Consider the following 41,156-nt stretch of genomic DNA (forward strand, 5'->3'; position numbering starts at 1 on the left):
TGTAGATACCATCTCTCCTAACCGTCCTCAAGAGGCTAAATGGCCACCTGAGGACGGTATTCGCTTTGATGTTTCACAACACCAAAACAAATCTGGACCAGCTTTCGCATCGCGGCGCCTATTGCCTGCATTTTGCTTTTTCCGTTCTTCAGCAAGCGTTCGTATTGCGCCCTAATGTCCGGATTATGCTGGATCGATGTCACCGCTGGCATGTACAACTTGGCTCGTATTTTCGGCGAACCCTGTTTGCTCAAGCGGCTTTTTCCTCTCCACGTTCCAGACTCCTGGATTCGGGGGATTAAGCCAATATAAGCCGCTAACTGACCTGCCTGCTGGAACGATCGGCCATGTATCACACTGAGCATGGTCCGCGACACAACCTTTCCTACTCCCGGGATGCTCTCCATCAAAGCCCGGTCTTTTTTCAGCTGTGGGTGGCGATCGATGTGGTCATCGATATCACTCTCCAGGCGTTTCTTCTCAGTCTGTAACTGTTCGATCAGGATATGAAGTGACTTGATGACTCGCTCTGAAGCGCGATTGAACTCGGCTTTTTCAAGACGGTTTTGTGAGCGCTGAATATCTTTCTCCAGAGCTTCAATATGACCGTTCAAAGCCTTGAGTTCTCTGGCCTCTGGAGGTTCTGGCTGCCACGGATCAGGCTTAATAAGATAGCCGTACTTCGCTAGTACGACGCTGTCTTTTGCGTCGGTTTTATGGGTGTTGCCAAGGCTGTTGGCAAACTCTTTGGTGCGGGCGGGATTTGCCACGCAGACCCGAACACCTGCTTCAAAAAGTGCGTAGGCCACGACTTCGTGATAGATGCCGGTGGCTTCCATCACAACTAAAATTTCGTTGGGATCAGTGCTGACATTCTTGCTCAGCCACTGAACCAGTGCTTTATGACCTGAGCTGGTGTTGTCGTGCTTCTTGCTTTTGATTTTTCCTGTCGCGGGATCTCGCAACCAGGTGCAATCCAATTTGGCTTTGCTGACATCAATACCGACGTAGTGCATCTCTCATTACCCTTGTCCATTCAGCGTCACTGTCGAGCAGGCGCTTGGATACCATTCAATGTGTAGAGAAATCAGAACCCGGGAGTCAATCTACAAAGCGGCATCAAAGTGCCAAGGTCCGATTCAACTTCACCGGGTTCTGTGGAACCTTTAGTAGCTAACCAAAGATCCCTGGAGAGATACAAGGTCGGATAAGCTTGCGCCATCCGACAAGGGGACGGCCCAAACACGTCAGATGGCAGACGCTTCGCGTCTTTATCGGAGCTGCATTATTTATCGGGCCTGCGTTATCAGGCCCACATCTCGTGCTGCCCATCGGCAGCAAGCTACCTCCTATCTCCATGTAGGTTGGGCCACGCCCAACAAAGTGCAGGAAAGCCAGCTCCTACGGATTCGTCCTGTGTAGGTCGGATAAGCTTGCGCCATCCGACAAAGGGACGGCCCAAACACGTCAGATGGCAGCCGCTTCGCGTCTTTATCGGAGCTGCGTTATTTATCGGGCCTGCGTTATCAGGCCCACATTTCGTGTTGCCCATTGCCAGCAAGCTACCTCCTACCGCCATGTAGGTTGGGCCACGCCCAACAAAGTGCAGGAAAGCCAGCTCCTACGGATTCGTCCTGTGTAGGTCGGATAAGCTTGCGCCATCCGACAAAGGCACCGCAAAAACACGTCAGATGGCAGCCGCTTCGCGTCTTTATCGGAGCTGCGTTATTTATCGGGCCTGCGTTATCAGGCCCACATCCCGTGCTGCCATCGCCAGCAAGCTCCAAAATCCCGTCTATATTTAATGCATCTCCAACGATTCGTGGTGGCGTGCTGCTGCGTTGCATACACGGGATGTATTGCTTTTCATGTCGACTCCTTCCGCTTCCAGATTTCCGCAGTTCCCGGTGTTGTGGCGTCAAATCGCCATAGGCCCGCTGCTGCTGGGTCTGGCGGCACCTTTGCTGCTGGTGGCGGATGCCAATAACGCGGTGCCGGATTTACTGATTGAATCCGCTGAAAGCGAGTACGGTCGCAAGGCAATGTTCCGAATGGAACGCTGGCGCGACCTGATGCTGGATTTGGCCGATGAACAGGACGAAAGTGAGGTCATAGAGCGTGTGAACGACTTCTTCAATGCCGAAATCCCCTATATCAGCGACATCAAACACTGGAAAGTAAACGACTACTGGGCCACTCCGTACGAGTCGTTGGGCACCTACGGCGGTGACTGCGAAGACTATGTCATCGCCAAGTTCTATTCGTTGCTGAAGCTTGGCATCGATCCTCAAAAGCTCAGGTTCAATTACGTAAAAGCACTGGATTACAACCTGGCGCATATGGTTTTAACCTATTACCCGCAGCCGGATGCCATGCCGCTGGTGCTGGATAACCTCAAAAAGTCCATAGAACCCGCCGATCAGCGCACGGATTTGAAGCCGGTTTACAGCTTCAATGCCATTGGTTTATGGCTGGACCAGGAAAAGGGCCGAAGCAAGAATATTGGCTCGGCTAACAAGCTGTCGCGCTGGACCAACTTGCGCGTGCGCATGTCGCGGCTTGGCATGGATATATAGGCTTGGATAGATAGAAATGGATATTTGGGTACGGATATTTAGCTCATGAAACAAGGATTCACGTCATGACCCTCAGACAACAATTTTCAATGCTGACCACCGTACTGGTGATCGTGCTGCTGATGGGAAGTCTGGTGTTGTCCATCATCAATGGCCGCGATGCCTTTGAACAGCAGCTGAATGCGCGGGCCTACGACGCCGCAACCTCGTTGGCGCTGGCGATGTCGCAGGTGCCGAATCAGGACGAAGTCGAGCTGTCGCGCCAGATTGATGTGCTGTTCGACCGCGGCTTCTTCTCGGACATCACCTTCACCGACGTGCATGGAAACCAACTGTACCGTCGTGAACATCAGGCATTGGCGCATCAGCCTGCGCCGGGGTGGTTCCGCAGCCTGGTGTCGTTCAATCTGCTACCTGCTGAAACCGACGTCACAACCGGCTGGACCCGTATGGGAACAGTGTCTGTCAGCAGCCACACCGACTTCGCCTACCGTGACCTCTGGAACATGATTCAGGATCAGGCCATCTGGTTTATGGCGGTGCTGGTGGTGTCATTGGTGGCGTTGCAGCTGCTACTGCGCTGGTTGTTCAAGCCGGTGGCCGAAGTGGAAGACCAGGCGCTGGCCATTTGTGATCGCCAGTGGCGTGTGCTCGACAACATTCCCAACGTGATTGAACTGAAAAACATGGTGCTGGCGATGAACAAAATGGTCATCAAACTGCAAACCATGTTCAACGAACAGTCAGAAACCACCGAGCGGCTACGACAGGAATCGTTTGCCGACGAGCTGTCAGGCATGCAAAACCGACGCGGGTTTGACCAGCGGCTGGAATACCTGCTGCGCTCCAACGAAGAGCATTGCGGCCTGTTGATGCTGATGCAAATTGAAGACTTCGCTGACTACAACCAGCGCGAAGGCCGTAAAGCGGGGGATGAAGTGATCGTGCTTACCGCCGACAGCGTGCAGCAGTGGCAGCAGGACTATGGCAACAGCTTTAGCGGCCGTCACGCCGGGGCGGACTTCACGGTATACGTGCCGGTGGCCAACCGTGCCCATGCCGATGAACTGATACAGCACTTCTATTCGCACATGGCATCCACCGCGCTGAGCCAACGAATTGGGCTGGCATTTCATGTCGGCGGGGTTTTCCTGCAAGGCCAGCAAGATACTCTGAGCAGTGCGTTAATGCGTGCCGACGAAGCCCTTCGCCAAGCCCAACGCCACCCGCGCGGTCGGGCGCTGTTGTACTACCAGGACTACGGCAATACGGCAGAACTGAGCGCCACTGAATGGTCGGAGCTGCTGAAAAACATCCTGCGAGAAGAAGAACTGGAACTGCAATACATGCCGGTGGTGCGATCCACTCAAGGGCAGTTTGAACTTCAGCAGCTGGAAGTGTACAGCCGGGTGAGACACCGTGGCGAACTGATTTCCGCAGCGCGATTCTGGCCCATGGTCGAACAACACCAAATGGCAGCGGCGTTTGATATCACTGTTATTCGCAAAGTCATGGAGGCGCTGGACAGCGGCGAACTGTGCAAGGCGGGGCGAGTGTGTATTAACCTGTCACCTGCGTCTGTGCTGGATCGGGCCTTCCATGAAGACGTTATGCACCTGCTGAAACAACACCCGGAAGCAGGCCGCAAACTGGCGTTCGAATTGCCGGAATACAGCATTGGTGATGTTGAAACCCAGCTGCAAGACCTCGCTCATGAAATCCTGCCAGCGGGCGTGGTGTTTGGCGTCGACCAGGTGGGCACCGGCACCGCGGCGTTTTCCTACATGCAGCGGCTACCCATTGAATACGTGCGCATCGACGGAAGCCTGAACCGAGGGTTGTTCGACGCCCAGGATCAGCGATTCTTCACCCAATCCATGGTGCACATTGGCCACAGCCTTGATTTGATGGTGTTCGGCGAAGGGCTGGAACAGGGCGTGGATGTAGACGAACTGTACCGCAGCGGCATCGACGGTGTGAGCGGTTACTTCTACTGCAAACCACAGCCATCCATCACCGCCGTGGCAGAATGGAGCGCAGGATTTGGGGTTTAATGCGGGCCGGATCTGCGGGCCAGCGTTCGGAGTGCCGCACCACCGCTGAGCCTATGGTTTTGCGCATGTAGGGTGTGCACCGCGCACCTTGTAGGTTGGGCCACGCCCAACATTTGCAGGAAGCCACTCATACCCATTTCCGGGAGCGCGGGCCGCTGGCCCGCTTTTAATACGGAAGAGACATTCGACACCAAGGCCAATCGCAGGCAAGCCTGCTCCTACATACCACACATGCGGACGGGCCGTCGGAATACCGCATCACCGCGTTCCCAGAATGTATTAGCGGAACGCGTAATACATCAGAAAGCGCTACGGAATTCACCCGTTGTAGGTTGGATAAGCTCGCGTAGCGAGTGCCATCCAACACGGGCCTCGTCAGATGGCAGCCGCTTCGCGTCTTTATCAGACCTACGTTCGATTTAGTTCGGCATACCGTATTGACCATAGGCAGAAAGCTACCTCCCACAGGCCAACCCACCACCTATGCCCAATCGGGGCTTACACCAATTCCTTGATGATAAAATCGTTGCCCTTGTACGCGCCGCGGTCGATGTAAATACGGTTGCCCAGTACCAGCTCGCCTTCTTCGTACACATTGTGGCCGTGCAAAATCCAGTCTATGTCTTTTACCACGTATTCCGCGCGTTTCTGAAAACTGGCCCGTGACCAAATGGTGCGCATGGCTTCGTCTTCGTCCAGATCTTCCACGTCGTTCCAGCTTTCGTATGGATAATCGGCGTGAATAATGCCGTAGCGGGTACCGGATTTGGCGGTTACTTCAATGGCCAGCGGCAGGTTTTCAATCTTGTCGAACCATTCAGGCCACTGAGCAGGAGAGGTGCTGGCGATCCAGTCGCCGCCGTGATTCAGCCAGGTCATGCGATGTTCGCTGTGCTTGTACTTCATGGCACTGACCATCAACTGCTCGTGGTTGCCTACCACAGAATAGAACCAGGGCTCGTCCAGCAGCGCCAACGCCTGGACCGATTCCGGGCCGCGGTCGATCAGGTCGCCAACGCAAATCAAACGGTCTTTGCTGCGATCGAACGCCAGTTGCTCAAGCTGTTGGTTCAGCTTGGCAACGTTGCCGTGAATATCACCAACGGCAAAGTCACGGCCTTCGGTGTTGATAGGGAGCTTCTGTAAAACGGCCTTGATCTTCATACAACGTCACACATCAAATTACTAAACCATCGCCTTGCGGCGTGAAGAACGCTTCTTGCCCGAGCGGGAAGATTCGTGCGGCAACCAGCGGGCAATGTTGGCCATCGCAAGCAGGAACACAAACAAATACGCATTGGCAGGCACCTGCAAGTTAAAGTCGACCACCGAATGAATACCGATGGAAATCAGCCCCATGGTGGCCGCAAACCCCATGCCTTTCATCAGGTCGCTGCGGCGGCTGCGCATTGCCATAATGGCATTCCACAAACAGGCCAGCACCACCGCCAGCATGGCCAAAAATGCCGGTGCCCCAAATTCTGCCAGGAACTGCAAATAGTCGTTGTGGGCGTGGTTGTAGATAGGCTCCGCCGTTACATCCAACGACTTATACTCGGGAAAACGGAAGTAGTAAGTACCTGCACCTATGCCCTCGATGGCATTGTCTTCCCACATATGGAACGTATCGCGGGATACTTCGTCACGGCTTTCGGTATCAGAACTGGTCTTTTGCAGGCGCTCGGCAACCTTATCGACCCCAAAGAAGGTACCGACAATGGCAATATCAATAATCAACAAGCTGGCCAGCAACACGGTGGTCGACTTGCTTTTATTACGCATCAGCAACAAAGCCAGTGCACCGGCAATCATCATGCTGGCAAAAAATGCGGTGTTGCCCATACGAGAGCGGGTCATCACCAGAGCAATCACCATAATGGCCAGCATCAATCGCAGCACCACCTTGCTACTAAGCAGCATCTGCACCATCTGGCGTATACGTTGACGCAAGCTGCCGTGGTAAGTGGTCGAAAGCGCCATCAAAAAGCCAATACCCAGCGCCAGCGCCATTTCAAAATATCCAGCCACGTGGTTACGGCTGACGAAAGTACCTGTAACCAACCCCTGGTAAGTCCATTTTTCGAGGAAAAAGCCATACTCAAGCTTGGTCATCACCATCATGGCGCCGTAAAACGCCTGAAAGGCCGCGGCAAAAGCAATGGTCCACACCGCTCGACGAATCCGTTCCTTGTTCGTCAGCATCAGCAGCGTCACCATCATAAAGGCGGTGTAGCCAAGGCCCTTCAGAAAATACATAAAGGTATCGTACGGGGTTTTGGACACCCACAGCATCTGAGCTGCGACCCACGCCTGCACTAGTAACAATACGCCCCACATCCAGCCTGCTTTCACAAACGCAACCGGCACTGCTGCTGTAGCTTTCTGGCTGGTGGATCTCAGGGCCAATGACTCAGCCAGCAATAATCCAAGGCTGGCGGCGGTGTACAGTGGCCATGCCCAGTCGGTATAGCCACCAAAGGGCAGCGGCATGACAAACAAAAGGGTCAGATACAAAGACCAGCGAGACATAAATCCATTTTCCAAAACAGACAATAACACCTGCGAGAGTATGCCAGATGCATCAGCAGGAAGGGGCTGTGTAATGAGCAGTCGCGAAGAATTTTTAACGGCCGGGCATTCAGACAGGTCTGTGCCATACGGCAGATACAAAAAAGCCCGGACAAACCGGGCTTTTCAGCAATTTCAGAAAACTGAAATTAAACGCCGCTGATCACTACAGGAGTAGTGTTGGTTGGCACTGTAACTACTGGAGTCAAAACTGCAGGAACAGTTTCTGCAGGAGCTTCCTGAGTAGTTTCAGCAGCAACTTCAGCAACTTCAGCAGTTTCACCAGCAGCGGTGTTACCAGCTACGTCACCAAAACCAGCATTTACCAGAGCAGCAGTAGCTACGCTGTTAGCGGCAGTAGCGTCGTTACCGGTAGCAGCAGCAGCATTGGTAGCAGCAGTAACGATAGAAGCAGCAGAAATGGTGCCGGTGCCAGCGTTGGCAACAGCAACGTTAACTACAGCTTCAACAGACATACCAGCGTTCATGGCAGCAGCCATGGCGCTTTCAACGGCAGCTTCGTCACCGGATTCAACAGCAGCTTTAATAGCAGCTTCGTTTTCTGCAACACAGGAAGCGTCACAAACGGCTTCTGCAGCGGCATCAGTAGCTTCAACAGCTTCGTCAGCGGCGTAGGCAGAAACGGAGGCAAGTGCGATAGCCGCACCCAACAGAATCTTGCGCATGGTCGTAATCCCTAAGAAATATGAGAACACTGATAGTGTACCCCCTATGCAACAATCAGAAAACTGGGGTTACAAAATATTTAGTGAATTTGCTGTGACATTTTTACGACTTTCGGCGTGAATCCATCACCAATCAGTCGATTGTCGGACAAAGCATGGCCTCTGCCATCATCGCATGATTGAAGTTTGGGCCACGCCCAACAACTCGCAGGCAAGCCAGCACTTACGGCCCGATGGTTTTTCAAATGTGGGAGTGAGCTTGCTCGCGAAGAATCCATCGGCAGCAAGCTGCCTCCTACAAAACCGCATGATTGTAGGTTGGGTCGAGCCCAACAATTCGCAGGCAAGCCAGCTCCTACGGCCCGGTGGTATTTCAAAAAATGGGAGTGAGCTTACTCGAGATGAATCCATCGGTGGCAATCTACCTCTCACAAAACCTCATGACTGCAGGTTGGGCCGCGCCCAACAAATCGCAGGCAAGCCAGTTCCTACGGCCCGATGGCATTTCAAATGTGGGAGCGAGCTTGCTCGCGAAGAATTTATCGGCAGCAAGCCACCTTCCATAAAACCGTATGGCTGCAGGTTGGGCCGAGCCCAACAAATTGCAGGCAAGCCAGCTCCTACAGCCCTATAGGCTTTCAAATGTATCGGAGTTCTGCACTAAAAATCCCTGGCACCAAGTATTTAATGAATCAGAAAATAGCCATTAAGCCTGTATGCAATGTCTGGCAGGTTTAAGTTTGGTTACAAAGCCTTACAGCCGTGGAGGTTTGCGCTGTATTCAGGCAGAATTGCGCTCTTGTTTGATGGTGAAGCGGTGTGTTCCATCAGAACCGCTTGAAAATGGAAATGTGTCAATGGAAATGGATGCGTCAGCAGCGTTTTCTTACTACATCGTTGCTTTAACGCTGGTCAGTGTTCTGGGTGCCTTGGCTCTGAACCTGTATTCCGCAGAAAAACTCTTTGTGGCTGGTTTGGCCGTGATTCTTGTGGCCGGTGTACTGGATGCCAATACTCTGTTCACAGGCTTTGCTAATCCTGGCATTTTCACCATTGCCGCCCTGTTTGTGGTGGTGGGCGGCCTGCGTGAATCCGGTGCCACGCAGCTTCTGCGTCGTTATCTGGTGGGGTCGCCTAAAAGCCAACGCGCCGCGGCGGCTCGTGTCTTACCCGTTACCACCTTGCTGAGCGCAGTGGTCAATAACACCCCTGTTGTCGCCATGTTCGTTACTTTGCTGCAAAGCCAAAGTAAACGCTTCAATATCCAACTGTCTGGCATACTGCTGCCGGTTAGTTATGCCTCTGTTATCGGTGGCACTTGTACTCTGATTGGCACCAGCACCAACCTGGTGGTGGATGGCATGGTTCAGCAGCGTGGCCTTCCGGGGTTGGGGTTGTTCGATATCGCTTGGGTAGGCGTTCCAATTGCTGGCGCAGGCTTGCTGTACATATTCCTGTTTTCCAAATGGCTGTTGCCGCATCGTGAAGGCTCTTCTGAGCAATTCGATCAGGTTCGTGAATACCTGGTGGAAATGATTATTCAGCCGGGCAGTGAACTTGTGCGGAAATCCATCCATGATGCCGGTTTACGTAATTTACCGGGTTTGTTCCTGGTCGAAATTGAACGTGAAGGCCAAATCATTTCAGCGGTGCGTCCACGGACTGTTATGGAAGAAGGGGATCGGCTGGTGTTTGCCGGTAGCCCGGAATCCGTTATGGAGTTGCGTAATATCCATGGCCTTGCACTGGCTAATGACCAGCGCTTTAAATTGGATGGTAGCCGCTCCGACCGGCGTTTGTTTGAAGCCGTGTTGTCGCCGTCAAACCCGATGGTTGGTCAGACCATTCGCGAATCCCGTTTTCGGCATCGTTACAGTGCGGTTGTGTTGAGTGTGTCTCGTCATGGTCAGCGCTTGCGCGGTAAGTTGGGTGACCTTGTTCTGAAAGAAGGCGATACCTTGCTGGTGGAAGCTCAAAAAGGCTTCCTGATGCGTCACCGCAACAGTCGGGACTTCTTGCTGGTTAGTAAACTTGGCAATCCAGCGGTGATGGACGAAAAACAGGCCAAGGTGTCGTTGGCTATTTTCGCCCTTATGCTGCTTGCATCGGGTTCCGGCTTGGTGGGGATTCTGGAAAGCTCAGTGGTGGCTGCCATCAGCATGCTTGTTTGCCGTTGCATTAGCTACGAAGATGCTGGTAAATCCATCGATTACCCCGTCTTGCTGGTTGTTGCGTGTGCATACGGCGTTGGCTTGGCCGTTCAAAAAGTAGGCCTGGCTGACCAAATCGCAACGGGCTTGCTCACCCTGGCAGATTCACCACTGACGGCATTAATAGCCGTATACGTAGCAACGGTGGCGTTAACAGAGTTAATGACAAACAACGCCGCAGCAATTGTTATGTTTCCCATTGCCATGAGTGTCAGCAGCAGCCTTGGCGTTAACTATGAAGCCTTCGTCATAGCGATTATGGTAGCTGCGTCCGCCAGTTTCATGACACCTACCGGATACCAAACCAACCTGATGGTAATGGGGCCGGGAGGTTACAAATTTGCCGATTATCTTAAATTTGGAGCGCCACTCAGCTTGACGGTCGCACTGATCAGTTGGTTAGTGATTCCAGCCGTTTGGCCGTTCACAGGATGAACCCTTAAGGAGTTATCGTGAAAAACGACAATATCGTTTGGCACAATCACGAAGTGGATAAATCCATCCGCTCATTTATGAAAAAGCAACGCCCCTGCTTGCTGTGGTTTACCGGCTTAAGCGGCTCGGGCAAATCGACTATTGCTGGTGCAGTAGAAAGCATTCTGGCAGAGCGGTTGCATCACACCTACTTGATGGATGGTGACAATGTACGTCATCGCTTGTGTGGTGATCTGGGCTTTTCCGAAGACGACCGCATTGAGAACATCCGTCGGGTTGGTGAAGTCGCAAACCTGATGGTCGACGCTGGCCTGATTGTACTTACGGCGTTCATTTCTCCGTTCCGCAGCAATCGCGAAATGGTCCGCGAAATGCTTGGTGACGGTGAATTCATCGAAGTTCATATCGACACCCCAATTGAAGTATGTGAAGGCCGTGACCCTAAAGGGCTATACCAAAAGGCCCGTGCCGGTTTGATCAAAGACTTCACCGGAATCGACTCGCCATACGAAGCGCCGGACAACGCCGAAATTCGCATTGTTAACCACAATATCAGCGTAAAAGAAGCCGCTCAGCAGGTTATTGACTACCTGGATCGCCACGGCTATCTGAAACCAACAAAAGGAGCTTCTGATGCCGTCATTGGTTGATCAGGTTGTCGCCATCGCACGCCAGGCTGGTGATGCGATCATGGAAATTTATGAAACTGACTTCGAAAAGTACGAAAAGAGCGACGCCAGCCCTTTGACCGAAGCAGACCTGGCAGCGCACAAACTTATTTGCGCAGAACTGGCCAAAATCAGTGAGTTTCCAATTCTGTCGGAAGAGTCTTCCAAAGACGAAATTGAATGGGAAAACCGCAAGAACTGGAACACCTTCTGGATTGTAGATCCGCTGGATGGCACCAAGGAATTCATCAAAAAAAGCGGTGAATTTACCGTTAACATCGCCTTGGTGAGCGAAGGCAAAGCGAAGCTTGGCGTGGTGTACTGTCCACCATTGAACCGCATGTACTTCGCTACGGAAGAGCAAGGGGCTTTCCGCCAAGACGCCGATGCCGAGCCGGTGAAACTGCAAGTAGCATCCGAGCCTCAAGGTGACGCCAACTGGAACGTAGTTGGCTCCAAAAGCCATGGTGCCGAAGCACTGGCTGCTTTTAGTGAGCAGTTGGGTAATGTGAACCTGGTATCCATGGGCAGCTCCTTGAAACTGTGCATGGTGGCCGACGGTCAGGCACACCTGTACCCACGCCTGGCGCCTACTTGCGAATGGGATACCGCGGCAGCACAAGCCATTGTTGAGCACGCAGGTGGCAAAGTACTTACCCCATCGCTAGAACCGCTGTTGTACGGTCAGAAAGAAGATCTTCTGAACCCGTTCTTTATTGTATGTGCCACCCAAAATGAACGTTGGGGCAAGGTGTTTACCGAACTGGCAACGCCAGCAAACGCATAAAGACGCTTGTGGGGATGGGACATGCCCCATACGTACGGCCTAGCCGGATAAAACGGTAATGGCCCGTAGGTTGGATAAACGAGCGCAGCGAGCGCCATCCAACACAGCAGCTTGCGCATTGGGCCTAACCGAATGGCACGGCCAAAAGATTCCATGCGTTGCGCGCCTCTGTGCGCACAAACGTACAAAAGCATTTGAATTGAAATAAACGCGCTGGACACTGGTTCTAAACCTCCGGCAAGGGAATTGATCATGAACATCAGCAAAAAACGCCTGACGCATCTGAAACAGCTGGAAGCTGAAAGCATCCACATCATTCGTGAAGTAGCTGCAGAATTCGATAACCCTGTAATGCTTTACTCTGTGGGTAAAGATTCGGCTGTGATGCTGCACCTGGCCGCCAAAGCATTCTACCCAGGTACGCCTCCATTCCCGCTGATGCATGTGGATACCACCTGGAAATTCCGCGAAATGATTGAATTTCGTGACCGCAAAGCCAAAGAGCTGGGCATGGAACTGCTGGTACACACCAACCAGGAAGGCGTTGCTCAAGGTATTGGCCCATTCACCCACGGTTCGTCTGTGCACACCGACGTGATGAAAACCCAGGCGTTGAAGCAAGCACTCGACAAATATCAATTCGACGCTGCTTTCGGTGGTGCCCGTCGGGACGAAGAAAAATCCCGCGCCAAAGAGCGTGTTTACTCCTTCCGCGACAAAAACCACCGTTGGGACCCAAAAAACCAGCGTCCAGAATTGTGGAACACCTACAACGGCCGCATTAACAAAGGCGAAAGCATCCGCGTATTCCCGCTTTCCAACTGGACAGAACTGGACATCTGGCAGTACATCTACCTGGAAAACATCGAAATCGTTCCACTGTACTACGCCGCAGAACGCCCGGTTGTTGAACGCGACGGCATGCTGATTATGGTCGACGACGACCGCATGCCAGTGGAACAAGACGAAATTCAACACAAAATGGTCCGCTTCCGCACGTTGGGCTGCTACCCACTGACCGGTGCGGTGGAATCTGAAGCGGCAACCCTGCCAGAAATTATTCAGGAAATGCTGCTCACCACCACATCCGAACGCCAGGGCCGTGCGATCGACCACGATTCCGCGGGCTCAATGGAAAAGAAAAAAATGGAAGGCTACTTCTAACAAACAAGCAGAAAGCTTGCTTTGCATACAAACGGTTGTGGGAGCGGGTTTGTATCCAACGAGCTATGCAGGGTGTACAAAACGTAGGAGCTGGCTTGCCTGCGATAGGCTGGCAATTGCGCAAGATCGGCAATTGATGGGCACCAGTGCCCATCCTATCTATATGCCTGTCGGCGGTAGCTTGCTGCCGATGATGTAACCTGCTTCCGTTAAACCCTGTGGAAGCAGGCTTGGCATTGCGGTAAAGGCATCGGTGCGCATTACGCAGCCTACAATCGCCAAAAACATAACCGTTCGGCACAAAGCCCGTAGGTTGGATAAGCGAGCGCAGCGAGTGCCATCCAACACAGCAGCGCTGGTTTGTAGGTTGGGCCTCGCCCAACAGCCTTTACTTAGGATGTATTAGCGGAACGCGTAATACATCAGAAGCAAGCGAATGTACTGGTGCGCATTACGTACGCACCCTGTAAGGCTGCTCTCTTACCGGGAGCGCGGGCGGCCCGCCCGCAATAAAACGTAGCGCCACCAACAACAGCGAAAAAATTTAAGGGCCTGCTCGCGTACAGCACCAAACGCGCAGTCCCAAACGAAACAACACCGGTTTGCCCCACATCGGCCAAACCGAAACAAATTTAATGTATGGATACTCCAGCCCCGCTGGAATGGACAGAAGGTAAAAAAATGGCTCACGCATCAGATATGATCGCCGACGACATCCTCGGCTACCTGAAACAACACGAAGAAAAAGACATCCTGCGCTTTCTGACTTGCGGCAACGTAGACGACGGCAAGTCCACCCTGATCGGTCGTCTGTTGCACGACTCCAAACTTATCTTCGAAGACCAGCTGGCAGCCATCAAAAAGGACTCCCAGAAATTCAACACCACCGATGAAGAGTTCGATCTGGCACTGCTGGTAGACGGCCTGCAATCCGAGCGTGAGCAAGGCATCACCATCGACGTTGCCTACCGCTACTTCAGCACCGACAAGCGCAAATTCATTATTGCCGACTGCCCGGGGCACGAACAGTACACCCGTAACATGGCCACTGGTGCTTCCAGCTGCGACGTAGCAGTGATCCTGATTGATGCCCGTAAAGGCATTCAGACCCAAACCCGTCGCCATAGCTACATCGTATCTTTGCTGGGCATCAAAAACGTAATCGTTGCCGTCAACAAAATGGACCTGGTGGACTTCAGCGAAGACGTATTCAACCAAATCAGTGCCGACTATCAGGCCTTTGCTGCAAACCTGGGCTTCAAAAACATCTACCCGGTTCCGCTGTCTGCCCTGAAAGGCGATAACGTAGTAGACCGCAGCACCAAATCCGATTGGTACACCGGCCCAACGATGATCGAATTGCTGGAAAGTGTTCAAGCCAGCAACGAATTGGCCGAACAGTTCGATGGCTTCCGCATGCCAGTGCAATACGTAAACCGTCCAAACCTTGATTTCCGTGGTTTCTGCGGCACAGTAGCAGCGGGTGAACTTCAGCCAGGCGATACCATCACTACACTGCCATCCGGTAAGCAATCCAAAGTTGCACGTATAGTGACTGCCGACGGCGATCTGGACCTGGCCGTCGCAGGCGAAGCCATCACCATTACCCTGGAAGATGAAATCGACATTTCCCGTGGCGACATCATCTACACCGGCAAAGCGCCACTGTTTGGCGATACCTTTACCTCCGAGCTGGTATGGATGCACGAAGATGCCCTGCAAGTAGGCAAGGAATACCTGTTCAAAGCAGGCACCAAAAGTGTGTTTGGCAAAGTAACCGCCATTCAGCACCGTGTTGATGTAAACACCATGGAACACATCACAGCAGAACAACTGCAACTGAACGAAGTGGGCCAAGTGACCGTAGACTTCAACAGCGCATTGGCGCTGGACGAATACAATCAGGTTGCTGGCACTGGCAGCTTTGTAGTCATCGATCGCATCAGCAACGTCACCATTGGCGCCGGTATGGTTCGTAGCCTGGAAGAGCAAGGTGCTCAAAAATCCATTGCCGATATGAGCTACGAAGAACGCTTGGCGGCGTTTAACCGTGAAGTTGAAGTTTTGGCGCGTAAGTATTTTTCTTGATGGGCTTGCATCAGTGAAAGTATTAATTGTTGCTAACCTGTATCCAACGGAGCAAAAGCCCCACTTCGGAACGTTTGTGCGGAGTTGCTATGAAGGTTATCTGGATCAGGGGATAGATGTAGATTTAGCTGTTCTGAAAAAGGGGGGAGCCATCGGTTATCTCGCTTTCTACTGGGCAGCTTTTTCGAAGCTGCTGTTTGGACGATATGACTATGTGCACGTGCACTATGTCAGTCATTCGGTTGCGCCAGTTCTTATGGCCAGAATCTTCAAGAAGGTCAAGGTTCTATTAAATTTCCATGGAAGTGACGCCTTTCCAGAGGCCTTTGAAAGTAAGCGAAGAGCATCTTTGAAACGATGGATAAATCAAAAAGCGCTTGATAATTCATGGTTGACGATCGTTCCAAGTGAATACTTTAAACGTAAGATGATGTCAGCCTACTCTTTGAAGGACGTATTTGTTTCTCCATCTGGTGGAGTAGACCCAAAAAAATTCAAATACAACTTTGTACATCGAAAATCGGTGCTGTTCGCTGGTCGTATGATTCCCGAAAAAGGCGCTGTTGTTGCTGCCAATGCGGTTAGGGAGAATCAGAAACTTATTGAAGAAGCATGCTTCATTGGCGACGGTCCTGATTTATCAGATGTTAAAAAGTTGCTCTCGGAGGTTAGTGTCGAATTTAAGGGACTACTTCCCCACTCCGAACTGGCAGATCAAATGTCCAGACATCAGATTTTTTTATTCCCTAGTACCCGTGAAGGGGAGTCTTTGGGTTTGGTTGTTGTCGAGGCAATCTTTGCAGGAATGATACCGTTGGTGATCGACAATGGTGCTGTCAGGGAAATTATACCTGAGCGATTAACGGCATTGTTGGTGGTCTCTTCTAGTGCTGAACTCGCTGAATCACTAACTAACTTGTTACACTTGAGTGATATGGCACTGCTTGATATCAGTTCCGAGTTGATTAGATTTGCTGAAGTTAAATATGGCTCTCTGGAAGTAAGCAGAGCGCTCTGTGCGAGGTTGGTTTGATATGCCAAATTTCTTTATATTGGGTTTTACTAAGTGTGCTACAACAAGCATATATGACGCCTTGTCGCGCCACCCAGATGTATCAGCTCCAAGAGTAAAAGAGCCTCATTTTTACTTTTCACGTATACATGGCTCTGATTTTACTGGGCCTGCTGATGATCATACGGTTAATCAAATGTTTGTCACCGATATTGATAACTACAATAGCCAGTATGACTACAGTAAGAAAATTCAAGTTGATGGTTCTGCGATGTCAGTAGAAAGCCTTGAAACAATGCGACTTATCGCTGAGGAAAACCCAGAGGCAAAAGTGCTTATAATGTTGAGGGCGCCTCTGGGACGGTCTTTTTCTGCTTACTCTCATATGGTTAGAGATGCTAGAGAAAAATATAGTTTTCGAGATGCTATATCTAAAGAGCTTGAAGGAAAGAAAGAAGGATTTTTACCTATATGGATGTATATTGACTCGAGCCGGTACTCGGAAAGGGTCAGGGTTGCAAGGGAGCTATTTGGTGATCGGCTTATGATAGGTCGATATGAAGACTATATAGGAAATCCGTTTGAATTTATGGATTCGGTATCAGGGTTTTTGGGAATTGATTCTATCGATTGGAAACTGGAGCACTCGAATAAGTCTGGAGTTCCGAAGTTTAAAATTCTACAGAGGATTATTCAGAGGGATTCTCCTTTAAAACGTCTTTTCGTTCGCCTATTTCCTCGTAAACAGGTGGCGGAACTGAAAAAATACATCATGGAATTGAATCGGGGGGATAAGCCAAAATTGAAGGAGGAAGATGCGGATTATTTGAAAGTTTTGTTGGCAAATGAAGCGGGGAAGTGTGATGAACTTGAGATTAGAGATAAAAATGTAGTTAAGGACTATTATGCTTAATCTCAGCGCTGGAATCAGCTCCCTCAGAACTTTATGTCTACTGCTTTTCTTTCTGGAAGTCATATCTGCATTTTTTCGGAAGATTTCGCCAGGCTATTATTCGTATTTTGATTCATTTGAGAAGCTTTTTGTTGTCGTTTTTTTGGGGGCGTTTTTTTATTTTTACGGGAGTTTTAATCGGAGCTTGAAGTTCTCTTTTGCTCTGTACGTTCTCTATGTGATCGTCGGTAGCGCTACCGCTTTAAGCAATGGTGTATCCATAGGGATTGTTGCATTTCAAATATTTCATGAGTGTAAGTACTTTGTTTTTTTCTATGTGGCGGTTTTTCTGAGTTGCCATCAGGTTGACAATGATGGGCGAGAAAAAGCATTTTATAAATTTTGCTTTTTGATCTTACTATTATCGATCGCACTTTATATTTTCAGAGTTTTGGAAACGGGACTTTATGAAAATTTATTTAGTAACGGTGGTCACCACGAGAAGGGCTACATAGGGAATTTCGTTTTAGATAGGGCCGCCGGTGTTTTCTGGCACCCAGCTCAGCTTGGATTTTTTGCTTTATTTAGTTCGGTGCTATTTTTGCAAAGACTGACAGGTGAAAGCTCTGAAAGAGGCATTGCGCTATCCGGGCTACTTCTTTCAATGTTGTGTTTGTTAATATCAGTACAGCGTCTCGAGGCCGCTGTTATGTTCTGCTCTTTTCTCTTATGTTGCTGGAAATATACATTTCGAGAATCTGATTTCAGAGGCGGGGCATTGCTAGGTGTTAATCTCGGTTTTTTTGTTATTTTCTCCACCGTCTTTGTTGCTGTCTACGGTTTTACAGAAAATGTTTATATTTTTCTTGATGAGGTTTCTTCTCCGCGAGCGTTGATATTTCAGGAAGCTTTGTATGTTCTTCAGGGGAATTTCTTTAATGGCGCTGGCTGGGGTGTAGTTGGTAGCCATGCAGCGGCTGACCTTACAGAATCCTATTACTACACGGATTTATTAGATACTTGGTGGTGGCAAGAAAGAAAGTTCTTATATGACACCTACTGGCCTCATGTTTTCGGTGAAACCGGCTTGTTAGGGGGAGTTTTTCTTATTTCATCTATGGCTGTTTTGATATTAAGTGTTAAATCATTTTGGGTTCGACTATTAGTGCTGGTGTTCTTTATTACGGGTTTGTTCTCTTCTAATATGCAGTCTGTTTTCTTTTTGGTGCTAGCTCTTAACTTTATGATTTTCATAGGAGGTCGGCGTGTTTGATTGTGTGGCTGATATAGACAGTCAAATAGTGTGCTTTTCTCCTTCTTCTGGTGCTCTTAGAGGCATCAAGGAATTATGCTGTGGTGGGGCGCATAAGGACGAGAGTCGAGCCGATCTTACTAGGAATGGTCTGGTCTTGGAATCATATTTAGGAAGAACGGAGCTGGTTACTGAGAGGCTTCCTTTGCTAGATGATATTAATATTCGATTTGATTTTTCTATAGATCATTTGGTGGAAAGAAGTTCGATTTTTCAGATTATTTATTATCAGCCTCCCTGTTTTAATCAAGGCAATTATCAGTTGGTGTCGGATAATGGTGGGTTGTCTTTTATCGCTAGAAATTTGTATGGTGCTTCTGATTCTGAATACTACCTTTCGGATTATGAGGAGGGGGTAGAATATACTTTGAAGGTTTCTGCGAGCTTTTCTATAGTCGACGGGTATTTCAATCTGAAGCTTTCTAGCGGTGATGAGGTGCTCTTTGATAAATCCCTTGTTGAATCTGGTTCTACTGGTGTTGATTGTCCTTTAGGTCCATATGTGAAAGCAGGCCCTTATGGGAATATTAAGGATGGTGCTGTGATGACCGTTCATGGTTTAGAGGTTTATTATGCGAAATAAAAAGGTACTAGCTATAGCTTCTCAAGGTGGTCACTTAGTCCAACTTCTTAGGATTAAGCCTCTTTTTGAGGAGTATGATGTTACTTACTCCTCAAATATAAATTCTTATAAAGGGATTGAAATGGAGAAGGTTGTTGATGCTAATATGAGTAATAAATTCAAGCTTTTTCTTCAGTTCTTTCAAGTGGCTTGGTTGATGTTGCGTTTACGCCCGGATGTTGTAGTAACAACAGGTGCTTCAGTAGGTTTTTTTGCTATTTTAGTTGGTAAGTATTTAGGAGCAAAAACTATCTGGATCGACAGTATTGCCAATTCAGAAGAGTTATCACTTTCTGGAAAGAAGGCTAGAGCAATTGCTTCACATACTTATAGCCAGTGGGAGTCTGTTGCCCAGGCTGAGAATGTTGATTACATAGGTAATGTATTATGATCTTCTTGTCCGTTGGTACTCAGCTGTCATTTGACCGGTTAGTCCGTTGTGTTGATGAGTTTGTTGAGTTAAACCCCGATATTGAAGTCTATGGTCAGATAGGTAGAGGCGGGTATGTACCAAGAAACTTTGAATTTTGCGATTTCCTAGGCTCGAGAGAATATGAAAGAATTTATGCTGATGCGAATCTTGTCATTGCGCATGCAGGAATGGGGACTATTTTAAGTTGTCTTGCAGATTCTAAGCCGATGGCCCTTATGCCAAGACGCCATGCTTTGGGTGAGCATAGAAATGACCACCAAGTAGCGACTATGAATAATTTTTCTCAATATGGAGCTTGCCAATTTTTTGAAACAGTTTCTGAGTTAGAAAGGATCTGTTCCAACCCTATTATGGAGTCATCTTTGGGGAACTCCTTTGCAAATAGTGAGTTTATCGATAATCTAAGGAAGGTTATAGGGTAAATGTATCTGGGTTATATTCATAGTTTTCGTGGTTTGGCGATAGTTTATGTCGTTTTGGGGCATTGCTTTGCACTATCCGGAGTCTCAGACGACTACTGGGGGGTATGGTTTAACGTTATTTCAGGTGGTACGGTTCTCTTTGTCTTTATATCTGGCTACCTATTTGAATATGTATTTTGCAATAGGTTTAACTATCGGGTTTTTATAAGGAAGAAATTCCTACATGTTTTTGTTCCTTATGTGTTCATGTCTGCGCCTGCTTTGTTGTATGTTCTTTGGAAAAATGAATCGACTTATTTTCCCTCTTATAGTGATTATGGTGAGATGGCGAGTTATGCGGCGAGTTATTTTTTTAATGGTAGGATGATAACTGGGTACTGGTTTGTTCCATTTGTTTTTGTTGTGTTTCTACTAGCTCCTGTTTGGCGGTTTCTGGCATCTTTTGAATATGTTCTTGTTGTTCTTTCAGTTGTAGGTGTATTTCTTGCTTCAATTGTTCATCGCCCTTATGGAAATATAGGGGTTTTTCATAACTTGGTATACTACCTTCCTGTTTTTTGGGTCGGTATGGTTGTGTCTAAGAAATCTGATTCATTAAACTCTTTTTTTTCTGATTATTGGTGGGTTTTTTCTTTAGGGGTGGTCCTTCTCTTGCTTGTTCAAACTTGGGGGCAGGGTCATCTGGGGCAATATAGAAAGAGTTTTTTTGAGTACTCGGGTTTTGATCTTCAGATATTTCAAAAACTATTCGTTTGTTTCTCTTTAGTTGGGCTTCTTCAGGTGTGTTCGTTGTTTGAGCGTTTTTGGGGCTTTTTGGCCGATAACAGTTTTGGTATATACTTTGTTCATGTTTATTTTGTTTTCTTGTTGAAATATGCTTTTGAATTTTACGAGGTTTCTGGTTGGTTGGCGTTTGGATTGGGGTTTGTTTTTTGTATGCTAGCATCTTTATTGGTTGTTGTTTCTGCAAAGGGGGTTTTTGGTAGGTACAGTCGATATATAGTAGGTTCCTAATATGGGTATTAGAGTCGGCGCTGTTTTTGCCAAAGCTGTTCAAACTGCTGTTGTAAGAGTGTTTGCGATACTGACATCTTTCCTTGTTACTATTTTGGCAACCCGAGGCCTTGGCGCGGAGCAAGCGGGTTATTTTCTGCTGGGTTTTACTCTGGTAACGGCACTTTCTACGTTTTTACGACTCGGGTTGGATAACGTGCTGGTGCGTGCATTTGGCGCAGATGGCATGTCCAAGGAGCCATTGAACACCTTTGCTTATGCTTTGCGCTGGGCAGCTGTGGTGGCATGTGCAGCGGGTGTTCTGGGGTGTGTATTTTCCAGTGCCATCGCCCTGCACGTGTTTGGTAAGCCGGAGTTTGCAGATGCCTTGTTCTGGATGATGCTGGCGTTACCTTTGGTGGTGTTGTTTAACCTTTGTTCCTTTGCTTTTCAGGGGCTGCATCGGGTGGTGGCGGCTACCTGGTTTCAGCAGTTGGGTGCGGGTTTTGTGTTCGTGCTTCTATTTGCTCTGGTTTGGTGGCAGCAACCATCGTGGTTGAGTTCTGGCAATGCTGCCTTGCTGTTTTTTGTGGCTGCCTTGCTAGTTAGCGTTATGGCCGTTGTTTTGTGGATGCGCCAAAAAGAATCCAGCATCCCCGCATTAGGAGGAAAATGGAAAAACGCGGAGCTGTGGGAGTCCAGCTCTAACCTGTGGGCGGCGGCAAGTATGAGTTTGCTGGTGCAGTGGTCTGGGGTCCTGATTGCGGGGGCGCTTATTGCGTCTTCCGAACTGGCACATTTGTCAGCGGCGCAGCGCACGGCGAATATTACATCGTTTGTGCTTATGGTTGTGAATATGGCTGTTGCTCCTCGTTATGCTCGGTTGTGGAAAGAGCAAAAGCTGGATGAACTGCGTCAGTTGGCACGTATTTCTACCCGTGCCATGATCGCCATGGTATTGCCTGTTGTGGCCATTATGCTGGTCTTTCCCGGGTTTATTCTAGGTCTGTTCGGTGAAGGGTTCGAACAGGGAGCGTTACTGCTGAGTATTATGGCTATTGGCCAATTTATTAACGTAGCGACCGGCTCTGTTGGTTATTTGCTGAATATGAGCGGCCATGAAAAAGATATGCGCCGGGTGACCATGTTTGCAGGCCCATTGACCATTATTTTGGCGTTTGTGTTAACCAGTGAATTTGGTGCTGTTGGTGCTGCTGCGGCTACCGCGATTGGTGTGTCTGTTCAGAATTTGGGTGCACTGGCGATGGTAAAACGACGTTTGGGGTTCTGGCCCATTGGATAAGTCGGCTGGTTCTGGGCCTGTAATTTGCCCGGTGGTTCTCTCTGGCGGCCCGGGCACTCGCCTGTGGCCGCTTTCTCGCGCCTCCTACCCCAAGCAGTTTTTGAATTTGTTTGGGGCGCATTCTCTTCTGTTACAAACCTTCAGCCGTCTGGGCGGGTTGCCTATCTCGTCGCCACTGGTGGTGTGCAATGATCAACACCGATTCTTGGTGGCAGAGCAACTGCGAGAAAGCGGCATGGAGGCGTCTATTTTGCTTGAGCCGGTTGGTCGCAATACTGCGCCTGCGATTGCTGTTGCTGCTATGCAGCTATTGGAATCCGTAGAGCCATGCGAAGTACCTTTGATGCTGGTTTTACCAGCTGATCACAACATTGAAGATGTTGAGACTTTTCATCGCGCCGTGCTTTCTGTTATCCCCGCCGTGCAGTCCGGAAAGATTGCAACACTGGGTATTGTTCCGGATTCAGCGAATACCGGGTTCGGCTACATCCGCGCTAATACCTGCGTTGAAAGTGCTGACTGCTCGGTGTTTTCTGTTGCTGAATTTGTCGAAAAGCCAGATTCTGAAACCGCTAAAAGGTACGTGGCTGATGGTTGCTATTACTGGAATAGCGGCATGTTTTTATTTCGAGCCGATGTTTATTTAACCGCTTTGAAAAGGTTTCGTCCGGATATTTATTCTGCCAGCTTGGCGGCTTTTGGGGGTGCATCTGCAGATCTGGATTTTATTCGGCTGGATAAGCAGGCGTTTGAAGCCTGCCCGTCTGAATCCATCGATTATGCCGTTATGGAGCCTTTGTGCACTTCTGATCCTGATGCTGTGATTATGGCGCCATTGTATGCCGGGTGGAGCGACGTTGGTAGTTGGAATGCCTTGTGGAGCCTGGCAGATAAAGATGAGAACGGTAATGCAACTTTGGACGCTAGTGGCCAAGGCGTAGATGCCGCAGGAATATTGTCGCGGCCAAGTGTCGTAATGGAGCAGTCATCCAATTGTTTTATTGCTCATCAGCAGCGCCTTGTCACTGTATTGGGTTTGGAAAATGTCGTGATCGTCGATACCGACGACGCCTTACTGGTTGCGCACAAGGATAAAGTTCAGGACGTTAAGCTTATCGTAGAGAAGCTCCATTCACAGGGGGCTCCAGAGCTTGATAGTCACCGACGAGTGTATCGTCCATGGGGGCGTTACGATTTGATAGGTGAGGGTGAGCGGTACCAGGTCAAGCGTTTGGTCGTGCGGCCAGGCGGTTGTTTGAGTGTTCAGTTGCACCATCACCGTGCTGAACATTGGGTGGTCGTTTCTGGTACTGCTCGCGTTACCAATGGTGATAGCAGTTATCTGGTTAGCGAAAATCAGTCCACTTATATCCCCATCGGCCAGATTCATGCATTGGAGAACCCGGGGGATGCAGAGCTGGTGCTGATTGAAGTCCAGTCTGGCTCTTATTTGGGTGAGGATGATATTGTTCGCCTTAAGGATTTGTATGGGCGAGCGTAGTTGTTAGGTGTTCTATTCGCTTTGACTGTTGGCTTTGCTTTATTGATAGTTTCAGGAATTTATTTATGAAAATTGCAGTTGCAGGGACGGGTTATGTTGGTTTGTCCAATGCGGTCTTGTTGGCTCAACATAACGAAGTAGTGGCACTGGATATTGTTCCAGAGAAAGTGGACATGCTGAATCGACGCGAGTCGCCGATTGTGGATGCGGAAATCGAAGAATATTTTGCAAACCACGATCTGAACTTGCGTGCCACCTTGAACAAGGAAGAAGCGTACGTCGGTGCTGAGTTTGTGGTTATTGCCACGCCGACCGACTACGACACGGTTAATAACTATTTCAATACGCGTTCTGTTGAAGCGGTAATCAAAGACGTGATGGCCATCAACCCGAATGCGGTGATGATTGTTAAGTCGACCATTCCGGTTGGTTACACTCAACGTATTAAAGAAGAGTTTGGCAGCAGCAATATTATTTTCTCGCCAGAGTTTTTGCGCGAAGGTAAGGCGCTGTACGACAACTTGTATCCTTCTCGTATCATCATTGGTGAGCAGAGCGAACGCGCTGAGCGATTTGCGGGCTTGCTGCTGCAAGGTGCTATCAAGAAGGAAGTGGATACGCTGTTTATCGACTCTACGGAAGCGGAGGCCGTTAAGCTGTTTTCCAATACTTACCTGGCGATGCGTGTAGCTTACTTCAACGAATTGGATACCTACGCTCAAACCCACGGTTTGAACACTCGCCAGATTATTGAAGGCGTTGGTCTGGACCCTCGTATTGGTAACCATTACAACAACCCGTCGTTTGGTTATGGTGGTTACTGCCTGCCTAAAGATACCAAGCAGCTGCTGGCTAACTTCAATGAAGTACCGAACAACCTCATTCGTGCGATTGTGGATTCCAACAGCACTCGTAAAGACTTTATTGCCGACAGTGTGCTGGCTCGTAAGCCTCAGGTTGTAGGTATATACCGTCTTGTGATGAAGTCTGGTTCTGATAACTTCCGAGCTTCGGCGATCCAGGGGGTTATGAAGCGCATCAAGGCCAAAGGTGTTGAGGTTGTGGTGTATGAGCCTGTGTTGGAAGAAGACGACTTCTTCAATTCTCGGGTAATTCGTGACCTGGAAGAGTTCAAGAAGGTTTCTGATGTGATCATCGCCAACCGTCAGGATGAGGTGTTGGCTGATGTGGCTGAGAAGATCTATACCCGCGACTTGTTTGGTAAAGACTGAGTGTGTAGGGATGGGACATATCCCATCCGCTCAGTGAAGCCGGATATGTGTGCGTGGCCTAATAGGATGGGCCACGCTCAACCTTCGCAGGCAAGCCTGCTCCTACGTTACGAATATGCGGACGAGCCGTCAAAATACCGCATCACCGGGTTTCCAGATATGTAGGATGTATTAGCGGAACGCGTAATACATTGAAGCTGTGATGGCGCATGTGCCTCTATCGGCAGAAAGCTTCTGGGAGCGCGGGCGGCTCGCCCGCAATAATATGATCGCTACACCTCTCGGTTGAGGCATGCCTCAACCCTACAAATTATGCGCAAACGTTGCGTCTCTATCGGCAGCAAGCTGCTTCCCACAATGCATTTGTAGTGGGGTGGGCCACGCCCAACATTCGCAGGCAAGCCTGCTCCTACGTTGCGAATATGCGGACTGCCGTCGAAATACCGCATCAACCGGTTTCCAGATATGTAGGATGTATTAGCGGAACGCGTAATACATTGAAGCTGTGATAGTGCATGCGTATCTATCGGCAGCAAGCTGCCTCCCACAATGCATCTGTTTGGTAGGTTGGGCCATGCCCAACATTCGCAGGCAAGCCAGCTCCTACGTTGCGAATATGCGGACGGGAGTGCGGCCCCCCGACGGCTCGCCCGCAATAATATGATCGCTATGCGCTCCCGGCTCGCCCGCATATTTCTTGTAAGCCCGACATTTGTATGAATTGGTCATTTTGCGGGGCAGCTCTCGTCGTGTGAATCCTGTTAGGATTTTTGTCACCAATCTAATGCACAATTCACTCATCGTTTTCATGGAAGAAAACATATGTTCTCGCTTGCTCATCATGGGGCTGTTACGGGGGTAACGGGTTCCTGTCATCAGCTGTTGTTGGATAACGGTCATTCCTTGCTGGTTGATTGCGGTATGTTCCAGGGGGCGGAAGCCACTCCAGGTGCAGATGCAGATTCATTAGAGCGCCGTACTCAAATCACGTTTGATATTTCGTCTGTGCGGGCGTTGTTGGTTACTCATTGCCATATCGATCATGTTGGTCGTCTGCCGTGGTTGTTGGCTGCGGGCTTTGATGGGCCGGTTTATGCCAGCCGTGCTACCTGTGAGTTATTACCACTGGTGATCGAAGATGCCTTGAAGGTGGGGGTAACCCGTGATGCCGGTTTAATTAACCAGGTGGTCGGGCGGCTGAAAACCATGTTACGCCCGGTGGATTATGGTGCTGCTGTGCCATTGCCGGAGTTGGATCAGAATGGCCAGTCAGTGACGGCGTGTTTTAAGCCGGCAGGCCATATTCTGGGTTCTGCCTATATCGAGTTGACGATTACGTCGTCTGCTTCTGGCGCTATTGAGCAGGTTTCGCAAAAGGTGGTGTTTTCCGGGGATTTGGGGGCACGTGATACACCGTTGCTGCCAGATCCTGAGCCATTGGTGTCGGCCGATGTGTTGGTGTTGGAAAGCACTTATGGCGACAAAAACCACGGCGACCGACGTAATCGGCGGGCGCGTTTGGAGTCTGCGTTAAAGCGCTGTTTGACGAATGCTGGCACTGTGTTGATTCCGGCATTTTCCATAGGCCGCACTCAGGAACTGCTGTACGAGCTTGAGGACATTTTTCACCATTTGCCAGAATCATCAGGTGGGCGCTCTGGTTTAACAGATGCTGTTGATGTGGTGGTGGATTCGCCACTGGCAGCTAGGTTTACTGGGCATTATCGGCGCTTGAGCGAGTATTGGGATGCGGAAGCCCGACAGCGTTTGGTGACTGGGCGGCACCCGTTGAGTTTCGATCAGCTCTTAACGATTGAATCGCATCAGGATCATATGAATGCGGTGGGGTATCTGCGCCGCACCGGGCGTCCTGCCATTATGATTGCTGCCAGTGGCATGTGTGCTGGCGGGCGTATTGTGAATTATTTGAAGGCGCTGCTGGCCGATGAGCGCACGGATGTGCTGTTTGTGGGCTATCAGGCCCGCGGAACGCTAGGGCGAGACATTCAACATTGGGGGCCCAAAGGCGGATATGTGTTCGTTGATGGGCAAAAGGTCAATATCGCTGCCAACGTTGAGACATTGTCCGGTTACAGCGCCCACGCAGATCAGGATGATTTACTGGCATTCGCCAAAGGACCGTCTGGTCATAGTTCGCCAGTTCGACACGTGGTGCTTGTGCACGGCGATGACGATGCAAAACAGCAACTGAAGTTGGTGCTGGAGCGCGAAATGCCCGGTGTTGATGTTGTGGTGCCTGCCACGCCCCATGAAAGTTACCGCTTGCCACTGGTGTGATTTTTCATCGGTTCACCTATTTGGGTGAATTATCCAGTGCGGGTGTGTGATTAGCTCAACTCCGTGGTGCTGCTGCCGAACCCGGAAACGTCGAATCAATACACAGCGAGCAATACACGGCGAGCTAGCACAGCGGCTCATCAGCATGATGTCTGACTTATGAGTGCCGGGCTAATGGGTAAGGAGAGTCGGGCTAGTGAGTAAGAGGGCCGGGTATCTTGTTACATTCAGTACCCGGGGAAATCGGCACAAAAGTGCCGAATAGGCGCTGTTTATGACAAATAGCTGAACAGTAAGAAGAATTTATGGAATCTCGGCCAGTATGTCGCATTTGGTCGTGTTAATATTTGTGAATCGTTAGACAAACTTTTCGCAGATCGGGATAATTGCTGACCTATCTTTACCAGCGGTAACGTGTTAGGGCCCAGCTTTGGGCTTTAAAGGAATCTCAGCAGCCAGGGACGCTGAAGGAATAGTGAAATGACCTCTCAAAAAATGATCCGACCCAACCCTAATAGCTTCAGTGCGGTGTTTCGCCTCATTGACTTGGCGATTATCTTCGGGTTGTTCCCCTTGTGTGCCATTGTCTATGGCATTGCCATGGCGCCTATCTATTTCGCCACTGCGGCAATTGCGGCAGTGGGGTACTTGCTGGTGGCTGAATCGTTCAACGTGTATCGCTCATGGCGTGGCACGTCTCAGCTCAAGATGATGCTGATTCCACTGGCAGCCTGGGTGTCGGTGTGTTTTGCCGTCATGTTGTTCGTGTTCTTTGCCAAGATGGGCTCTGACTTCTCTCGTGTGGCAACCGGTGGCTGGATGCTCTGCGTGATGGTGTTGCTGGTCGGCTGGCGTTTGGCCTTCGGCGCGCTACTGAAGCACTTCCGTAAAAAAGGTTACAACACGCGTAAAGTGGCGATTGTTGGTGTGAACGAAATGGCCGTTGCCATGCGCAAGGAGCTGGCAGACAACCCGGAAATGGGGTACCAGTTTGTGGGCTACTACGACGATCGCAGTCTGCCTCGAGTGCAAGAGCAATTTCCCGGCGCATGCCTGGAAGGCACCATTGCCGACCTGATTGATAAAACTCGCCGTGGCGAGATTGAAACCATTTTTATTGCGCTGCCGCTGAAGGCTCAAAAGCGCATCGACGAAATTTTGAAGCAGTGTGGTGATACTACTGCGTCTGTGCATCTGATTCCGGACTTCTTCACTTACAATCTGATTCATGCCCGCCTGAGTGAAGTGGGCAACATGCAAACCATCAGTGTTTATGAAACCCCGATCTTTGGTTTCAACGATGTGTTGAAGCGCATGTTCGACATTGTGTTTTCTCTGTGTGTGCTGGCGGTGATTGCCATTCCTATGTTGGTGATTGCTGCCGCGGTGAAATTTACTTCGCCGGGTCCGGTTATTTTCAAACAGTTCCGCTATGGCCTGGATGGTCGCAAAATTCATGTGTGGAAGTTCCGCAGCATGTCGGTAACCGAGAACGGCGACAAGGTGGTGCAAGCCAAGAAAGGTGATATGCGTATTACCAAGGTTGGGGCGTTTATTCGTAAAACTTCGCTGGATGAGTTGCCGCAGTTTATTAATGTGTTGCAGGGCAGCATGTCCGTAGTTGGCCCAAGGCCTCATGCGGTGGCTCACAACGAGGAATATCGCAAGCTGATTCCTTACTACATGCTACGCCACAAGGTGAAGCCGGGAATTACTGGCTGGGCCCAGATTAATGGTTTTCGAGGCGAAACCGATACGCTCGATAAAATGGAAGGACGCGTTCACTACGACCTGGAATACATCCGCAACTGGTCGATTTGGATGGATATCAAAATCGTTTTCCTGACTTTCTTCAAAGGCTTTGTGGGAAGTCACGTGCACTGAGTTACTCAAAGCGCCTGCGCAGTCACGGCCAGAGCCCTCGAATTTATATGGGATGGGCTCTGGGTTATGAGTGCTAGGGCTCACATATGAGTTGTTGTTCCGTGTGTAGGACAATCGGAATAGATTTAAAGAATCCCGAAAAATAAAAATATTCTGAACACCAGTGTTGCTGAACACCTGTTGCATGAAATTTGTAAGTCGATTTTGTGAGTCGGTTAGCAAATCTTCATCGGGTTTTCATAATGTAGCGCTAGTGTTGCTTTCGGAATTGAGATACTTCAGAACCGTGATTGTCAGCATTGGGTGGCTGTAGCATGAGCTTGTTTGGCTTGTGCTGGCCTGTCCGGCGCAGTTGGGCGTAAGGTTCTGAAAGATAAAACGCGTTGCTGAAGAAAATTCATGCATGAAAGTCAGTATGTACTGTTATTTTCTGTAAGTACGCGTCATAATTGCGCCGATTTTTGGAACTGCCGGTAATCCGGCTCCTAAGTAAGAATTCAAGCAAAATTTGAGAGGACTGATATGAAAGCTTGGCAGCTACCTTTGGTTGCGATGGCGACTGTTTCAACAGGCGCATACGCAGTGGAAGCGGACGGAATCATGCTTGGAAGCGGCGTAACTGTGCTGCCGGGTGTTGAACTGTCCATCTCCGACAACAACAACATCTACCTGGAAGACAGCAACACGAACAGCTCCACCATTACTCGTGTTCGTCCAAACGTTGGCCTGAACGCCGACCTGGGCGCAGCGGTTGTTAACGCTTTCTACCAGTTTGAATCTGCAACTTACTCTGCCGATTCTGATGATAACTACCTGGATCACCTGCTGACTCTGGGCGCTGACTACGAAGCGACTTCTCGCGTTTCTGTTGCTGGTGCGTTCAAGTTCAACAAAGGCCATGACGACCGTGGTACCGGTTCCCTGCAAACCGAAACCACCAACGAACGTGATCCTTCCGAGTACAGTGAACTGACTCTGGGTGCTTCTGCTACCTACGGTGCCGACTCTGCATTCGCTAACGTAACCGGTTACGTTGAGCGTTACGGCAAAGAGTACGACAACAACGAAGACATCACTGACACTCTGAACTACGACAAAACCACTGTTGGCGCTGAGCTGGCTCTGAAAGTGTCTCCAGACACCAAAGTGCTGTTCGACATCAGCAACGCTGAAATCTCTTACGACGACAGCGCTGCTTCTGCCAAAGAAGGTTCTCTGGTTAAGTTCCTGGTAGGTGCTAGCTGGAACATGACCGGCAAGACCACTGGTGAGTTCAAAATCGGTACCGCGAAGCGTTCTTTCGATGAGTCCACTTTTGACGACAACAGCTCCTTCTCCTGGGAAGGTAACGTAAGCTGGTCTCCTAAGTCTTACTCTACCGTTACTTTAATGACCAGCCAGAGCTCCAACGAATCTACCGGTATCGGTACTTACGTTGACAACAGCTACACCATGGTTAACTGGGATCACGAGTTCTCCACTATGTGGGCAATGAACGTAATGGCTTCCCTGAACGGTGACGACTACGTTGACGGCGATCGTAAAGACACTACCAAGGCATTCACCATTGCGGGTATCTACTCTCCGATGAAAATGCTGGACGTAAAAGCGGGTCTGGATATCGCCAAGCGTGATTCCGATGCAGCTGGTGCAGACTACAGCAAGCGAGTAATTTCTGTGGGTGCTACTCTGGCCTTCTAAGCCTTAACTCACTATATTCTTGCTTAAGTCATCGGCCTGCCTTGCAGGCCGATGGTGTTTTGGTAAGTTGCTAAACAGGATGTCTTCAATGCTGCGGTGGTTCAGCCTGCTGGTTCTCAGTCTGGTTTCTCTTTCATTCTCCATCAATTCGATGGCTGCTCCTGCTCAGTACCGTTTGGGTGCTGGCGACCTGATTCAGATCAGTGTGTATGACGAGCCTGACTTGAGTCAGGAAGTGCGTATTGGCCTGTCCGGGACTATTTCCTTCCCATTGTTGGGAGATGTATCGGTTTCTGGCTTGAGCCCTAAAGAGCTGGAAGAAGAACTGGTAACCCGCTTGAAGGGCCCATACCTGTTAGACCCAAGCGTGACGGTGTCGATTGTTGAGTATCGCCCGTTTTACATGACGGGTGAGGTTGAGAAGCCTGGCAGTTACGCGTTTCACCCGGGCCTGACGGTAGATAAGGCAATTTCCATTGCCGGTGGTTTCACCGAGCGCGCTTCCAAAAGCAAGATTTTTGTTATGCACGATCAGAGTGCAGTCAAGGATGGTACGTCACAAGGGCTGTTGGTAGAGCCGGGTGAGAAGAAATCCCTGGATTTGTACGATGTGGTACAGCCGGGTGACGTAATTACGGTGGAGCAGAGCTTCTTCTGATTGTGATGACTATGAATGAACGTAATAACGGATTTGAAGCCGGCGGCGCGGCTTCTGTAGAAACGATTGACCTGATGCACTACTGGCGAGTATTTCGCCGCCATCTGAGTAAAATTCTGGCGCTGACCATTGTTGCCACCGCCATTGCGGTACTGGTGGTTATGTCCATGACGCCGGTCTACAAAGCCACCACCACCTTGTTGATTGAAGCTGAAGAAGCCAAAATCGTATCCATCGAAGAGGTGTACGGTATTGGTGGGCAGTCTTCTGAATATTTCCAGACTCAATTTGAAATCCTCAAGTCCCGTGAGCTTGCCAAGCGCGTAGCAATTCAATTGGACCTGGTGAACAACCCTGAGTTCAATCCTGCACACCCGGCTAACGCCAAGTCGTTCTCCCTGAAAGAGATGATTTTGGGTGAGTCTGAGCCGCCAACCGAAGCCGAAATTCTGGCCACGACAGTTGATAACTTCTGGGCTGCGGTATCTGTATCGCCACTGCGTAAAACCCAGTTGGTAAAAGTGTCTGTTGAGAGCGAATCTCCAGAACTGGCTCAGCGTGCATCCGATGCCATGGCCAAGGCATATATCGATTCTCAGCTGGAAGCCAAAATTGGTATGACCCAGCAAGCTGCCAGCTGGTTGCAAGAGCGTTTGGGTGGCCTTAAAGCTCGTCTTGATGAGTCTGAGCGCCGTTTGCAGGAATACCGCGAAGCCAACAACCTGATTGATGTTGAAGGTGTCGATACGCTGGTGTCCAAGCAGTTGGACGAAATTACCGAGCGTCTGGTGGAGGCCAGCTCTCGTCGTCTGGAAGCTGAAACGGCCTACAACCAGCTGCAATCGCTGGATGATCGTAGCTACGACAGTTTGAGTAGCTTGCCGCAAATTCTGAACAACCCGTTGGTTGCTGTGTTGCGCCAGAATGAGACGCAAGCGGAGCTGAAGGTATCTGAGCTGTCCAAGCGTTACGGTCCAAAACACCCGAAAATGATTGCGGCCCAGTCCGATCTGGATGCAGTTCGTGAGTCTGTTCGTACTCAGATGATCCGTATTGCTTCCAGTATTGAGAAGGAATACAACACCTCCAAGTCAAAAGAGATTGCTCTGGAAGGTGCGCTGGCCGACAAGGTTGAAGAAGTACGTAAGCTGAACCGTACGGAATTCACGCTGAACGAATACACTCGTGAAGTGCGTGGTAACCGTCAGCTGTATGAAACATTCTTCGATCGTATTCGTGAAACAAACGAAACTGGCGATCTGCAAGCAGCAAACGCCCGTATTACCGACCCGGCCGTACTACCGAGCGATCCGGTTAAACCTAACAAGAAACTGGTTGTGGCTCTGACCTTTGTGGTTGCCATGATGTTTGGTGTGGGTCTGGCGTTCCTGCTGGATGCTTTGGATGCCACTCTGAAGAATCCGGATGATGTTGACCGTAAGTTGGGTACGCCATTGCTGGGTATGCTGCCAATGATCGATTCCGGTATCCTGAAGAAACTGAACATCGAAGAAGGCCGACTGGTTCGTGCCTTCTCGGATGATACTCTGCATGGCTTGTCGGAGCAGGTGCGTACCTTGCGTACCAGCTTGACGCTGGCTGGCCTAGAAAGCCCGGCTCAGGTGATTTTGCTGACGTCATCCGTACCGGGCGAAGGTAAAACCACCACTTCTGCCAACCTGGCGGAAGCCTATGGCCAGATGGAAAAAACCCTGCTGATCGACGCCGATATGCGTCGTCCGACCATGGCCAAGAAACTGGGGCTGGCGCCAAACAGCAAGGGCTTGTCTAACGCGGTGGCTTACCCGGATACGCTGGATGAATGTATTCATCACATGGAAGACCTCAACGTTGATGTGATTCCGGCTGGTCCGATTCCACCAAACCCACTTGAGCTGTTGAGCTCCCGCAACTTCGAGAAGCTGCTGGGCACACTGCGTGAGCGTTACCAGCGTATCATCATTGACTCCGCGCCAATGAAACTGGTGAGTGATGCCTTGTACCTGTCGACCCTGGCAGACGGTGTCGTTTACGTCGTAAAAGCAGACGCAACCCGCGACAAGCTGGTGAAGAGCTGCCTGACCAAGCTGGACGATTCCAATGCCCGTATTTACGGCGTGGTACTGAACCAGCTGGACGTTAATAAAGAAGCGCGTTACGGCAGCTATGGTGAATACCAGGGCTACTACGATGCTTACGGCTATCGTTCCGAGGAAAAGAATGCCTGAGTCGTTCGATAGCGCTTCAGCAAAGCAGGGGAGTCAATCCCCTGCGTTGACTTCCAAAACCCCGCTGCCAGTTATGGTATTGCGGGTTTTTGCGATTCTGGGGATACCAGTTGCACTGTTCTGTGTGTATTTTGCCGCCATTCATGCGCTGATCTTGATGGGCGAATATTCCGATTACAGCGCCAATGACCCGGAAGTGGTAAAGCCAAGCAAGTGGCTGGAAATGGCCGCGCCGATGGCGGGCTGGATACCGGACTACTACGAAGCTCAAGGGCAGTATTACCTCAACCAGGCTTCTACCCTGAAAGGCCAAGCGGTTGTTCAGGCGCTTTCAACTTCTGCGGAATATTGGGAGCAAGCTTATGAACTGCGCCCAGGTTGGCCTTACTACCCTCTGTCTGCTTTGGTTGCCGTGTCGTATTACAACGCGCCACTGGAGCAGGTTCATAAATACGTTGATCAATTGGTCGCGCTTTCTTACAACGAACGCGGCGTGCACCAAAACCTCTTTAAAGCCGGATTTCGAGTTTGGCCAAGGCTGACAGCAGAGCAGCGAAAGTGGTTTATCAAACAAGCTGCTATGCCCTACGGCCAAACCACCCGCCGGGCTTTCCAGGCAGCGCGTGAATATGGCTACCGTGACATGCTATGCGCCAACCTACCGCTTAACCGCGCAGCGCCGTATTGCATGAAAAAACGCAAGAAGTAACCTTCAAAGGGCAAGCCGTCGGAAACGTGATGAACCCGTAGGAGCAGGCTTGCTGCCGATCGTGTGCACTCCATTGTAGGAGCAGGCTTGCCTGCGAACACGCATTACCACGCAGAGCGTGGGAACGAGAAATTCCTACCTGTGGGAGGTAGCTTGCTGCCGATTGCGTTTACTTCGTCGTAGGAGAAGGCTTGCCTGCGATTGGCTATTCCGTATTAAAAGCGGGCCAGCGGCCCGCGCTCCCGGAAATGGCTAGGGTTAGCTGCCTGCGAATATCCGATGTGCAGTGCCCACTCCGTAAAACACCAACCCAAACGTAGGTCAGATAAAAACGCGAAGCGGATGCCATCTGACGTCGCAATGCTGGATGGCATCATTAAATATTCTGCGCCTTCCGATGTATTACGCGTTCCGCTAATACATCCTACGTTGATGATTGATACCTGTGGGAGGTAGCTTGCTGCCGATCGTGGGCACTTCATTGTAGGAGCAGGCTTGCCTGTGATTGGCCCTGGTGTCGAATGTATCTTCCGTGTCAAAAGCGGGCCAGCGGCCCGCGCTCCCGGAAATGGGTAGGAGCAGACTTGCCTGCGAACATCCGGCTTTGCCGGATGTTCCACGCCTGCAAGGCATTTCTTCCGGGCACAAAAAAGGCGATCCGAGGATCGCCTTTTTTCGCAGCTGATATCAATCGATATCAGAAGTCTTCGGTAGAGGTGAACAGGCCTACGCGCAGGTCTTTGGCGCTGTAGATTTCACGGCCGTCGACTTCCATAACGGCGTCGGCGATGCCCATAACCAGCTTCTGCTCCATCACGCGTTTGATGCTGATGCGGTAGGTTACTTTCTTGGCGGTTGGCAGTACCTGGCCGCGGAATTTCACTTCACCACAGCCCAGTGCGCGACCACGGCCCGGGTTGCCGCGCCAGCCCAGGTAGAAGCCAACCAGCTGCCACATGGCGTCCAGTCCCAGACAACCTGGCATTACCGGGTCGCTTTCAAAGTGGCAGTCGAAGAACCACAGGGATGGGTCTATGTCCAGTTCGGCAATAATTTCGCCTTTACCGTAGTTACCGCCTTCGTCGCTGATGTGGGCAATGCGATCCATCATCAGCATGTTAGGCAATGGCAAACGGGCGTTCCCTTCACCAAAAAGTTCACCGTGACCGCATGCCAGCAGGGCATCACGATCGAAAGATTGTTGGCGAGTCATGCTCGTTTCCTCATTTTAAAAGCGTATTCTTTTCCGTGGCCGTAAAGATGACACAGCGGACTTTGGTTTGCTAATGAAGGTTACTTGAATATTTGGAAATAATCGTTACGACTTCATGCTGATGTTTAGATAAGAAGGTTTGGCTGTCTTGGATGCGACGTGGAGTTGCGCATTTCGAACACTGGTTAGTGTCGGGTGTCGGGTGTCGGGTGTCGGGTGTCGGGGACCATAAAAAATCTAGAGCCGCTGTTCCTGCGGTTGCCGGTGGCTTTGCTCGCAGGAACAGCTTGGGTGACAGGCGTTAGACCTTTTCTACCAGCAGGCTGCCGATGGAGTAGCCCGCACCGAAGGAGCAAATCAGGCCTTTGTCGCCGGATGCCAGGTCCTGGTTGTGCAGGTGGAAGGCGATGACGGAGCCAGAGGAGGCGGTGTTGGCGTATTCGTCCAACACAATCGGTGCTTCTTCAGGCTCGGGCAGGCGGCCCAGCAGTTTTTTGGCGGCGAACAGGTTCATGTTGATGTTCGCCTGGTGTAGCCACATGCGTTTCAGGTCGGTTGCTGCCAGTTCGTTGTCTCGCAGCTGGCCTTCAATGAATTCGGTCACCAGTGGCAGCAGCTCTTTGAATACCTTGCGGCCTTCTTGTTTGAAGTAGGGGCGGGCAGCTGGCAGGTCGTCCTGGCAGTGGTCGGTGTAGTTACCGTCGCAGCGAATGTTGTCCGAGAAGCGGGTGAACTGCTTGGTGTTCAGTACTTTGAAGCCTTTGGGTTCGCTCAGTGCGGTTGCTGGCTCCAGCACCACGGCGGTGGCAACGTCGCCAAAGATAAAGTGGCTGTCGCGGGAGGTTAGGTCAACTTGTGGGGTGACGAACTCCGGGTTGATCATCAGTGCGCGTTTGGCGGTACCAGCTTTCAAGGCAATGAACGCGTTGATCAGGCCGAAGGTCGCGGAAGAGCAGGCAATGCCCATGTCGTAGGCGTAACCCGTGCAGCCCAGTTTGTGCTGAATTTCTACCGCAATGGATGGGTAGGCGCGCTGGTGATTGGTGCAGGCGACGACAATCAGGTCGATGTCTTGCGGCTCCAGACCGGCGTTGTCCAGAGCTTGCTTGGCTGCGGCCAAGCCCATGGTAACGGCTTCTGGCTCATCGCCTTCGTTGGTGGCTTCAAAACGCGGACGCATACGGGCCGGGTCCAGCATGCCGTCTTTGTGCATGGTGTAGCGGTGTTTGATGCCGGATGCTTTTTCGATGAATTCTGCGCTCGACAGCGGCACGGCGGCGACGGTGCCTTGTTCGATTTCTGCGGCGTGTTCTTCGTTAAAGGTGTTGGCGTACTGGTTATAGGCCTCAACCAGTTCTTCGTTGCTGACGCCTTGCGCCGGTGTGAACAGGCCCGTGCCTGTTATGTAGATATCAGTCATTGCGTCCTACCTGTTTTTGCGCCCATTATCGACACAATGGTCAGATATTCCAAATAATCATTGGAGTTTTTCCGCTCTGTGTGGCTGATCTGAAAGCTGACATTACTGGCAGTGGCTGCAGAAAGGAGGGAATCGTGGTCCGTGATTATCTGATGTTCTTGCGCACGGCGTGGTTGGGAATGTTATGGAGCTGTGTCTATCTGGTGCGCCCGGTACTGGAATCGCAGGGCTATTTTCCACATCACGGTTTGGATGTACTGAATTGGGCGGTGGCTGTGGGGGCGCTTATTGGGCTGCTGATGACACTGCTGTGCGTGTGGCGCAAATTGTTTGATTGGCAGTCCCGGCCGCAGCAGTTGATGCTGGTGATGGTGTTGCTGTCACTTGGCTGGTTTGGGCTGACGCCCTGGTGGAAGTTGCAGATGGTATTGCTGCATGGTCTATCGTTGTTGGGTGTGTTGTGGCTCTGGATGGCGCCACGGCGGGTGGTCTGAGAAAAAATCAAAACAGTGCTTCAGGATAGTCCTGAAGCACTGTGTTCAAGCCTGCATCACTACCTCAGCGCTTAGAAGCGTTGCAGGTTAGACAGGTTCGCTTTGGCTTTCGGGTTGCGACGCAGCAGCAACGCAGTGTTGCCAATTTGCTGAACCAGAATCGCGCCAGTGCTTTCAACGACGTCTTCCACGGCTTCTTTTTTCAGCTCGCGGTCGCCTACGGCGATTTTGATTTTAATCAGCTCGTGGTCGTCCAGAGCGCGATTCAGCTCGTCCAGAACGGCTTCGGTCAGGCCGTTGCTGGCAACGGTCACGATAGGATTCAGTTTGTGGCCTATTGAACGGTAGGCTTTCTTTTCGTCATTACTGAGCGGCATGTGTTTGTCCGGCCCTCGGGTGTTAGAATGTTGCGTTGCGCTGACTGTTTCAGCGAATTGACACCAAGTATATCTGACTGCAAGGCAAACCCCTATGGCTCGATCAAAATCCAGTGCTGGCTGGCTGAAGGAACATGTTGACGATATTTATGTCCAGATGGCCCAGCAAGACGGCTACCGTACCCGTGCCAGCTACAAGCTGATTGAATTGGATGAAAAGGATCATCTGATCAAGCCCGGCATGACGGTGGTAGATCTGGGATCGGCACCGGGCGGCTGGTCACAGGTGGTGGCGCAGCGGGTTGGTCAGGATGCCACTGTGATCGCTTCTGATATTTTGCCTATGGACACCATAGCTGGGGTGGATTTTATTCAGGGCGATTTTACGGAAGAATCGGTATTCAATGAGTTGATGGATCGAATTGGTGAAAATCCGGTCGAACTTGTAATTTCTGATATGGCCCCCAATATGAGTGGTATGAGCTCTATCGATCAGCCGGGTGCCATGTATCTGGTTGAGCTGGCGCTTGATATGGCGCGCCAGGTTCTGAGCAAAAACGGTAATTTTGTTGCCAAGGTGTTCCAGGGTGAAGGCTACGACGACTACCTGAAAGAGTTGCGTTCTTCGTTCAATAAGGTGCTCATTCGCAAGCCCAAGGCGTCCCGCGCACGATCTCGTGAGGTGTACGTTGTTGCCAAAGGTTTCCGTGGCGAGTAGATGCTTGCTAAGCTTACGGAAAGGATAAAAGCGGCCAGCTGGCCGGAAACAGAGAGGTAATGCCGACCATGGCAAAGAATTTCATCTTGTGGGCAGTAATTGCTGCCGTCCTGATGATGGTGTTCAACAACTTCCAGAACGTTGGTACCGGACAGGAATTGTCGTATTCCGACTTCATTACTGCTGTTGAAAGCGGTCAGGTTGAACGAGTCACTATTTCTGGCCAATCCATCAAGGGCACCAGCTCCAATGGCGAAGCATTTGAAACTGTGCTGCCTGCCTACGACGACAAACTGATGGACACCTTGTTGAACAACCAGGTGAAAGTGGTGGGTGAGAAGCCAGAGAAACAGGGTTTCTTCACTCAGTTGCTGCTGGCTTCCCTGCCAATCCTGATCATTCTGGCGGTGTTCATGTTCTTCATGCGCCAGATGCAGGGTGGTGGCAGTGGTCGTGGCGGCCCAATGGCGTTTGGCAAGAGCAAGGCCAAGTTGTTGAGCGAAGACCAGATCAAAACCACCTTTGAAGACGTTGCCGGTTGTGACGAAGCCAAGGAAGACGTTAAGGAGCTGGTTGAGTTCCTGCGTGATCCGGGCAAGTACCAGCGTCTGGGCGGTAAGATTCCACGCGGCGTGCTGATGGTTGGTCAGCCAGGTACGGGTAAAACCCTGCTGGCAAAAGCCATCGCCGGTGAAGCCCGTGTGCCGTTCTTCTCTATTTCCGGTTCTGACTTTGTTGAAATGTTCGTTGGTGTGGGTGCATCCCGTGTGCGTGACATGTTCGAGCAGGCCAAGAAGCAAGCGCCATGCATTATCTTCATCGACGAAATCGATGCCGTGGGTCGTTCCCGTGGCGTAGGCATCGGCGGTGGTAACGACGAACGCGAACAAACCCTGAACCAGTTGCTGGTTGAGATGGATGGTTTTGAGGTGAACGACGGCATCATCGTGATTGCCGCAACCAACCGTCCTGACGTACTGGACCCCGCCTTGCTGCGTCCGGGTCGTTTCGACCGTCAGGTAGTGGTGGGCCTGCCAGATATTCGTGGCCGTGAACAAATCCTGAAAGTACACATGCGCAAGCTGCCAGTGGATGACGATGTAAACGCCTCCCTGATTGCTCGTGGTACACCAGGCTTCTCTGGTGCCGACCTGGCTAATCTGTGTAACGAAGCGGCTCTGTTTGCTGCTCGAGCCAACCACAGCCGTGTGGGCATGGAAGAGTTCGAGAAGGCCAAGGACAAGATCCTAATGGGTGCCGAGCGCAAGACCATGGTGATGTCCGAGAAGGAAAAAACCAACACGGCTTACCACGAAGCAGGTCACGCCATTGTTGGTCGTTTGGTGCCTGAACACGACCCTGTGTACAAGGTATCCATTATTCCGCGTGGCCGTGCGCTGGGTGTGACCATGTTCCTGCCAGAGGAAGATCGTAACTCCATCAGCAAGCGTGGTATCGAAAGCAATATTTGCTCTCTGTACGGCGGCCGTATTGCTGAAGAAATGACCCTGGGTAAAGACGGTGTTACCACCGGTGCTTCCAACGACATTGAACGTGCGACCAAATACGCTCGTAACTACGTCACCAAATGGGGCTTGTCTGAAAAACTGGGTGCTCAGCTGTACTCGGAAGATGAGCAGAACGGTTACCTGGGTTCCAGCGGTGGCGGCCAGATGGCTCACCTGTCGGATGAAACCGCTCGTTTGATTGACTCTGAAGTGAAAGACCTGTTGGATCGTTGCTACAAGCGTGCTTTCACCATCCTGGAAGAAAACCGCGACAAGCTGGAAGTGATGAAAGACGCCTTGATGGAATATGAAACCATCGACGTTGATCAGATCGACGACATCATGTCTGGCCGCAAGCCACGTCCACCCAAGTCTTGGAACAGCGATGGCCCTACCAGTGGCCCATCCGCTCCAGCACAGGAAAGCCGCGATATGGCCGGTGACGAAGACACCGATTCCGCAGCTGAGCCTGCTGGTGATCGTTGATTGCTAAAGCATCTGTAGCAGATGCTTGGTACCAAGAGCGGCTTCGGCCGCTCTTTTTGTTTGTGCAATCGGCAGCAAGCTACCTCCCACAGGTTCTGCTCGTAAATGTAGGATGTATTAGCGGAACGCGTAATACATCAGCAGTGCAATGTGGCTTGAAATGTATTTCCGGGAAATGAAATGGACCCGTCCCACCCTAAGCATGTGCCATGATGAAGTTGCACCTACATCAATTCGGCATCCAGAGTAAGTGGGAGGGTCACATGACCAAGCTTAATACGATCGGCATTGATTTGGCCAAACAGGTTTTTCAGGTTCATGTAAATAGCTCAACAGGAAAGAAGCTGATCAGCAAAAAGCTCAAGCGACATCAGCTGTTGGATTTCTTACGGCAGCAACCAACTGCACTGGTCGCGATGGAAGCTTGCTCAGGAGCTCACTACTGGGGACGCTCAATCAAAGCATTAGGACACAAGGTTAGAGTGATCCATCCAACTTATGTGA

At 50.6% G+C, this 41,156-nt stretch carries 33 protein-coding genes and 1 pseudogene; 27 read left to right on the plus strand and 7 right to left on the minus strand.

The genetic code is table 11. The features are described from left to right. Positions 1 to 35 precede the first annotated feature (35 nt). Positions 36 to 1,016 (minus strand): IS110 family RNA-guided transposase, encoded by a 981-nt coding sequence (locus G516_RS0112340; protein ID WP_028293452.1) that lies wholly within the window; start codon positions 1,014 to 1,016, stop codon positions 36 to 38. Positions 1,017 to 1,868: 852 nt separating this feature from the next. Here G516_RS0112340 and G516_RS0112345 point away from each other — a divergent pair. Further along, positions 1,869 to 2,576, plus strand: a complete 708-nt coding sequence (locus G516_RS0112345) for a transglutaminase-like cysteine peptidase (protein WP_084645036.1) — start codon at positions 1,869 to 1,871, stop codon at positions 2,574 to 2,576. Positions 2,577 to 2,641: 65 nt separating this feature from the next. Next, positions 2,642 to 4,630, plus strand: coding sequence for a bifunctional diguanylate cyclase/phosphodiesterase (locus G516_RS0112350; RefSeq protein ID WP_084645037.1), 1,989 nt, complete (start codon positions 2,642 to 2,644; stop codon positions 4,628 to 4,630). A 498-nt stretch (positions 4,631 to 5,128) separates the two neighbouring features. On the opposite strand, the gene G516_RS22305 is transcribed toward G516_RS0112350, so the two are convergent. The 3 genes from G516_RS22305 to G516_RS0112365 form a co-directional block, all read right to left on the minus strand. Beyond that, entirely contained in the window at positions 5,129 to 5,794 is a 666-nt protein-coding gene (locus G516_RS22305; protein WP_051219387.1) for a metallophosphoesterase, read from the minus strand. Between the two features lie 21 nt (positions 5,795 to 5,815). After that, a complete protein-coding gene (locus G516_RS22310) occupies positions 5,816 to 7,159 on the minus strand; it encodes an O-antigen ligase family protein (RefSeq protein ID WP_051219389.1) in 1,344 nt (447 codons plus the stop codon). Positions 7,160 to 7,347: 188 nt separating this feature from the next. Beyond that, positions 7,348 to 7,884 (minus strand): hypothetical protein, encoded by a 537-nt coding sequence (locus tag G516_RS0112365; RefSeq protein ID WP_028293921.1) that lies wholly within the window; start codon positions 7,882 to 7,884, stop codon positions 7,348 to 7,350. Positions 7,885 to 8,741: 857 nt separating this feature from the next. On the opposite strand from G516_RS0112365, the gene G516_RS0112370 reads away from it, so the two are divergent. The 21 genes from G516_RS0112370 (at position 8,742) to G516_RS0112470 (ending at position 34,436) form a co-directional block, all read left to right on the plus strand. After that, complete coding sequence (locus G516_RS0112370; protein WP_211225110.1) at positions 8,742 to 10,529, plus strand: SLC13 family permease; 1,788 nt, start codon at positions 8,742 to 8,744, stop codon at positions 10,527 to 10,529. A gap of 17 nt (positions 10,530 to 10,546) precedes the next feature. Beyond that, positions 10,547 to 11,179, plus strand: coding sequence for an adenylyl-sulfate kinase (gene cysC, locus G516_RS22315; RefSeq protein WP_084645038.1), 633 nt, complete (start codon positions 10,547 to 10,549; stop codon positions 11,177 to 11,179). Then, entirely contained in the window at positions 11,163 to 11,984 is an 822-nt protein-coding gene (gene cysQ, locus G516_RS22320; protein WP_051219390.1) for a 3'(2'),5'-bisphosphate nucleotidase CysQ, read from the plus strand. The genes cysC and cysQ overlap by 17 nt, the downstream gene beginning before the upstream one ends. A 252-nt stretch (positions 11,985 to 12,236) precedes the next feature. Further along, on the plus strand, positions 12,237 to 13,148 hold the full coding sequence (gene cysD, locus G516_RS0112385) for a sulfate adenylyltransferase subunit CysD (protein ID WP_028293923.1): 912 nt from the start codon (positions 12,237 to 12,239) through the stop codon (positions 13,146 to 13,148). A 681-nt stretch (positions 13,149 to 13,829) separates the two neighbouring features. After that, positions 13,830 to 15,236, plus strand: coding sequence for a sulfate adenylyltransferase subunit CysN (cysN, locus tag G516_RS22325; RefSeq protein ID WP_036536307.1), 1,407 nt, complete (start codon positions 13,830 to 13,832; stop codon positions 15,234 to 15,236). Then, positions 15,199 to 16,269 (plus strand): glycosyltransferase family 4 protein, encoded by a 1,071-nt coding sequence (locus tag G516_RS0112395; RefSeq protein ID WP_084645039.1) that lies wholly within the window; start codon positions 15,199 to 15,201, stop codon positions 16,267 to 16,269. The genes cysN and G516_RS0112395 overlap by 38 nt, the downstream gene beginning before the upstream one ends. Before the next feature lies 1 nt (position 16,270). Further along, a complete protein-coding gene (locus tag G516_RS0112400; protein WP_084645040.1) occupies positions 16,271 to 17,161 on the plus strand; it encodes a sulfotransferase family protein in 891 nt (296 codons plus the stop codon). Next, positions 17,154 to 18,413, plus strand: coding sequence for a hypothetical protein (locus G516_RS0112405; protein ID WP_028293926.1), 1,260 nt, complete (start codon positions 17,154 to 17,156; stop codon positions 18,411 to 18,413). The genes G516_RS0112400 and G516_RS0112405 overlap by 8 nt, the downstream gene beginning before the upstream one ends. Continuing rightward, positions 18,406 to 19,035: a hypothetical protein gene (locus G516_RS0112410; protein ID WP_028293927.1), complete on the plus strand. Its 630-nt coding sequence runs from the start codon at positions 18,406 to 18,408 to the stop codon at positions 19,033 to 19,035. Before G516_RS0112405 ends, G516_RS0112410 begins: the two co-directional genes overlap by 8 nt. Then, positions 19,025 to 19,465, plus strand: coding sequence for a glycosyltransferase family protein (locus G516_RS0112415; protein WP_036536277.1), 441 nt, complete (start codon positions 19,025 to 19,027; stop codon positions 19,463 to 19,465). The genes G516_RS0112410 and G516_RS0112415 overlap by 11 nt, the downstream gene beginning before the upstream one ends. Next, a complete protein-coding gene (locus tag G516_RS22330; protein ID WP_051219391.1) occupies positions 19,462 to 19,929 on the plus strand; it encodes a glycosyltransferase in 468 nt (155 codons plus the stop codon). Before G516_RS0112415 ends, G516_RS22330 begins: the two co-directional genes overlap by 4 nt. Beyond that, the gene (locus G516_RS0112425; RefSeq protein ID WP_028293929.1) at positions 19,930 to 20,943 is read left to right on the plus strand and encodes an acyltransferase family protein; all 1,014 of its coding nucleotides are present in this window, start codon (positions 19,930 to 19,932) and stop codon (positions 20,941 to 20,943) included. Position 20,944: 1 nt separating this feature from the next. Then, positions 20,945 to 22,225, plus strand: a complete 1,281-nt coding sequence (locus G516_RS22335) for an oligosaccharide flippase family protein (RefSeq protein ID WP_084645041.1) — start codon at positions 20,945 to 20,947, stop codon at positions 22,223 to 22,225. Next, on the plus strand, positions 22,218 to 23,726 hold the full coding sequence (locus tag G516_RS0112435) for a mannose-1-phosphate guanylyltransferase/mannose-6-phosphate isomerase (protein WP_281168037.1): 1,509 nt from the start codon (positions 22,218 to 22,220) through the stop codon (positions 23,724 to 23,726). The genes G516_RS22335 and G516_RS0112435 overlap by 8 nt, the downstream gene beginning before the upstream one ends. A gap of 65 nt (positions 23,727 to 23,791) precedes the next feature. Further along, positions 23,792 to 24,958 (plus strand): nucleotide sugar dehydrogenase, encoded by a 1,167-nt coding sequence (locus G516_RS0112440; RefSeq protein WP_028293931.1) that lies wholly within the window; start codon positions 23,792 to 23,794, stop codon positions 24,956 to 24,958. 822 nt (positions 24,959 to 25,780) lie between these two features. Continuing rightward, positions 25,781 to 27,256, plus strand: coding sequence for an MBL fold metallo-hydrolase (locus G516_RS22340; RefSeq protein WP_051219393.1), 1,476 nt, complete (start codon positions 25,781 to 25,783; stop codon positions 27,254 to 27,256). 480 nt (positions 27,257 to 27,736) lie between these two features. Further along, positions 27,737 to 29,140, plus strand: a complete 1,404-nt coding sequence (locus tag G516_RS0112450; protein ID WP_028293932.1) for an undecaprenyl-phosphate glucose phosphotransferase — start codon at positions 27,737 to 27,739, stop codon at positions 29,138 to 29,140. 552 nt (positions 29,141 to 29,692) lie between these two features. Beyond that, positions 29,693 to 30,841 carry an outer membrane beta-barrel protein gene (locus G516_RS0112455; protein ID WP_281168038.1) on the plus strand — a complete coding sequence of 383 codons (1,149 nt, stop codon included), beginning with the start codon at positions 29,693 to 29,695 and terminating at the stop codon, positions 30,839 to 30,841. An 88-nt stretch (positions 30,842 to 30,929) separates the two neighbouring features. Continuing rightward, a complete protein-coding gene (locus tag G516_RS0112460; protein ID WP_051219394.1) occupies positions 30,930 to 31,499 on the plus strand; it encodes a polysaccharide biosynthesis/export family protein in 570 nt (189 codons plus the stop codon). A gap of 11 nt (positions 31,500 to 31,510) precedes the next feature. Beyond that, complete coding sequence (locus tag G516_RS0112465; RefSeq protein WP_028293935.1) at positions 31,511 to 33,727, plus strand: GumC family protein; 2,217 nt, start codon at positions 31,511 to 31,513, stop codon at positions 33,725 to 33,727. Continuing rightward, positions 33,690 to 34,436: a hypothetical protein gene (locus G516_RS0112470; RefSeq protein ID WP_156879035.1), complete on the plus strand. Its 747-nt coding sequence runs from the start codon at positions 33,690 to 33,692 to the stop codon at positions 34,434 to 34,436. The genes G516_RS0112465 and G516_RS0112470 overlap by 38 nt, the downstream gene beginning before the upstream one ends. A gap of 697 nt (positions 34,437 to 35,133) precedes the next feature. Here G516_RS0112470 and fabA read toward each other — a convergent pair. Together fabA and G516_RS0112480 are read right to left on the minus strand one after the other, a co-directional pair. After that, the gene (fabA, locus tag G516_RS0112475) at positions 35,134 to 35,649 is read right to left on the minus strand and encodes a 3-hydroxyacyl-[acyl-carrier-protein] dehydratase FabA (protein ID WP_028293937.1); all 516 of its coding nucleotides are present in this window, start codon (positions 35,647 to 35,649) and stop codon (positions 35,134 to 35,136) included. A gap of 301 nt (positions 35,650 to 35,950) precedes the next feature. Beyond that, entirely contained in the window at positions 35,951 to 37,069 is a 1,119-nt protein-coding gene (locus tag G516_RS0112480; protein WP_028293938.1) for a beta-ketoacyl-ACP synthase III, read from the minus strand. Positions 37,070 to 37,203: 134 nt separating this feature from the next. Between G516_RS0112480 and G516_RS0112485 the strand changes: the two genes are divergently transcribed. Continuing rightward, positions 37,204 to 37,563, plus strand: a complete 360-nt coding sequence (locus G516_RS0112485) for a hypothetical protein (RefSeq protein ID WP_028293939.1) — start codon at positions 37,204 to 37,206, stop codon at positions 37,561 to 37,563. 71 nt (positions 37,564 to 37,634) lie between these two features. Here G516_RS0112485 and G516_RS0112490 read toward each other — a convergent pair whose 3' ends face one another. Continuing rightward, positions 37,635 to 37,940: a YhbY family RNA-binding protein gene (locus G516_RS0112490; RefSeq protein ID WP_028293940.1), complete on the minus strand. Its 306-nt coding sequence runs from the start codon at positions 37,938 to 37,940 to the stop codon at positions 37,635 to 37,637. Positions 37,941 to 38,034: 94 nt separating this feature from the next. On the opposite strand from G516_RS0112490, the gene rlmE reads away from it, so the two are divergent. From rlmE to G516_RS24705, 3 genes and pseudogenes are all read left to right on the plus strand, one after another. Further along, on the plus strand, positions 38,035 to 38,658 hold the full coding sequence (gene rlmE, locus G516_RS0112495; protein WP_028293941.1) for a 23S rRNA (uridine(2552)-2'-O)-methyltransferase RlmE: 624 nt from the start codon (positions 38,035 to 38,037) through the stop codon (positions 38,656 to 38,658). Between the two features lie 68 nt (positions 38,659 to 38,726). Then, positions 38,727 to 40,652, plus strand: a complete 1,926-nt coding sequence (gene ftsH / locus G516_RS22345; RefSeq protein ID WP_036536320.1) for an ATP-dependent zinc metalloprotease FtsH — start codon at positions 38,727 to 38,729, stop codon at positions 40,650 to 40,652. Between the two features lie 263 nt (positions 40,653 to 40,915). After that, positions 40,916 to 41,156 (plus strand): annotated as a pseudogene (locus G516_RS24705) (IS110 family transposase); the annotation flags it as partial.

The sequence above is a fragment of the Oceanobacter kriegii DSM 6294 genome, assembly GCF_000422845.1.
Classification (GTDB): domain Bacteria; phylum Pseudomonadota; class Gammaproteobacteria; order Pseudomonadales; family Oceanobacteraceae; genus Oceanobacter; species Oceanobacter kriegii.

Coding starts and splice junctions, on each gene's coding strand:
- G516_RS22310 (WP_051219389.1), bottom strand. CDS start 7,159: ATGTCTCGCTGGTCTTTGTATCTGACCCTTTTGTTTGTCATGCCGCTG.
- rlmE (WP_028293941.1), top strand. CDS start 38,035: ATGGCTCGATCAAAATCCAGTGCTGGCTGGCTGAAGGAACATGTTGAC.
- cysN (WP_036536307.1), top strand. CDS start 13,830: ATGGCTCACGCATCAGATATGATCGCCGACGACATCCTCGGCTACCTG.
- G516_RS0112340 (WP_028293452.1), bottom strand. CDS start 1,016: ATGCACTACGTCGGTATTGATGTCAGCAAAGCCAAATTGGATTGCACC.
- G516_RS0112415 (WP_036536277.1), top strand. CDS start 19,025: ATGCGAAATAAAAAGGTACTAGCTATAGCTTCTCAAGGTGGTCACTTA.
- G516_RS0112370 (WP_211225110.1), top strand. CDS start 8,742: ATGGAAATGGATGCGTCAGCAGCGTTTTCTTACTACATCGTTGCTTTA.
- G516_RS0112345 (WP_084645036.1), top strand. CDS start 1,869: ATGTCGACTCCTTCCGCTTCCAGATTTCCGCAGTTCCCGGTGTTGTGG.
- fabA (WP_028293937.1), bottom strand. CDS start 35,649: ATGACTCGCCAACAATCTTTCGATCGTGATGCCCTGCTGGCATGCGGT.
- G516_RS22330 (WP_051219391.1), top strand. CDS start 19,462: ATGATCTTCTTGTCCGTTGGTACTCAGCTGTCATTTGACCGGTTAGTC.
- G516_RS0112405 (WP_028293926.1), top strand. CDS start 17,154: ATGCTTAATCTCAGCGCTGGAATCAGCTCCCTCAGAACTTTATGTCTA.
- G516_RS0112460 (WP_051219394.1), top strand. CDS start 30,930: ATGCTGCGGTGGTTCAGCCTGCTGGTTCTCAGTCTGGTTTCTCTTTCA.
- cysD (WP_028293923.1), top strand. CDS start 12,237: ATGAACATCAGCAAAAAACGCCTGACGCATCTGAAACAGCTGGAAGCT.
- G516_RS0112425 (WP_028293929.1), top strand. CDS start 19,930: ATGTATCTGGGTTATATTCATAGTTTTCGTGGTTTGGCGATAGTTTAT.
- G516_RS0112490 (WP_028293940.1), bottom strand. CDS start 37,940: ATGCCGCTCAGTAATGACGAAAAGAAAGCCTACCGTTCAATAGGCCAC.
- G516_RS0112440 (WP_028293931.1), top strand. CDS start 23,792: ATGAAAATTGCAGTTGCAGGGACGGGTTATGTTGGTTTGTCCAATGCG.
- ftsH (WP_036536320.1), top strand. CDS start 38,727: ATGGCAAAGAATTTCATCTTGTGGGCAGTAATTGCTGCCGTCCTGATG.
- cysQ (WP_051219390.1), top strand. CDS start 11,163: ATGCCGTCATTGGTTGATCAGGTTGTCGCCATCGCACGCCAGGCTGGT.
- G516_RS0112350 (WP_084645037.1), top strand. CDS start 2,642: ATGACCCTCAGACAACAATTTTCAATGCTGACCACCGTACTGGTGATC.
- G516_RS0112470 (WP_156879035.1), top strand. CDS start 33,690: ATGCTTACGGCTATCGTTCCGAGGAAAAGAATGCCTGAGTCGTTCGAT.
- G516_RS0112480 (WP_028293938.1), bottom strand. CDS start 37,069: ATGACTGATATCTACATAACAGGCACGGGCCTGTTCACACCGGCGCAA.
- G516_RS0112450 (WP_028293932.1), top strand. CDS start 27,737: ATGACCTCTCAAAAAATGATCCGACCCAACCCTAATAGCTTCAGTGCG.
- G516_RS22340 (WP_051219393.1), top strand. CDS start 25,781: ATGTTCTCGCTTGCTCATCATGGGGCTGTTACGGGGGTAACGGGTTCC.
- G516_RS22305 (WP_051219387.1), bottom strand. CDS start 5,794: ATGAAGATCAAGGCCGTTTTACAGAAGCTCCCTATCAACACCGAAGGC.
- G516_RS22335 (WP_084645041.1), top strand. CDS start 20,945: ATGGGTATTAGAGTCGGCGCTGTTTTTGCCAAAGCTGTTCAAACTGCT.
- G516_RS0112365 (WP_028293921.1), bottom strand. CDS start 7,884: ATGCGCAAGATTCTGTTGGGTGCGGCTATCGCACTTGCCTCCGTTTCT.
- G516_RS0112455 (WP_281168038.1), top strand. CDS start 29,693: ATGGCGACTGTTTCAACAGGCGCATACGCAGTGGAAGCGGACGGAATC.
- G516_RS0112465 (WP_028293935.1), top strand. CDS start 31,511: ATGAATGAACGTAATAACGGATTTGAAGCCGGCGGCGCGGCTTCTGTA.
- G516_RS0112400 (WP_084645040.1), top strand. CDS start 16,271: ATGCCAAATTTCTTTATATTGGGTTTTACTAAGTGTGCTACAACAAGC.